The sequence below is a fragment of the Limisphaerales bacterium genome (assembly GCA_014382585.1).
Classification (GTDB): domain Bacteria; phylum Verrucomicrobiota; class Verrucomicrobiia; order Limisphaerales; family UBA1100; genus JACNJL01.
Window position 1 is genome coordinate 1 of record JACNJL010000049.1, and the last position, 57,539, is coordinate 57,539.

At 57.3% G+C, this 57,539-nt stretch carries 42 protein-coding genes; 34 read left to right on the plus strand and 8 right to left on the minus strand.

The genetic code is table 11. The annotated features are described in order from the left end of the window. From H8E27_11230 to H8E27_11255, 6 genes are all read right to left on the minus strand, one after another. Positions 1 to 751: hypothetical protein (locus H8E27_11230; protein ID MBC8326183.1), on the minus strand; the 751-nt coding region annotated here is incomplete at its 3' end. Between the two features lie 28 nt (positions 752 to 779). After that, a complete protein-coding gene (locus H8E27_11235; GenBank protein MBC8326184.1) occupies positions 780 to 7,298 on the minus strand; it encodes a hypothetical protein in 6,519 nt (2,172 codons plus the stop codon). Further along, the gene (locus H8E27_11240; protein ID MBC8326185.1) at positions 7,264 to 9,006 is read right to left on the minus strand and encodes a tetratricopeptide repeat protein; all 1,743 of its coding nucleotides are present in this window, start codon (positions 9,004 to 9,006) and stop codon (positions 7,264 to 7,266) included. The genes H8E27_11235 and H8E27_11240 overlap by 35 nt, the downstream gene beginning before the upstream one ends. 163 nt (positions 9,007 to 9,169) lie before the next feature. Continuing rightward, on the minus strand, positions 9,170 to 9,613 hold the full coding sequence (locus H8E27_11245) for a transposase (GenBank protein ID MBC8326186.1): 444 nt from the start codon (positions 9,611 to 9,613) through the stop codon (positions 9,170 to 9,172). Positions 9,614 to 9,698: 85 nt separating this feature from the next. After that, on the minus strand, positions 9,699 to 10,958 hold the full coding sequence (locus H8E27_11250) for a sel1 repeat family protein (protein MBC8326187.1): 1,260 nt from the start codon (positions 10,956 to 10,958) through the stop codon (positions 9,699 to 9,701). Between the two features lie 164 nt (positions 10,959 to 11,122). Further along, complete coding sequence (locus H8E27_11255) at positions 11,123 to 13,351, minus strand: bifunctional rhamnulose-1-phosphate aldolase/short-chain dehydrogenase (protein MBC8326188.1); 2,229 nt, start codon at positions 13,349 to 13,351, stop codon at positions 11,123 to 11,125. A 319-nt stretch (positions 13,352 to 13,670) separates the two neighbouring features. Between H8E27_11255 and H8E27_11260 the strand changes: the two genes are divergently transcribed. From H8E27_11260 to H8E27_11335, 16 genes are all read left to right on the plus strand, one after another. After that, complete coding sequence (locus H8E27_11260) at positions 13,671 to 14,168, plus strand: DUF2726 domain-containing protein (GenBank protein MBC8326189.1); 498 nt, start codon at positions 13,671 to 13,673, stop codon at positions 14,166 to 14,168. Next, on the plus strand, positions 14,158 to 14,520 hold the full coding sequence (locus tag H8E27_11265) for a peptide chain release factor-like protein (GenBank protein ID MBC8326190.1): 363 nt from the start codon (positions 14,158 to 14,160) through the stop codon (positions 14,518 to 14,520). Before H8E27_11260 ends, H8E27_11265 begins: the two co-directional genes overlap by 11 nt. 143 nt (positions 14,521 to 14,663) lie before the next feature. After that, positions 14,664 to 15,461: a glycoside hydrolase family 16 protein gene (locus H8E27_11270; GenBank protein MBC8326191.1), complete on the plus strand. Its 798-nt coding sequence runs from the start codon at positions 14,664 to 14,666 to the stop codon at positions 15,459 to 15,461. A gap of 96 nt (positions 15,462 to 15,557) precedes the next feature. Then, on the plus strand, positions 15,558 to 18,263 hold the full coding sequence (locus tag H8E27_11275) for a sulfatase (protein MBC8326192.1): 2,706 nt from the start codon (positions 15,558 to 15,560) through the stop codon (positions 18,261 to 18,263). A gap of 10 nt (positions 18,264 to 18,273) precedes the next feature. Next, positions 18,274 to 20,739, plus strand: coding sequence for a glycoside hydrolase family 127 protein (locus H8E27_11280; GenBank protein ID MBC8326193.1), 2,466 nt, complete (start codon positions 18,274 to 18,276; stop codon positions 20,737 to 20,739). Between the two features lie 53 nt (positions 20,740 to 20,792). Beyond that, a complete protein-coding gene (locus tag H8E27_11285) occupies positions 20,793 to 21,206 on the plus strand; it encodes a hypothetical protein (protein MBC8326194.1) in 414 nt (137 codons plus the stop codon). 29 nt (positions 21,207 to 21,235) lie between these two features. Then, positions 21,236 to 22,165, plus strand: a complete 930-nt coding sequence (gene fabD, locus H8E27_11290; protein ID MBC8326195.1) for an ACP S-malonyltransferase — start codon at positions 21,236 to 21,238, stop codon at positions 22,163 to 22,165. A 93-nt stretch (positions 22,166 to 22,258) separates the two neighbouring features. Further along, the gene (gene fabG, locus H8E27_11295) at positions 22,259 to 22,999 is read left to right on the plus strand and encodes a 3-oxoacyl-[acyl-carrier-protein] reductase (GenBank protein ID MBC8326196.1); all 741 of its coding nucleotides are present in this window, start codon (positions 22,259 to 22,261) and stop codon (positions 22,997 to 22,999) included. 105 nt (positions 23,000 to 23,104) lie between these two features. Then, positions 23,105 to 23,350 (plus strand): acyl carrier protein, encoded by a 246-nt coding sequence (gene acpP / locus H8E27_11300; protein ID MBC8326197.1) that lies wholly within the window; start codon positions 23,105 to 23,107, stop codon positions 23,348 to 23,350. Between the two features lie 96 nt (positions 23,351 to 23,446). After that, positions 23,447 to 24,703, plus strand: a complete 1,257-nt coding sequence (fabF, locus tag H8E27_11305) for a beta-ketoacyl-ACP synthase II (GenBank protein ID MBC8326198.1) — start codon at positions 23,447 to 23,449, stop codon at positions 24,701 to 24,703. 95 nt (positions 24,704 to 24,798) lie between these two features. Then, entirely contained in the window at positions 24,799 to 26,079 is a 1,281-nt protein-coding gene (locus H8E27_11310; protein ID MBC8326199.1) for a thymidine phosphorylase, read from the plus strand. A 115-nt stretch (positions 26,080 to 26,194) separates the two neighbouring features. After that, on the plus strand, positions 26,195 to 26,335 hold the full coding sequence (rpmH, locus tag H8E27_11315) for a 50S ribosomal protein L34 (GenBank protein ID MBC8326200.1): 141 nt from the start codon (positions 26,195 to 26,197) through the stop codon (positions 26,333 to 26,335). Next, the gene (gene rnpA, locus H8E27_11320; protein MBC8326201.1) at positions 26,335 to 26,709 is read left to right on the plus strand and encodes a ribonuclease P protein component; all 375 of its coding nucleotides are present in this window, start codon (positions 26,335 to 26,337) and stop codon (positions 26,707 to 26,709) included. Before rpmH ends, rnpA begins: the two co-directional genes overlap by 1 nt. Before the next feature lie 5 nt (positions 26,710 to 26,714). Then, positions 26,715 to 26,963 (plus strand): membrane protein insertion efficiency factor YidD, encoded by a 249-nt coding sequence (gene yidD / locus H8E27_11325; GenBank protein MBC8326202.1) that lies wholly within the window; start codon positions 26,715 to 26,717, stop codon positions 26,961 to 26,963. 3 nt (positions 26,964 to 26,966) lie between these two features. Then, the gene (gene yidC, locus H8E27_11330) at positions 26,967 to 28,856 is read left to right on the plus strand and encodes a membrane protein insertase YidC (protein ID MBC8326203.1); all 1,890 of its coding nucleotides are present in this window, start codon (positions 26,967 to 26,969) and stop codon (positions 28,854 to 28,856) included. Positions 28,857 to 28,864: 8 nt separating this feature from the next. Continuing rightward, entirely contained in the window at positions 28,865 to 29,317 is a 453-nt protein-coding gene (locus tag H8E27_11335; GenBank protein ID MBC8326204.1) for a KH domain-containing protein, read from the plus strand. Between the two features lie 193 nt (positions 29,318 to 29,510). Here H8E27_11335 and H8E27_11340 read toward each other — a convergent pair whose 3' ends face one another. Further along, the gene (locus tag H8E27_11340; protein MBC8326205.1) at positions 29,511 to 30,368 is read right to left on the minus strand and encodes a histone deacetylase; all 858 of its coding nucleotides are present in this window, start codon (positions 30,366 to 30,368) and stop codon (positions 29,511 to 29,513) included. A gap of 93 nt (positions 30,369 to 30,461) precedes the next feature. Here H8E27_11340 and H8E27_11345 point away from each other — a divergent pair, with 93 nt between their 5' ends. The 6 genes from H8E27_11345 (at position 30,462) to H8E27_11370 (ending at position 35,233) form a co-directional block, all read left to right on the plus strand. Then, positions 30,462 to 31,253 (plus strand): segregation/condensation protein A, encoded by a 792-nt coding sequence (locus tag H8E27_11345; protein ID MBC8326206.1) that lies wholly within the window; start codon positions 30,462 to 30,464, stop codon positions 31,251 to 31,253. A 2-nt stretch (positions 31,254 to 31,255) separates the two neighbouring features. Further along, complete coding sequence (gene scpB, locus H8E27_11350; GenBank protein MBC8326207.1) at positions 31,256 to 32,044, plus strand: SMC-Scp complex subunit ScpB; 789 nt, start codon at positions 31,256 to 31,258, stop codon at positions 32,042 to 32,044. Beyond that, complete coding sequence (gene pheA, locus H8E27_11355) at positions 32,041 to 33,102, plus strand: prephenate dehydratase (protein MBC8326208.1); 1,062 nt, start codon at positions 32,041 to 32,043, stop codon at positions 33,100 to 33,102. The genes scpB and pheA overlap by 4 nt, the downstream gene beginning before the upstream one ends. An 11-nt stretch (positions 33,103 to 33,113) precedes the next feature. Beyond that, positions 33,114 to 34,097 (plus strand): KpsF/GutQ family sugar-phosphate isomerase, encoded by a 984-nt coding sequence (locus tag H8E27_11360; GenBank protein MBC8326209.1) that lies wholly within the window; start codon positions 33,114 to 33,116, stop codon positions 34,095 to 34,097. A gap of 40 nt (positions 34,098 to 34,137) precedes the next feature. Further along, on the plus strand, positions 34,138 to 34,401 hold the full coding sequence (locus H8E27_11365; protein ID MBC8326210.1) for a hypothetical protein: 264 nt from the start codon (positions 34,138 to 34,140) through the stop codon (positions 34,399 to 34,401). Positions 34,402 to 34,477: 76 nt separating this feature from the next. Further along, positions 34,478 to 35,233, plus strand: a complete 756-nt coding sequence (locus H8E27_11370; GenBank protein ID MBC8326211.1) for a phospholipase — start codon at positions 34,478 to 34,480, stop codon at positions 35,231 to 35,233. Here H8E27_11370 and H8E27_11375 read toward each other — a convergent pair whose 3' ends face one another. Beyond that, positions 35,234 to 36,367, minus strand: coding sequence for a hypothetical protein (locus tag H8E27_11375; protein MBC8326212.1), 1,134 nt, complete (start codon positions 36,365 to 36,367; stop codon positions 35,234 to 35,236). Between the two features lie 101 nt (positions 36,368 to 36,468). Here H8E27_11375 and H8E27_11380 point away from each other — a divergent pair, with 101 nt between their 5' ends. From H8E27_11380 to H8E27_11435, 12 genes are all read left to right on the plus strand, one after another. Further along, complete coding sequence (locus tag H8E27_11380) at positions 36,469 to 36,990, plus strand: zinc ribbon domain-containing protein (GenBank protein MBC8326213.1); 522 nt, start codon at positions 36,469 to 36,471, stop codon at positions 36,988 to 36,990. A 35-nt stretch (positions 36,991 to 37,025) separates the two neighbouring features. Continuing rightward, complete coding sequence (locus H8E27_11385; GenBank protein MBC8326214.1) at positions 37,026 to 38,624, plus strand: sodium:proton antiporter; 1,599 nt, start codon at positions 37,026 to 37,028, stop codon at positions 38,622 to 38,624. Between the two features lie 121 nt (positions 38,625 to 38,745). Beyond that, positions 38,746 to 40,155, plus strand: coding sequence for a hypothetical protein (locus H8E27_11390; GenBank protein MBC8326215.1), 1,410 nt, complete (start codon positions 38,746 to 38,748; stop codon positions 40,153 to 40,155). Beyond that, the gene (locus H8E27_11395; GenBank protein MBC8326216.1) at positions 40,155 to 41,348 is read left to right on the plus strand and encodes a hypothetical protein; all 1,194 of its coding nucleotides are present in this window, start codon (positions 40,155 to 40,157) and stop codon (positions 41,346 to 41,348) included. The genes H8E27_11390 and H8E27_11395 overlap by 1 nt, the downstream gene beginning before the upstream one ends. A 63-nt stretch (positions 41,349 to 41,411) precedes the next feature. Continuing rightward, complete coding sequence (locus H8E27_11400) at positions 41,412 to 43,136, plus strand: insulinase family protein (protein MBC8326217.1); 1,725 nt, start codon at positions 41,412 to 41,414, stop codon at positions 43,134 to 43,136. Positions 43,137 to 43,202: 66 nt separating this feature from the next. Beyond that, complete coding sequence (locus H8E27_11405) at positions 43,203 to 44,678, plus strand: insulinase family protein (protein MBC8326218.1); 1,476 nt, start codon at positions 43,203 to 43,205, stop codon at positions 44,676 to 44,678. A 232-nt stretch (positions 44,679 to 44,910) separates the two neighbouring features. Then, positions 44,911 to 45,921 carry a MoxR family ATPase gene (locus tag H8E27_11410; GenBank protein MBC8326219.1) on the plus strand — a complete coding sequence of 337 codons (1,011 nt, stop codon included), beginning with the start codon at positions 44,911 to 44,913 and terminating at the stop codon, positions 45,919 to 45,921. Positions 45,922 to 45,936: 15 nt separating this feature from the next. Continuing rightward, positions 45,937 to 46,836 (plus strand): DUF58 domain-containing protein, encoded by a 900-nt coding sequence (locus H8E27_11415; GenBank protein ID MBC8326220.1) that lies wholly within the window; start codon positions 45,937 to 45,939, stop codon positions 46,834 to 46,836. Continuing rightward, positions 46,833 to 49,004: a BatA domain-containing protein gene (locus tag H8E27_11420; GenBank protein MBC8326221.1), complete on the plus strand. Its 2,172-nt coding sequence runs from the start codon at positions 46,833 to 46,835 to the stop codon at positions 49,002 to 49,004. The genes H8E27_11415 and H8E27_11420 overlap by 4 nt, the downstream gene beginning before the upstream one ends. After that, positions 48,958 to 51,789: a VWA domain-containing protein gene (locus H8E27_11425; GenBank protein ID MBC8326222.1), complete on the plus strand. Its 2,832-nt coding sequence runs from the start codon at positions 48,958 to 48,960 to the stop codon at positions 51,787 to 51,789. The genes H8E27_11420 and H8E27_11425 overlap by 47 nt, the downstream gene beginning before the upstream one ends. 1 nt (position 51,790) lies before the next feature. After that, positions 51,791 to 54,811, plus strand: a complete 3,021-nt coding sequence (locus H8E27_11430) for a hypothetical protein (protein MBC8326223.1) — start codon at positions 51,791 to 51,793, stop codon at positions 54,809 to 54,811. A 16-nt stretch (positions 54,812 to 54,827) separates the two neighbouring features. Further along, a partial coding sequence (locus tag H8E27_11435; GenBank protein ID MBC8326224.1) for a hypothetical protein occupies positions 54,828 to 57,539 on the plus strand: 2,712 nt, incomplete at its 3' end.

A 57,539-nucleotide genomic window follows, 5' to 3' on the forward strand; every position in this document is an offset into this window, starting at 1 on the left:
CGGCGGTGTTGAATGAGGGAAGGCGTTTGCTCCAGCCATTGGCAATCGTGTCGCGCCCGCCCACGGTGTACAGAAAATATTCGCCAAGGGCTTCTTTGGCGACGCCACCGTTGCGTTCATTTTCGTTGCGGTCGCGGTTTTTTTCGGTGCGGCTGAATAGCTCCTTATAGGCATAGTGATCTTTCGCGGCATCGCGTTTGGGTTGGTTAGCGCCGCCTTGTTGGGCGAGATTGATGATGCTCTCGACAAGTCGAATGACGCCGACGACCAATCGGATTTGTGCTTTCGGATAATCTTCGCCGGAGTTGTTGGTGACGCGGACGTTGCCGGCGAAGGTCATTTGGTTTTCGTTGGCGTTGGCTTCGCAAACGTAATCGGCGCTCCACGTGATGCCGCTGGTGAAGTAACGAATCTCCACTTCCACTTCGCCGGCGACTTCGCTGCGGATGTTCCACTCGAGCGTATTCGTGACCCGCGGAGGAAATCGCACGTCGAGGATGTCAATTTGATCGGCCTTTTGCAGCGGACGAAACTCGACGCTCGTGGGATCAATCAACGTGCCGGCCCAGGAAAACTCCAGCCGGTTGGCGCCTTTCTTGAAGGTGAGCATGCGTGTTTCTTTAACCAGCGTGAGGTCGGCGCTGTTGTAAATAGTCAGCTGCACCGAGTCCCGGCCCGGAAGGCTGGTGACGTTGATGCGGGCGGAAGCCCACGTGGCGGTCATCAATCCCACATAAAGCAAACTACGCATGCCGTGTTGGACGGGGTTTTGTGCCACTTTACTTCACTTGTTGAATTTGGACGCCCCGGTTGCTGCCGCGGCGGAAGGTGTCGTAGCCTTGCCAGTTTCCGCGCTGGATGATGCCGTTTTGGTTTTGCAGATTTTGCTGGTAGTTGAGGCCCTTTGTTTTGGTGGCGGGTTTGGGCCGGGGTTGGCCGCCGGTGGCCCGTGCGTTGCCGAGAGGTTTTTTGCCGCGATAAAAAGCGTAGCGATTTTGGTCGTCGCGGGCGATGACGGTGGCAGTACCGTTGAGGCCATCGCCGACGAAGATGCCGCGCAGATCGGTTTCGCCATCCTTGAAGATGCTGTCGCTGCTGCCAATGGCTTTGACGTGCACACCGGCAACGTATTTTTTGGCAACCATATCGCGGACGTTGGCGCGAATGCGACCACTGACGACATCCTCCTGCACTTCGACTTTCAGTGGCGTGACGAGCACGAGCGCGCTGGTGAAGAGATCGTCACCGCGACAAATAACCAAATACGCGCCGTCTTTTTTTACGGCGAGTTTGGCGGCCTTTTCTTTGTCGATGTAATCCTTGCCGTCGCCGAGAATCACGGTGGTTTCGAGCAGCGGCGCGATGCCGGCGAGGCTTACCTGGGTGATTTTGGAGAGATTCTTTTCGCGCAAATAAAGTTTCATCAAATCCACGCGGTACACCTGCAAATAGGCTTCCTTGATGTTGCGATATTTTAGCGTGAGTTCGACCGGCTTGCCGGGGCGGAAGATGTTGACCTCTTCGAGCTGAATGCGTTTTTCTTCGAAATAATCGATGGCCTGTTTGGCGTCGGGATACTGCGCCTTCACCTTGGCGTACCACTCGATCGCCTTGGCGGCGTCGCCTTCGGCGTGGTGGATTTGGCCAATAATATATTCTGCAAAACTCTTGTCCTTGCTTTTGCCGATGGCCACAGGCTCGGCGGCTTTGAGGGCATTGGCGTGGTTGTGTTTCCAAAAATGACCGAGCGCGATCATATATTGATAGCCGCTGGAGAATTCGCTCTCGGGGAAACGCTCGGTGAATTGCCCGCAGGTTTTGATGACGAGATCGTATTGCTTCAAATCCAGTAACGCGTTGGCCATTGAAAATGCGGCGTCATCGGCCAATGGGTTTTCCGGATGCAACGTCATAAAACTCTGCAACAACCGAATCGTCTCGCGCAGCATCGCGATGCGTTCGGGCTTGCGCTCAGCTTGGCGCACCGGTTTGCCGCCGCGCATAATGGCGACGTTGCGTTCCTGCGCGGCGAGCTGATGCGCGGTGGGCGCTTTGAGATAGAGCGCTTGGCTGATGGAAAAAAACATGCTTCCGGCCTCGGCGGTATCCGGGTATTCGCGCCAGAGATCTTCCTGATAATCGATGGAGCCGAGAAACTGCCCTTCATCCTCGAGCACGGCGCTGACGTTGACGTCATTGATGAAGCTCGCATTGATGGTGGCGCGGAAGACGAGATACGCGCGCTCGAATTCGCCCAAGTCGCGATAGGCGCGGCCGACGATCAGGATTTTATCAAACGGAATTTCCAGTGACGGATACCGCTCGCGCAGCACCTCGAAGACTTCGATCACTTGCGCGGCGTCGTAGCGGTCTTTGCTCGTGTAAATCCACAGCAACATCCGGCACACATTCTGTTCGGAGTAGCCGCGGTTTTTCTTTCGCAATGCGGCGAGATGATTCAATGCCTCGGCGTAGTTGCCATCCGCGAAATTCAAACTGCCGAGCTTGAGGTGCTCCGCGTCGTTGAGCGTGTACACATCGTCGGAAGCTTCACCCGGCGCGAGCACCGTGAGCGTGGCCGCGCTGCCGATGCGCATCCGGCTGGTGTTCACCGCATCGCGAATCACCGTGGGCAAGGCGCGATATTCGCCGCTCGCGTAGCCGATGAGTTGATAACTAAAATCATTCGCCGTGTGGCCGGTTGGGAAATACATTGTGATTTTGTTCCCATCAATTTCATGGTGCTTATGACTGCCGCTTATTGAACCGTCCACAAGCATCATCCCGGCCGGCAGATATTCTTCCACCACTTTGTAGCCGCGAAAATCGCGTGAGGATGAGTAGTGCGTGAGATCCACATTCACGCGCACGCGCTGGCCGATTTCGATGTGCTTCACCTGCGTGCTGCTGTTTACGCCGATGGATTTGCCGCGATACTCCAGCGGCATATGATAAAACCGACGCGAGCCGACAGCCGGATACGTCCACGATTTGGGGTCCACCAGATTTTTGGAAAAGCCGCGCAGCGAAACTGCGTAGGCAAATTCGCCGCGGCCGTTCAGGCGGAAGTCCACCGAATTTTCGCCATCGGCCAATAGTTCCGTGGGCACCGCAAGCGAGATGCTTTGGCTGTTACCCTTTACTTTGAGCGTTTCAAATTTTTTGCCGTTCACCAAAATTGTCAGCTCATAATCGTCCTCGGCGAATTTCCCTTTTGCGTAAAATTCAGCCAACGCGGCCACCGCAGTGCCGCGCGCTTTGGCGGCGGCAAAGCCGTATGCGCCCCGACGATTGAGCAGATAATCGATGAGCCCCTGAATTTCATTGGCCGCCGGACGCGCCCGCATAAATGCCAGCGCGGCGAGCGCGGTGGTTTCGGTTTCCTCGCTGGTCCACGTGTTGTTGCGTACGCCGATGCAGTTGAGCAGCGTTTTGTTACCGACCTTGGTTGACGCCAGTTTTTGGGCCAACACATCGAGCAATTCACCGGCAAATTCTTTGCGATCCAAATTCACAAACGCCAGCGCCGTGTACGCCAGTGCGGGGGCGCTCAGCGTATTCCGCTCGCGGTGAAGCCGATTGGCGTGCGCGAATTCCGCCGCTTTGTTGACCGATAACGCGTGGAGCAAAACCGCCTTCGCATCGTTATCGCGCGCGCCGAGTCGCGTGAATTGCGTGCGCAAAAAATTCTGTGCCTTGTTGATGGTATCCGCATGCACGGGAATGCCTGCATTACGTGCGGCGCACAGGGCCCAGAAGGAAGTGGCCGTGACGCCCCAGTGCGAGCCGGCACCGCGCGCGCGCCACACCCAGCCACCGTCGCGTTCTTGGCTCACCACCAGTGAACCGGTCAACGTGCGGATGCGATTGCCCAGTCGGTTCAACTCTGTGGGACTGGCCTTGGCTTTGCGCGCAAATTCCAGCGCGCTCACCGCGGCTAACAAATCGCTGCCTGTAAACCCGCCAATGCGCTGCGGTTCGGTGATCCAATAACGCCGATTGCCGCCGCCCTTGGCCCACGGCGTAATGGCGTTGCCGAGCGCCATATCGATCACCGATTGTTTCATACTCGGTCCCACCGTGATGGTCATCCACTGTGAACCATCGCGGCGGTTGGCCGGCAGTGCTACCTTTGCCGTGGCATCGCCCTTGGCAACGCCGCCCTGTTGCGCGGTAAACTCTAGCCCCCACGGGCGCACGGGATACGTGCGTGCCAATGTGTCCGCGTGGTCTTCGCCGCCGGTGGCGGTGAGTTCCAATCGCACTGTGGCGCTCATTGGAATTTTGATGGCTTCGAGTAGGACTTCCGCACCGTTTTGTTTGGTGACCTTCACCGCGGCCTCGCGCGTGGCCAGCACTTGGTCAAACTTTTCGCCACCCAACAACCGCAGCGTGAGCGTCACGTCGCCTTCGTAGTCGGTGAGATTATGCACGCGCCCGAGCACGCGCAGCGAGTCACCCTCCTGCAACCGTGCGGGCGCTTTGAGGCTCACGAAAAAATCCTGCCGCGTCACCACATTGGCCGTGGCTTGACCGACAAGTGTTTGCACCGTGACCCCGCGCGCGGTGAGCCGCCAATCGCTGGCGCTGCTTGGCAGCGTGAATTTCACGGTGGCATGGCCTTTGGCATCCGTCACCACCGCCGGCAGCCAATGCCCCGCACCGGCCATCTCGCGTCGGATGACGGGATCTACTGCCTCGCCGCCCCCATCGCCATCCCCATTTAAATCTCCCAAACGGCCGGCAAAAAAAATGTTGTTTTTTATGCCGTCCGAATTGAATGAGAGACTGTGCCGCCCCGCGGCAACAGCATTGGGAAATGGAAAGAAGCCGGAAGGATTGTTCCCTTTTTCGCCGCCCTTACCGGCCATCCCGCCTAGACCATTTCCAAATCCGCCGCTTGCGAAGCCGCCTGCGACGGGGGTGGGCATAGACGCCGGTCCGGAAGATAATTTATTGCCTCCGGTTATTGGCATTGTCGGCTGGGGCCTCTGTTGGCCTTCCTGTGCTTTTTTTAATGACTCGCCCATTTCGTTGCTGAGCTGCGGGCGACCGAGGGCCAGTTGTTGTTCCTGCAGTCGCTTGGTGGCGATGGTGAGTTGTCTGCGCTCTTTGTCTTTGCGCTCGAGGCGTGCGGCTTCGTCGAGGAGTTCCTTGAGCACTTTGCGGGTGATGGCAGTGTACTTAAAGCCGTTGGAGCTGTGGATGTGAAAATCCGATTTGCGTGTGGCATCTTTTTGGAAAAAATCGCGGATGGCCGGCGTGCCGTCGCCGTAGAGCGCGTAGAGCGCCTCATCCACCAACGCAAGGCTCAGCTCGCCTACGACGGGTTTGCCGAGTTGATCGGTGACCGTAATTACCACCTCGGCTTCGGCGGCGGGATCGTAGGTTTTTTGTTTGGGTTTCACCGTCACATTGAGTTGGCGTTCCACGCGGAAGCCGCGCTGGGCCACGCGCAGTTTGCGGTCGTCCATGGCGGTGACGCACGCGGTGAAGTTCGGGAAGTGCACGTGATCCACATCGAGATCGAGATTGTTGAAGCCTTTTTTCAACGCCACCACGCGATGTTCAATAATGGAATCGCCTTCAAAGGTAAGCAGCGCCAGGCTGCCCTCGAGGCGCGAGTGCAGCCGCAGCTTGGCGGCGGCGCCGACTTGCAGCGTGTCGGTATCGGCAAAGAAGCGCAGCTTGGTGGCGTCTTCCTCATCGGAAATGCGCACGATGCCTTCAGCGGTGACGGTCTGTTCAAAGCGATCCTCGCCCGCCACGCGGAGTACATAGGAGCCGCCTTTCTTGAGCGTGAGCCGCACGGTGCCTTTGCCGGTCTTGGGATCCGTGGTGATGTTGTATTCCTCGATAGTGGTTTCTTCTACGCGTTGTACGATGGCCGGTCGGCTGGGCAGCGCGTTGAGGATGGGATTGGGCTTGGCAAGTTGGCGTTGCAACACGAGCAGCGTGAGTTCTTTGCCGACCGGTTTGCCGTCGGGCGTTTTGGTGGTGACGCTGACATCGAAAGGCTCGCCCGCGAGCATCAGCGGTTGGCTCGGTGCGACGGTGGCGGTAAAGCCTTCGCGTGCCAAAAAAGCGTTGTGGACGGACTGCACATTTTCGCCATCGATGGAAACGGTGAAGCGCAGCGTCGTGCCGGCTTGGCCGCCGGAGGTGTCGTACTTCACTTTGAGTTCGCCGGTGGCATCGGTCTTGGCGATGAGATGCCGACCATCGGGGAGGTAGTAGCTGATGGTTTTGTCCGCTACGGGTTGGCCCCAATAATATTCGGCTTTGATGGTGAGTTCCACGGTTTCGCCCCGGAAATAAACGGAGCGATCGGTCTCGAGTTTGAGGCGGATTTTTTCCAGTTGAAATTTCTGCACGACAAAGGTGCTGGAATAGGCGATGGCCGGATCTGCTTTTTCGCGTGCGGTGAGGGTGTAGTTGCCAAGCGCGGCGCGGTCATCGAGTCGCAGTTGCGAGTGGAACGTGCCGAACTTGCCGAGCTTCTGTTCCGTTTCCCAAATCAAACGGCCCGCCGCATCCTTGACGGATACAAGATAGACTTTGCCCTCGGGCGCGGTGTACGCGCCGTCCTTCACATCGCGAATGATGCCGCGCAGTTTGATGGCCTCGCCGGGCTGATACGCCGGGCGATCGGTATACAGATACCCCTTCGCCGCGAGGCTGGTGCCAAACTGCAGCCCCGTGAGGCCGACGAGATTCGCCGCCACGTGGCCGTCGGCAATCGCAAACGCGCGCAGGTTGCCGTCGGTTTTGAGCTCTTTGTATTTGCCGCGAAACACACCGTCCTTTTCGGTGGTGCCGGTGGCGAACACTTTTTTGCCGTCGCTGAACAGCACTTTCACATCAGCGGCCGGCTTGCCAGTGCGGCGGTTTTCCACAAACACCAACGCCTCGCTGCGGGAGCTTTTGAGAATGAGGTCGAGGTCGCTGCGGATGACCAGCGTGGTGGCTTCAAAATCATGGTTGCTGACATTAATCAAACACACTCCCGCCTTGCCTTTTTCATTCGCGAAGGGCACGTCAATCGTCTGCTGACTTGGCCGGTAATCGGCGTAGTCGTCGATCTCCACTTCCCACGTTTTATCCGGCTCGATGAGCGCGATGTCGAGGTGATCGATATTGCCGATGGCGTGCGTCTTGCGGAAGTACGCTTCGAGGTCGAGGAAGTATTGCTTCACCGTCACCTTTTTGATATTGCGCGAACTGAGCTTCACCGTTGCCGCTTCGCTCGTGCGAAACTTGCTCTCAGTTTGCAACACCAACGAAGGCTTGGTCATCATCGCTACGCGCGCGCGCGCTGCCGGCTTTGCTGCCCCAGGTGAGCTTGCGGTAGGCCTCCAGCGCGGCGGTGAGGTCGCCCTGTTTTTCCTCGTAAATCAACCCGATGCGATAGAGCGCTACTGAGCTTTCTTCCGTGCCCGGATATTTGCTCACCAGCCGCTGCCACTCAGCGATCGCTTTGCCGTAGGCCTCCGCCACGGCCTTGTCCGCGCCGTCGGCTTCTTCCAAATCCACGGCAGTTTGAAACGTGATTTGGCCAAACAGAAACAGAATCCGCGCCGCGCGACTGTCCAACGGATTAGCCGTCAAAAACGCCTCAAACAATTTACGCGCCTTCGCATATTCCTTTGCCTCCACCGCATCCATCGCCACCTGATATTGGCCGTTGATAATGCCGCGCTGGCAGTTGGCCCACTGCGGGCCGTCCGGATATTTGTTGATATAACTTTGGAACGTCGCCGAGGCTTCAGTGTATTTCTTTTGGCCAAACCGAATTTGCGCCACCTGATGCAGCGCTTCTTTTTCCCACGTATCCTGTAGCTTGGCCGGCGTGCCGCCATTGACGGGGATCGTCGCCGTCAACGCATCGCCCGCGGGGAGCTTGTGATTTTTCTTGGCGATAAAATCATTGTACGCCGCGATCGCATCATCCGAACGCCCCACGCGATGGTAAGCCTGCGCGATCCACCACGCAGCGTACACCGCGCGCGGGTCGTCCGTGTGCTGTTTAAGGAAATTGCGCGCCGCCTTGATGCCTGGCTCCAGTTCGTGCGCGGTTGCGTTCGGCATTCGATATGTGTTGATGATCGACCACCGCGAATCGGCCACCAACTTTGCCTGCGCGTCGTCGGCCTTTTGTGCGGTGATGAGCTTCAGTAAATCCTCCAGATTCACGCGGCCCTGCGGCAATTGATTCGCCTTCAACTGCGCCTCGGCCAAATGATACCGCGCCGCCAGCGGATGTTTTCCGGCCGCGGCGGGATTTTCTTTTTTCATTCCACTCGCCCGCGCTGCGCTGCCCACCGGCCCCATCCAGTCCGGATCGAACTCCACAAGGTATGCGCGGAAATCTGTGATCGCCTGCGTTGGATTATTTGCCTGTTGAATCGCCCGCGCTTTTTTGAACATCACTGCATCACGCAGGTCGCGTCCGATCTCCATCGCCAGCGCTTTGTTGTATAAATTGTACGCCTTGGCAAAATTCGGCGGCGGCGCTTTCAAGTCATCCTTCGCCGGTTTCTTCGCCAGCGCGTCGGCAAAGTGAATGATCACCCCCGCGACATCCTGCTTACGCGCCGCCGAAAGCAGCCGCGTGGCCTCCGCGTTGTACACCGCCTCGGCGCTCTTGTAATCGCGCTTCTGCACAAACGCGTTGGCCTTGAGGAACCGCCCCTTGTGGAGCCACACTGATTTTGGATGATGCGCCGCCAACCGCCCCAACGTGCCAATGCAATCGTCGTAAAGTTTCCCGTGATACTGCGCCAACGCCTTCAAATAAACCGCCTCATCCGCGCGCTTGCCCTTCGCGGCCACGGCCTTATCCAGCGCCGCCACCGCCGCCGGATAATCCTTCGCCCGCAACGCCGCTTGGCCTGCTTGCAGATTGGGATCCACCTTGGGTGCTTTGGCCGCTTTCGGAGCCGCCCCCGCAGACGCAAACCACGCGGAACAAATGAGAGAGAGGGAAACTAGATGCAATGTTTTCATAAATTGAATGTGTCTGTGATGGCGTTGATCGGGAACGTCCGTCCACACTCCGCCCGAAACCCGCCCGTGGCAATCATTTGATATCAACGGGCCCAATGGAAAACCCGTACAAATTGGACGGAATCAAGCCACCAATGCCCCCGAGGGTTTCGGAGAAACCGCCCTACCCACCGCGGTGAATCCATTTCCAATCCTCAGGCTGATCACACAGTTTTTTCCGAACCGGATTCATCAAAATGTATGTCGCCTTTGTTTCCAATTCATCGGTATTGCGAAGCCGGTGATCAAAGAAATCCCGTTGCCATTTTAGGCCGACCTGTTGAGCAAGGTATCGTTTCCAATTGCCGATGATCTGCTTTATCCCCGTTTCACGCGAAAAAGAAAAAATGCCGTGCAAATGATCGGGCATCAGCAACAAAAGATGGCAAATCCATTGATGGGATTGCTGATAATGATCGGCCGAGGAGAAAATGATTTTTCCAATCTCGTCGTGGCATAATTGATTCGTGCCCCGTTGCTGGCAGCAGATGGTGATGAAATACTTTTCGCCATCCGGAACCCACCCGGGAACTTGATGGGGAAGTTGTTTGCGAGCAGTAAACGACATTGGCAATTCCCATTCCCGCAAGGCGCCTAAGGTAGGGCGTGCTCTCCGAGCGCGCCGTGGCGGTTTCGGAGAAACCGCCCTACCATCATTTCAGTAGTCGCGGATTCTTTTCAATCATCTCCTTGACCATGGCTTCGGCTTTGGCGAGTTGTTCGGGGGTTAAGCGCTTCATGAGGAATTCTTTGCCCTGCTTGGATTTCTTATCTCCGTTGGTTGCGGCAATGACATTCCACGCATAGGATTTCAAGAAATCTTTCTCAATACCAAATTGGCCCGAATAATAAATATTCGCAAGAAGTCCCTGTGCGTCGGGGTTTCCATTTTCCGCTGCTTGTTGCAGCAATTTAAATCCTTTGCCTACGTCCTTGCCTATTCCAAAAAGCCCAGCCAGATATGATTGCGCAAGCATAAATTGAGCAATGGGGTCCCTTTGCACGGCTGCGGTGCGAATCAGGCTAATTCCGCTTTCAATGTCTTTCTCTACACCCTCTTGACCTGTCAACAATACTACACCAAGCATGGATCGCGCCATCGCAGGTCCTTGTTTTGCTGAGGCGCGCATCAGTGCAAGGCCCTTATCTATGTCCTTTTCCACACCAGAAGCTAATGACAATTCCTCGAATAAATAAGCAGTTCCAAGAACAAACATTCCGAGGGGGCTTCCTTGTATAACGGATTCCTTTAAATGCTGCATCCCTTTTGCCACGTTTTTCTCCAAGCCCAGCTCGCCCTCTTTCTGCAACGCTCCAATTACCGCCTTGGCATTTGGCAAGTTTTGGTTCGCGGCTTTGCGAAGCCACTTCAGCGCCTCCTTTTCATCTTTCTTCACTCCCCTTCCACTATGGTACATGTCGCCAATCGCACTCTGTGCTTCAGGCAAATCCTGCTTTGCTGCTTTCAGCTTCCATTGAAATGCCTCACTGTAGTTTCTGTTAACGCCTCTTCCGTATCCATACATTTGGCCTAAACAGTATTGGGCATAGGCATTTCCCTGTTTGGCCAAGGCGCGCAATCCGGGCGCGGCTTCCTTGTACAGCACTTCAGCTTTTTCCGTGTCTTGCGGGATGCCCACTCCGGCGAAGTGGGCAGAAGCAACGTGATATTTAGCGATGAGGTTGCCTTGTTTGGCTGAACGGGATGCCCACTTATAGGATTCGATTCTGTCCACCTTCACCCCTTTTCCCCAGTAGTAGAAATTGGCCAGTCGAGCCTGAGCCTCGGCATCGCCCTTTTCCGCCAAGGCCAAGAGTGATTTGAAATCCTTTGGCAAGGGGGTGGCCTTGTCCGCGCCAAGTGCGGGCATGACCAGAATGAGGCTTAGTAGATAAAGGGAGAATTGCTTCATGCCCAAATTAAAGCGCACCCATTGCAGGGTGTAAATTATTTTCCTAATTGAATACCGCTGTTGAGGTAGGGCGGTTTCTCCGAAACCGCCTTGGCGCGCTCGGAGAGCACGCCCTACCTTGGGCCCGGCGTGTTCGGGAACCAATTATGTTATGGTGGGTTTGTTTACCGCAAAAACGCCTCGTGCAATCCGCCGTCGACGCTGATGACTTGGCCGCAGGTTTTGTTGAGGCGTTTTGTTAGTAGAAGATAAAACGCTTCGGCCTGGTCTTCGGGGGTGATCGGGTCGTTGGTCAAGGTGCGGCTGGCATAGAATTTGGCCAGCTTGCGGCGCAGGGAATCGTCGCTTTCTTTTTCGGTGTACTTGATTCCGTATTTGGCGAGGGAGCCAATGACGCGGTCGCGCGGGAACATGCTGCTGCCCTGCACCACGGTGGCCGGAGCCACGGCGTTGACGCGCACGGTGGGGGCCAGTTCGATGGCCAGTTCACGGACGAGATGGTTCGCGGCGGCCTTGGAGGTGTCGTAGGCGACGCTTCCTTTCTTGGCGACGACGGCGTTGGCGCTGGTGGTGAGGATAAGATTGCCGTTGAGGCCCTGCTCGCGCCAGGTGTTGGCGGCTTCGTCGCCGACGATGTAGCTGCCTTTGACGTTGACGCCGAAGGTGAAGTCCCATTTGTCATCCGGAATGTGGCCGGTGGTGTCGCTGGGCCAGAAAACGCCGGCGGTGACACAGATGCTGTCGAACCCGCCGTAGGCGAGGGCGACGTCATCGAGCATGGCGCGCACGCTGGCGCGGTCGGTGATGTTGCAGGCGAGGCCGATGGCGGGTCCGCAGTTGCTAATGCCGCTGCCGGCGATGCCGATGCCCACGCCGTATTGGTCGGTGATTTCCTTGGCGGTGGCTTGGGCGGCGGCGAGGTTCATGTCCACGCACACAACATGCGCGCCATCGCGCACTACGCGATGGGCCACCTCGCGGCCGATGCCGCTGCCGGCGCCGATGACCACGATGACCTGACGAGCGAGTTCCTTCTCGGCGGGCATGCGCTGCAGCTTGGCTTCTTCGAGCGCCCAGTATTCGATGTCGAAGGCTTCCTGTTGTGGGAGGGCGATGTATTTGTCAATCGCCTCGGCGCCGCGCATGACTTCCACGGCACAGTTGTAAAACTCCGCGGTCACGCGGCTTTCGCTTTTGTTTTTGCCCCACGCAATCATCCCGCAACCGGGGATGAGCATCACCGTGGGGTTCGCATCGCGCATCGCGGGCGAGCCGGGGCGCTTGCAGTTTTTGTAGTAGGTCGCGTAATCCTTGCGGTACTGCTTGAGGCCGGCAGTCAGCTCGGCTTTCAAAGTCTCGACGTATTGATCCACAAAGGCGTCGTCGAGCTTCTTGTTTTTCACAGCCTTGAGCGGCACGTAGAGCGGCTTGATTTTGGTGCGCAGGAAATGGTCCGGGCAGCTGGTGCCCAGTTCGGCCAGTCGTCCGGCGTCTTTGCTGTTCACAAAACGCAGAATGGTGTCGTCGTCCTGGATGGTGCCGATGAAGCGCTTCTGTTGGCTCACTTGGCCGCGCAGCCACGGGAGCAGCTTGGCGAACACTTTGCGGCGGACCTTCTCGGGCAGCGTGGCGTGTTTCTGGCCGCCGAAGGCTTTCTTGTCGCCGCCCTTTTTCTTGTAGGCCTTTTCGATGTAGGCGGAGGCTTTCTCGATGAGATCGAGCGAGAGATAGTAGCAATCCTTCTCGTCATCGGCCCAGTTAATCAGGCCGTGCTGGCCAAGCATCACACCCTTGGCCTTCGGATTCTTGGCGGAGACCTCCTGCAAGGCGAGGCCCAGCTCGAAGCCCGGGCGAAGCCATGGTGTCCAGACAATGTCGTTGCCGTACACTTCCTTGGTGATCTTCTTGGAATTCTTGGACGCACAAATCGCGATGGGCGCGTTCGGGTGCGTGTGGTCCACGTGTGTGCCGGGCACAAACGAGTGCAGCGGCGTGTCGATGGACGATGCGCGCGGGTTGAGGTTAAACGTGCAGTGTGGATACATCCCCACCATTTCGTCCTCGGCCGGCGTCTTAGGGCCGCGCTTTTTCTTGTTCGCGTAGACATTTTGCAGCGCGATCAGTTTCTCCTGATAGAGCGAGGCGAAATTCTCTTTCTTGGACGTGCGCAAATCGCCGCCCGACCCCTTCACCCAAAGCACTTCGACCGACTCGCCCGTCAGCGGATCAGTCTCCATGAGCTTGCTGGAGGTATTGCCGCCGCCGGTGTTGGTGATGCGCTGATCGCTGCCCAGCTTGTTGGAGCGATAGATGAGCCGATTGGCCGGATCCAGTTTCTTGACCTCGCTATCCTTCCAGAGGTCGTTCACGTATTTATATTGCTTCTTCGCCATAAAAATTTACCTTCACAAAAATTCGGGGCGCCCTTTCTCGGCCAAAACCGCCGTCAATTCAAGATTATTGCTGGGGGCTGGGCAACTGCAACCAACGTCACAACCCGGCTCCCGCACTGATGGGAATCGTATTCACGCTGGCCGGCGACAGTCCGGCCGAACGACTTCCGCCTGCGTTTTTCTCTCGGTACGGTTGGTAGTGCCGTTGCGGCGAAGAGGAAACATCGACACGAAATAACCCGCTCCCTCCGCCTCTTCTCCCTGAACAACATTTACACCGGTGCCGCTGAAGCGTACGGTAGCAGGCATGTTTAATAGCATGACAATCATCCTGGTTGGAGTTTTACTGGTGCTGGTCATTGCGGCCTTCATTTTTTTAAAAATCCAGGGCAAAGAGGAACCGGCGCAGGGGGCATATGTGTCCAGAGGCGCTTTGATGACTCCGGCCGAACAGGAGTTTTTTCGTGTCTTGAGGAGTTCGCTCCCCATTGAACATTACCAGATATTCTCAAAGGTACGGATGGCGGATATTGTGGACGTCAAAAAAGGCATGGAAAAAAAGTCTCGAACCCGTGCGCTCAACAGAATTATTTCAAAGCATGTAGACTTTCTGCTGTGCAATCCGATCGACTCCTCAATCTATGCGGTGGTGGAACTCGATGACTCTTCTCACAACAGGCAATCACAGAAGCGCAATGATGCATTCAAAAATGAGACGTTTGCCGCATGCGCTATCCCGTTGGTGCGGTTTCCTGTAAAGGCTTCGTACAGCCCAGAAGAAATTGCCGCGCAAATAAACTCGGCCTTTGGCAGGTGATGGAATGATTTCCATTCCCGATTCCAATGCAGATCTCTCAAAGCAATGCGAGGTCCAGACCTATCGCGCATCGGCAAAAGGCGGCCAGCACGTCAATAAAACCGAGAGCGCGGTGCGGATCACCCACCGGGAAACGAAAATCGTTGTGATCTGTCAGGACGAGCGCAGTCAGTATCGCAATAAGCAAATTGCATTTTCCCGGTTACGGAAAAAGCTGGAAGCATTAAACAACAAACGAAAAAAGCGAATCCCCACCCGGGCCACCAAAGGTTCCAAAGAAAGACGGCTTAAGGCCAAAAAGAATCAATCCACAAAAAAGGACTTTCGCAAAAGGCCCCTTGGGGAGGAATAAACCAATTGGCAGGCAGCAAAGAAGGGGGCTTATGAAGGGACGAATTTTGTATGCCCCTTGATGATGCCTTTCATTGGCTCGGAGTCAGGATTTTTTGGGAAAATCAGTTGTTCCCCATGAAACGGCCGATTACAATTTTTCGCATGAGAATTTACTTCTGCGTCCTGCTACTTGGCCTGAATTCAATAACAGCCACCTCGGCTGAGAAATGGAAACTAGTGTGGTCCGATGAATTCAATGGCAAGCAACTCGATTACTCGAAATGGGGCGTGGAAGAAAATGCATTCGGAGGCGGCAATCAAGAATTGCAAATTTACACCGACCGCAAAAAAAATATTCGCGTGGAAAACGGGCGGCTGATCATTGAGGCACACAAAGACAACGCGCAGATTGCCGGGACCCAACGGCAGTTTTCTTCGGGGCGCATTCGCACCAAGCACCGCGGCGATTGGTGCTATGGCAAATTCGAAATCCGCGCCAAGCTGCCCGCCGGCCAAGGCCTTTGGCCCGCGATTTGGATGCTGCCCACCAACGACAAATTTGGTTCTTGGGCGGCCAGTGGCGAGATTGATATTATGGAATTTCGTGGCCACGAACCCAATACCTATCACGGCACACTTCATTTCGGTGGCTTGTGGCCGAATAACCGGCAATCCACCGGCAAGCTTAAGTTGGCGGAAGGAAACTTCACAGATGTCTTTCGCACCTTCGGTATCGAGTGGGAAGCCGGAGAAATTCGCTGGTATCTGGACGGCAAGCTCTGGCAAACAAAAAAGAAGTGGGACACCGTGGGCGGTAAGTTTCCCGCGCCCTTTACTGAGCCATTTCACCTCGTGTTGAATCTTGCAGTAGGGGGGGGATTCCCAGGGAATCCAAATGCTCAGACGTCATTTCCATCTAAAATGGAAGTGGATTGGGTACGCGTGTATCAGCGGAAATAGTTTAATATTCCCGATGGATCGAAGCTGGGAACTTCAACCTCACCGATGCTCGTACGGGGCTGATTGGGTAGGCGATTCAAAATAAAACTTATCTTGATGGCGGTGGGTTTGGCTGGGAGGCTCTCCCGCGTGAAACGGATTATTTGTATACTTGTTTTGGCCGGGTTGACTCTGGAAAGCGCCGCGCAGATTCGGCGGCCGAATATTGTGTTTGTGCTGGCGGATGATCTCGGTTGGGCGGAGCTGGGGTGTTACGGGAATGGGTTTAACGAGACGCCGAATCTGGATCGGTTGGCGAAGGAGGGGATGCGGTTTACGCAGGCGTATGCGGCGGCACCGGTGTGTTCGCCGTATCGGGCGGCGCTGCTTACGGGGCAACATCCGGCGCGCGTGGGCATCACGGATTATCTGCGTCCGAATTCCTCCAATGGTCTGCCGGTGAGTCAGGTGGCGTTGCCGGAAATTTTGGCGAAGCACGAGTACACGACGGGCATGGTGGGTAAGTGGCATCTGACGGGCTACAAACATCACGAGGCGGAGTTTGAACTGCGGCCGACGGACCATGGGTTTGGCTGGAACACGGGCAGCGAGGTGAAGGGCGTGGGCAACGGAGCGAATTTTTTCCCGTACGTGTTTCGCACGCAGCCGATCTCGTGGATTGATCTGCCGAAGAGCAAGCTGGGCAAGGGCGAGTATTTGACCGACCGACTGAACCACGAGGCGGTGGAGTTTATTGAGCGGAACAAGGACCAGTCGTTTTTTCTCTACCTCAGCCATTACGCGCCGCACACGATCCTGAACGGCCGGCCGGATCTCGTGGAAAAATACCGCCGCAAACACAAGCCGGGGGCGAGCACGCGCGCCCGCGAACGGTGCTATCTTTGTCAGGATTCCGGTCTCAAGGGGGATGCCTGTCATCACTGGGCCGGTTCGCATAATCCGCATTTGGCGGCGATGCTGGAGAGCATTGATGACGGGATTGGAATGATCGATCGCAAGCTGCGCGAGCTGGGGATTGATCGGGATACGATTTTTATTTTTAGCAGCGACAATGGCGGCGAGACCAACGTGACCTCGAACGCGCCGTTGCGCGGCGGCAAAAGCCAGCTCTATGAGGGCGGCATTCGTGTGCCGTTGATCGTGCGCTGGCCGAATGGCAAGGTGCCAGCGGGGAGCACAACATCGCGGCCGGTGGTGAATCATGATTTTTACCCGACCTTTATGGAGGCGGCGGACATCGATCCTGATCCGGGCCAAAAGCTGGATGGCGTGTCGATGCTACCCACACTGCGTTACCCGAATCGGGCGTCCAAGCGTGAGGCGTTGCATTGGCATTATCCGTTGGATAAACCGCATTTCCTCGGCGGCGTTTCTGGCGGCGCGATTCGCGTGGGCGACTGGAAGTTGATCGAGTTTTTTGATCCGGCAACCAAAGAAAAGCACGCGCTCTTTAATCTCGCGAAAGATCCCTCGGAGAAAACCAACCTCGCGGCGGCGGAGCCCCAGCGCGTGGCGGAGCTGCAGGGCCGGTTGGTCAAGTGGCGGACACAGGTGGGCGCGCGCATTCCCTCGCGACCGTTGCTGACTTCCCCTCGCGATTTGAAATTCGGCGATCATTTTTCCGAAGGGCAGGTAAGTGGCGGCTGGTTCTTCCAGAAGGAATGGCAGGTGGAACAGGGCGTGCTGCGGCGCAATGAAATCGCCGGCGAGAATAAGCGGATCTTTTACAAGAATCCGAATTTCAAGGACGCGATGGTGCGGTTTGATTTTCAGTTTGATGGGGCGACTGATCTCCGGCTCGTGACCGGAGCCTCGGGTAACTACAACACGGTGATCCACATTCGGCGCGATCATTTTTATCTGCAAACGGCGATGGACGATCGCGGCCCGTGGTTCTCCATGCGGCACGGCGAATGCGCGTATGACTTTGTGCCGGGCCAATGGTACACGATGACCGTGGAGTTTCTCGGCGATGAAGCAGTGGCGCATCTCGATGCCGAACATCTCGTGTACGCCAAGCATCCGATCATTGACCAGGAGCGCACCTACTTCGCGCTGCAGGTCGATCGCGCCGGGGCGGCGTTTGATAATCTGCAGGTGTTCACCGCCGGCCGGCATCGCGATCACGAGATCAATCGCGCGCGGATTGCGAAATTGTCCGGGAAATTTCCGGTGAAGCAATCGCCGCAAGACGCCTACGAGATTCGAAAACGCAACACGCACGCGCAACTGCATCTCCACGATGCCAAATACCGCAAGCTGATGACGGCGGTGGATACGTTGGACGCGGAAAAGAAAAAGCGTTTCCCGGCTGTATTCAGCACGAACAAAACCTTCCGGAAAAAGATCGCGGAGCAACGCAAGAAACTGCACGCGGAAGATCCCGTTTATAAGGAGACCCTCTTCGCGACCCACCGCGCCAACCGCGCGATGGAGGCGTATCTCAAGGAACAGAATCCGGCGATCGAGTCGGGCCCGGAGGCCAGCCGCAAGGCGGTGTTGGAACGGACGCGCCTGAAACACCGGAACGATCCGGCTTATCAGAAGCTCGCCGCGGCCGCCGCCGCCGCGCAACGCAAGCTGGAGGCGGGTTACCCACAGTTGTTTGTGTCCGACGACGCGATCAAAGCCAAACGCGACGCCGCGCGGGAGGCAATCAAGGCCCTGCCGGATTACAAGGAGCTGACGGCGAAACGCGCCGCGGCTTATCGTGAGCAGCAGGATTATTTGCACGGGAGCGATTCGCAACTTGCGGCGCTGCAGCAGCAGGTACAGAAACTAAACGATCAGGAGAAAAAATAATTTACCCATCATGAGAGCGATCACTTGGACTTGTTTATTGGCTTCAACCCTCGTGGCGACCGCGGCGGATTATCCGCTCAAGCCGGTGCCGTTTCACGAGGTGGACATGACCAGCGCCTTCTGGCGGCCGCGCTTGGAGACCCAGCGCACGGTGCTGGTGCCGTTTGCCTTTGGCAAAACCGAGCCCGGCGTGGCGCACTTGCAGGCGGCGGCGGATGCCTTGACGGGCAAAAAGACCGACGACCATCGACCGCATCGGTTCATTGATTCGGATCTCTACAAGGTGATGGAAGGCGCGGCGTATCTGGTGAAACTGCGCGATGATCCCAAGCTCGAGGCAAAGTTTGACGCGATTGTGGACGTCATCGCCGGGGCACAGGAACCCAACGGGTATTTGTATCCCTCGCACACCACCGGCGTGGGCGCGAAGAAACACATGATGGGCGACAAACCGTACGAGTTCGTGGTGCACAGTCATGAGCTGTACAACATGGGCCACATGTATGAGGCGGCGATCGCGTATTATCAGGCGACCGGCAAGGACAAGCTGCTGAAGGTGGCGGAGAAAAACGCGCAGCACGTCAACAAGGTCTTCTTCGAGGGCGATCCGAAATACAACGGAGGCAAACCCATCCGGCAGGCACCGGGGCATCAGGAGATGGAGCTGGCGTTGGTGAAACTGTACCGGGTGACGGGCAAGCAACTGTACCTCGACATGGCGCGGAAGTTTCTGGAAATCCGCGGCATCACCTACGTGCCCGATGGCGAAGGCGTGATGTCGCCGACTTACGCCCAGCAACATCGGCCGGTGGCCAAGCAGACCAAAGCGGTCGGCCACGCCGTGCGCGCCACGTACCTGTATTCCGGCATGGCGGATGTGGGCGTGCTCGCCGGCAAGACTGCGTACGCCAAAGCACTCGATCAAATATGGGCGAACATCACCGACACACGCATGCACATCACCGGCGGTCTGGGCGCCGTGCACGGCATCGAGGGGTTTGGCCCGGAATACGAGCTGCCCAATGCTGATGCCTTCAACGAAACCTGTGCGGCGGTGGGCAATGTGCTGTTCAACTACCGCATGTTTCTGCTGCATAAAGACGCGAAGTATCTCGATGTGGCCGAGGTGGCGCTGCTCAACAACGTGCTTGCCGCGGTGAACCTCGCCGGCAACCGCTTCTTTTACGTCAACCCGCTGGCGGCCGATGGTAAGTATCCCTTCAATCACGGCACCGCCGGACGCGCGCCGTGGTTTGGTACGGCCTGTTGCCCGAGCAACATGGCGCGCCTGCTGCCGCAGGTGCAGGGCATGACCTACGCGCATGACGGCGAAAATTTGTACGTCACCTTTTTCGCGGAATCCGCCACCACGGTGAAGATCGGCAACGCGGAAGTGGCGATCCGGCAGGCGACGGCTTATCCGAATGACGGCAAGATCCGCATTAATCTCGATCCCACAAAACCGGTCGACTTCGCCCTGCGCTTGCGCATCCCCACATGGACAGGCAAGCAGTTTGTGCCCGGCAAACTGTACCAATACGCGAACGCCGAGCCGGCCGCCTGGACGCTCAAAGTGAACGGCAAGCCGGTGGAAGCGAAGGTGGAGAAAGGGTTCGCGGTGATCGACCGCACGTGGAAGCGCGGCGATCGCGTGGAGCTAAACCTGCCCATGCCCGTCCGTCTCAACACCTGTCACCCGAACGTGGAGGCCAATCACGACCGCGTCGCTCTGACGCGCGGGCCGTTTGTGTTATGCGCTGAGGGCGTGGATAACGGTGGGGTGACCGAACGCTATTTCTTCGAAAAATTGCCGAAGCTCGCGGGTGCCCCGGTGAAGACCCGGTCCATTGAATCGGGCAGCTTCATCCAAACCACCGTGCCGGCCAGCGCGCTTACGGCCACGGGTGGTACGAAGTCGCAGCCGCTGGTGCTAACGCCGTATTACGCTTGGAACAATCGTGGCCCCAGCTCAATGACCGTTTGGTTCCCGCGCAACAAGGCGATGGCCGTGTATGATCCGTTGGCCCTGCCCAAGGAGAGCGTGTTCAAGGCCATCACCGCCACGCATACCTCGCCGCTCGACACCGTGAACGCCATCGGCGACGGCCTCGAGCCGCGCTGGTCCAGCGGCAATAAGGTCCCACGTTGGACCAGTCGCGGGCAGGAAGGCAAACCGCAGACAGTGACCGCCTCCTTCCACGGCCCAAAAAAGATCCGCAGCATTGGCGTCTATTGGATGGATCACTATCAGCATCCGGTGAAGTTCCCGAAAGAATGGAAGATCGAGACCTTGCACGGCGGCCAATGGAAGCCCTTCGAGCTTTATACTACCGACCGCTACGACACGCGTGCCAACCAATTCAACGTCGTCCACCCCGCCGCGCCGCTCACCTGCGACGCCATCCGTATCCACATGACCCCCCGCGACCAAACCGCGATGGGAATTCTGGAAATGAAAGTGGTGTTTGAGAAATAGCCGGTGCGCTCTGGAAAGCTTGAAGAAGCGCGGCCGGGAGCTACACTTTTGGCGTGAAGCGAATTGGATTCATGGTCGCGCTGATGCTGTGCCTGCCGGTGGCGGCTTGGGCGGATGCGAAGGCGGATTTTTTTGAGGCGAAGATTCGGCCGGTGTTGGCGACGCATTGTTTCGAATGTCACGGGCACAAGGAGAAGGGCGGTCTGAAGCTGGACAGTCGCACGGCGATTCTTCAGGGCGGCGACAGCGGGCCGGCGATGGTTCCCGGTAACCCCCAGAAAAGCCTGCTGATGACGGCGGTGCAGCACACGGATCCCGAGCTGGAGATGCCGCCGAAGAAGAAACTGCCGCCGGAGGTCATTGCCGATTTATCTCAATGGATTCGCGCGGGCGCCGTGTGGCCAGAGGGTACGCCCTGCCTGCTTGGCGTCTTCGTGGCTTGGCGGTCAAACTCATTCTTGCTTTGACGGTGGCTTTGCGTGTACTGCCTTGCGCGATGGCGAAGACGGCGATTTTGTTTGCGGGGCAAGGGGCTCAGACGGTGGGCATGGGGCGTGACCTTGCAGAGGTGTTTCCGGTTGCGCGGGATTTATTTGCGCGCGCGGATGAGGCGTTGGGATATGAGCTTTCGCAGATTTGTTTCGAAGGGCCGGAGGAGGCGCTCACGCAAACGGAAAATGCGCAGCCGGGGATTTTTCTGGTGAGCTGGGTGGCGTTGGAAGTGCTGAAGGCTCAAGTTCCCGGTTTTAAATTCGAGGCGGCGGCGGGTTTGTCGTTGGGGGAATTTACGGCGTTGACGGCGGCGGGGGTGATGTCATTCGAAGATGGCCTGCGCGTGGTGCGGCAGCGCGGACGGTTTATGCAGGAAGCGTGCGACGCAACGGAAGGCGGAATGGCGGCGGTGATTGGGCTGGATGAGGACGCAACACGCGAAGTGTGCGCGGCAGCGGAGGTGGAATTAGCGAATTTAAATTGTCCGGGTCAACTGGTCATTTCCGGCACAGCAGCGGGCATCGAAAAAGCCTGCGCGTTGGCCAAGGAACGCGGGGCCAAGCGCGCGCTACCTTTGCCGGTGGCCGGCGCGTATCATTCGCGCCTGATGGAAAGCGCGTGCCCGAAACTGGAGGCGGCATTGCGCGAGGTTGATTTGAATCTGCCGGGCGTGCCGGTGATTTCCAATGTGACGGCTCAGCCCCACGCAACAGCCGGCGAAATTCTGCAGCGCCTCGTGGAGCAAGTGACTTCCTCCGTGCGTTGGGAGGCGTCCATTCGGCACCTGATCGATGACGGCTTCACACGCTTCATCGAGCTTGGCCCGGGCAGCGCGCTTACTGGTTTTATGCGTCGCATCGATCGTGGGCTGGAAGTGCACAACGTGGCCGATGTGCCGAGTTTAGAAAAAACGGTTGCGGCTTTAAACGATTGATTTTAGAAACCGCGGACTCGCAGGCTCGTCCCTCCAATGGAACTGCGGCGATGGAGGGACGAGCCTGCGAGTCCGCAAACCGAACTGAAAAATATGACTTTAGAAAATCAAACAGCAGTAGTCACCGGCGCAGGCCGTGGCATTGGGCGAGCGATTGCTTTAGCGTTTGCTGAGGCGGGCGCGGATGTGGTGTGCGTTTCGCGCACGGAAGCCAATTCCCAAAAAGTGGCGGATGAAATCGCCGCACTTGGCCGCAAGAGCTGGGCGGTGGCGGTGGATGTGGGCGACACGGCGGCAGTGGAGGTGGCAGTGGCGAAAATTTTGGAGGACACCGGCGGCATCAACATTTTGGTGAACAACGCCGGCGTCACGCGCGATGGCCTGTTGATGCGAATGAGCGAGGCGGATTGGGACACGGTTTTGGATACCAATCTCAAAGGCGCATTCACGCTGACCAAAGCCTTTGCGCGGCCGTTGCGGAAAGCGGACAACGCGCGCATCATTAACATCGCGTCGGTCGTCGGCCTCGTGGGTAACGCGGGTCAGGCGAATTACGCGGCGAGCAAGGCGGGGCTGATCGGCTTTACCAAAAGTTGCGCCAAGGAACTGGCCAAGAGCGGCATCACGGTGAACGCCATCGCGCCGGGTTTCATCGCCACGGATATGACCGATGAGCTCAGCGACAAGGTGAAGGACGCCGTAAAGGCGAGCGTCCCGATGGGAGAATTTGGCGCGGTGGAGGATATCGCGGGCGCGGCATTGTACCTCGCCAGCCCCGCCGCGCGGTACATCACAGGGCAAGTGCTGGCAGTGGACGGTGGGATGGTGATGTGATCGTCGAAATGCCGGTGCATTTTGTGAATAAAAAAAACCGACTCGGGGCTTGACGCTTGGCTTGAATTGGCTGACAAGCAACGCACCTTTTAGGAACAAATATATATGTCTGAAGAAAAAAGCATTGAGGCACGGGTTCAAGCAATCGTGGTGGAACAACTGGGCGTGAAGCCTGAACAAATTACGCCGGAGGCGACATTCCTTGAGGATCTCGGTGCCGATTCACTGGACACCGTGGAGCTTGTGATGGGCCTCGAAGAGGAATTCGGCAACGAAATCCCCGATGAAGAAGCCGAGAAGCTTCTCACGGTGGGCGATGTGATCCGGTACATCGAGGAATCACAGGGCTAAACCGCCGCAACCATTTTGGGCAGCTGGCCAACAGGGTTCCGGCTGCCCATTTTTTTTGGCAAACTTGGACTGGTAACAATGGGTAGTGAAACGGGTATGCGCGTAGTAGTCACCGGTATGGGCGTCGCCTCGTCGCTCGGCTGTGAGGTGGAGGAGCTTTGGCAAAACGTCATCGACGGCCAATGCGGCATCGACCGCGTCACGTCGTTTGATATCAGCGATTACACCTGCCAAATCGCCGCGGAGGTGAAGGACTTCGATCCCGCCCCCGCCTTTCCTAATGCCAAAGAAGTACGCCGTGCCGATCGCTTTACGCAGCTGGGCATCTACGCCGGCTGGAAGGCGCTTGAGGATTCCGGCATGAATCTTGAGGAACTCGACCGCGACCAAATCGGCAGCTTCATCGGCAGCGGCATCGGCGGGCTCGGCACGCAGGAAGCGCAGCACACCGTCCTCACCAGCCGCGGTCCGGGCAAGATGTCGCCCTTTACCATTCCGATGCTCATCCTCAATATGGCCTCGGGCGTGTTCTCAATTTACAACGGACTGCGCGGGCCAAATATGGCCACCTGCAGCGCCTGCGCCACCAGCACCCACGCGCTCGGTGAAGCGTGGCGCACGATTAAAATGGGCGACGCCAAAGCCATCTTTGCCGGTGGCGCGGAAGCCGCCGTGGTGCCCATGGGCATGGGCGGGTTCGCCGCGATGAAAGCGATGAGCACCCGCAACGACGAACCCAAAACCGCATCGCGGCCGTTCGATATCGGGCGCGATGGCTTTGTGATGGGTGAAGGCGCGGGCGTGCTCGTGCTCGAAGAGCTGGAACACGCCAGGGCGCGCGGCGCAAAAATTTATTGCGAGATCGTCGGGTACGGCAACACCGCCGATGCCAATCATCTCACCGCCCCCGCGCCCGATGGCGAAGGCGCGGCGCGTTGTATGAAGATGGCCCTCCGCAGCGGCGGCCTCGATACCGAAAACATCGACTACATCAACGCCCACGGCACCAGCACGCCGCAGGGCGATATTTGCGAAACCAAAGCCATCCGCAGCGTGTTCAAGGATCACGCCGACAAGCTCGCCGTCAGCTCCACCAAAGGCGCCACCGGTCATATGCTCGGCGCGGCTGGCGGCGTGGAAATGATTCTTGTGGCCAAGGCATTGCAAACCAACATCGCCCCGCCCACCATCAATTTGCACAACCCCGATCCAGAGTGCGACCTCGACTACGTGCCCAACGAGGCCCGCGAGATGGAGATCAGCGCGGCCCTCAGCAACTCCTTTGGTTTCGGCGGCCATAACGCCACCATTGCCGCCACCAAGTTCACCGGCTACGCTACGCGCGTGGACTGAGGCTGCAGAAACCAACGAACTGGCAAGCTCATCCCTCCAGCGCAAAGTCGCGGGCCGTTCTCCATTGGAGGGAGAGGCCTGCGAGTCCGTGAGCTATGAACTTTCTAAAACTCATCGAGCAAAAACGCGATGGGGGCGAACTTTCGCCAGAAGCCATCGCCGATGTGGTGGCCGCCTTCGCCGCTGGTTCCATGCCGGATTACCAAATGGCGGCGTTTCTGATGGCCGTCCAATTTCAGGGAATGACTCTGGCCGAAACGCGCGCCCTCACCTTGGCGATGCGCGACAGCGGCGAGGTGCTGGAATTCCCCGAGGATGACCGCCCGCTGGTCGACAAACATTCCACCGGCGGCGTGGGCGATAAAGTATCGCTGCCCCTCGCGCCACTGCTTGCGTGCCTCGGCTATCGCGTGCCGATGATTTCCGGCCGCGGCCTCGGCATCACCGGCGGCACGCTGGACAAGCTCGAGAGCATTCCCGGCTTTACCACTCAACTTTCAGCGGAACAATTAATTGGCCAAGTGCAACAAATCGGCGTGGCCCTCGGCGGCCAAACCTCCGAAATCGCCCCCGCCGATAAAGCACTCTACGCGCTACGTGATGTCACCGGCACGGTGCCGTCGGTGCCGCTCATCACTGCCAGCATCCTTTCCAAAAAACTCGCCGAGAATTTGGATGCGTTGGTGATGGACGTGAAGTTTGGCGCGGCTGCTTTTATGCGCACCCGCGACGACGCGCGCGCGTTGGCGAAATCCATCGTAACCCTCGCCACCGAATGCGGCGTGCAAACCACCGCATTGATTACAAATATGGACGCCCCGCTCGGCCGCGCCGCGGGCAATTGGCTGGAGGTCAAAGAATCCATCGCGTGCCTCGAAGGCAATGGCCCGAACGATTTGGAGGAATTGGTCATCGCCTGCGCCGCCCAACTTCCCGACTGCGATGCGGATCGTGCACGCGCCGAACTTGCCAGTGGCCGTCCGCGCGAAAAATTTAATGAACTCCTCACCGCCCAAGGCGCGGACCGGGCCGCGTTTGAAACTAAATTAAAACAGGCCACCCCCGCGCCCACCGCACCAATCGTGCGCGATTTCCCCGCGAGCGGGAAAGGTTTTCTTGCGCGGTGCGACGCGCGGATCATTGGCGAAGTGGTGCGCGATCTCGGCGGTGGACGGCAGACGAAGGATTCGGAAATCCAACCCGACGTCGGCCTCGACCAAATGCTCAAGCCCGGCGAAGCCATTGACCGCCCGTTGTGCCGAATCCACGCCACCACCGAGGCCGCCGCGGATGCAGCAGCGGAACAATTGGCGGGGGCATTTGAGATTTCCGGTGAACGACCCGATCTTGAGCCATTGATTTGTGGAATGTTGTGAGGGTAAGGACGCGCTTTGCCCTCTTGACAGGGCTGAATAATACTGGCAATCTCCGCCGTTCCCCGATGTTTTCTGGGTATAAAGCGACATTTTTGACTGAATTTAGGCTGATTTCATGAAACGAACATTTCAACCCTCGAATTTGAAACGAGCGCGCCGTCACGGTTTTCGCTCGCGTATGGCTACTAAAGCGGGCCGCGGCATCATCAAGCGTCGCCGACAAAAGGGCCGCTCCCGACTCACCCCGGAACTCTGATGACCTCTGGGGCGCCGGCTCGGCTGCGGCTGACCCGTGCGATGCGCATCCGACAAGGACGCGACTTTGCGCGGCTCAAAAGCCAAGGCCGTCGGCTAGCACAGGGCGGGCTGGTACTCAACTGGCTCGAGCTTCCCGAAGGCGCCCCCTCCCGATTCGCTGTGATCACCACCCGCAAACTTGGCAACGCCGTTATCCGCAACCGCGCGCGACGGCTGCTGCGCGAATGCTTTCGCCTGCACCAACACGCTTTGCGCGTGCCGGTGGAGATGGTGCTCATCGCCCGGCGTTCCTTGGTGGGGAAATCCTTCGCGGGCACGGAAGTAGATTATTTGGCCATCCTGCATTCGGCAAAATTAATCTCAAACTCTTGAACCTACTGCAACACATTCTGCTCGCATTGCTGCGATTTTATCGCTGGGCCATTTCGCCGTTGCTGACCGCATTGGCGGGCGGCTCCATTTGCCGCTTTGATCCGAGTTGTTCGGAGTACGCGATGGAGGCGGTGAAAACGCATGGCGCGATTCGCGGCAGTTGGCTTACGTTACGGCGATTGGGCCGGTGCCACCCGTGGGGCGGTTGCGGGCATGACCCGGTGCCCCAAGTGCAGTTAAAAGCAAAGATTTAATCAATGGATCGTACCGGAAAAATTATTCTCGTTGTTTCAGTGTTGGCGATGATCTTTGGCATGCCGCTGGCGATGCGGCTGGGGCTGATCAAAATGAGCCCTGCGGTGGAGGATGTAAATGCCACGAGTACCCATTCGGTCACGCAAGCGGGAACCAACACGTTGGGCACCAATCAAGTGGTGCAAGCGGGCACCAACACGCCCGGGGTGGCCCCGACAAATTCGCCCACTATTTCGACCAACACGCCGGTTGCGACCAATCAGCCCACCCCGCCGGTGGTGGAGGTTCCGGCCGTGGAAGAATCGACGCTCACACTTTCCAGTGGCAAAGCAAAGTTTACCTTCACCTCGCTGGGCGGCGGCGTGAAACAGGTGGATTTGTTGAGCTATCCAAAGGAGATCGGCGAAGATGCTGCATCTGCTCCGGTGGCACTCAAGAATACCGGAAAACTGCTGCCCTTGCTGGCGTTGCAACCGAATATCGGCGAGCTGGGGCATGAGCCGGGTTCGCCGCGCCCTTATCAAACCAATTCGATCCCGCATGAGTTGGAACTGGTGGATGATCAGACCGTGCGCGCTACGGCCAATTTCCCCGGGGGCATGCAGGTGGTCAAAACATTCCGCCTCAAGGAAGATTATCAGTTGGAAGCCGAGGTGGTGCTGCGCAATGCCTCCGGCGCTTTCATGAAGGAGAGTGGTTTTTATTTGGTATCCGGTTCCGTGGAAGAGCCTGAAAGCACTTCGCACATGATGGGGATGAATTTCGGCCTTATGTGGTTTGATGGTGAGGAAGCGATTTCGGTTGGCCCCGGTTGGTTCCAAAATTATCGCATGGGCTGCATGTGTTTTGGCAGCAAGGGTGAACGCAATAATTACACCCACGGGCAGGGGAACGTGGCATGGGCGGGGGCGTACAGCCGGTTCTTTGCGCAGGTAACGATGCCGGAAAAACCGGGCCAAATGCTCGTGGCGCATCAGCTGCTTGTCCCCACGCAGGAGAAGCCCAATCGCAAAGCCTTTGAGACAGCCATTGTGTGGGATACCCCTTCGCTTGGGGTTGGTGAGTCGGTGACCAACCGTTTCACTCTGTATTCCGGCCCGCGCGAGTTTGATCGATTGGAATCCATTGGCTTGGAACACGGCAATCAGCTCGAAGGCATTATGGATTTCGGCGGCTGGTTTGGCTGGGTGGCCAAAGGGCTGCTGTTGCTCATGACCTGGTTCCACGGCGTCGGCCTTTCCTACGCGCTTTCCATCATCGCCATCACCGTGCTCATCAAACTCGTCTTCTGGCCCCTCACTGCGCGCAGCACGCGGTCCATGAAAAAAATGGCCGCCGTCAATGCCAAGATGATGCCGGAAATCAAAACCATCCGCGAACGCTACAAGGATGATTACCAGAAGATGAACATGAAGATGATGGAGATTTACAAAAAGTATGGCGTAAATCCCCTCAGCCAAATGGGCGGTTGTTTGCCCATGCTCATCCAAATCCCGATTTTCTTCGGCTTCTTCACTATGCTTCGCACGGCCATCGAGCTGCGCGGCGCGGAATTCCTTTGGGTGGCCGACCTTTCTTCGCCCGACACGGTGATGGAAATCGCCGGTTTCCCGATCAACATCATGCCGCTCCTGATGACGGCCACGATGTTTTTGCAAATGCGGCTGCAGCCGCCTTCTCCCGGCATGGATCCGGCCCAACAGGCCATTATGAAATACATGCCGTTGATGTTTGTGTTTATCCTTTACTCCGCCTCCGCCGGACTCTGCCTTTACTGGACTGTACAAAACGTGCTGACCATTGTGCAGACCAAGATGACCAAAGTGGAACCGGAGGATGAAAACGTGGTGGAAGTCATCCAACCCACGAAAAACAAAAAACGAAAAACCTAATTATGACCATGTCAACTGTACCCAAAAGTATTCTCGAAAACCTGCTCAACCGCCTTGGCTTTGATGCCACCGTGGAGGAAACGCCGATGGACAACGGCAGCCTGCTCAACGTGAACACCGAGGACGACCCCGGCCGCCTCATCGGCCGCCAAGGCCGCACGTTGAGCGATCTGCAATACCTCACCAACCGCCTGCTCATTGTGCAGGACAAGGAAGCCCCGAAAGTCACCGTGGACGTCGGCAACTACCGCACCGAAAACCGCGAACAACTCGTAAAGCAAGCCAACGATGCCGCCGACAAAGCCCGTCGTTGGGGCGAGGTGGTGGAGATGGATCCAATGACTGCGTTCGACCGCCGCACCGTGCACCAAACCCTCGCCGAAGCGGATGACATTACCACCGAATCCATCGAAGTGGATGGCACCGCCAACAAAGTTATTTTGGTTCGGCCTAAAAAATAGTGAGTTAGTGTGAAATTTCAACCCGGGCCGATGGGGTCCGGGTTTTTCAAACGCCTGCGGTTGGCCAGCAGGAAGGAGTGCCCTTTTCAATCCACCGCTTCGGCGGTGGGCGTCGTCGTCGTCATCGTCGTCTTATTAAAGGCGGAGGGGGCGGCGGCGGCGAATATCCGCTTTCCCCCAACGCATAGAGTGCTCAGACGAGACCTTTCAGGTAAGCAAGGATGAGCTTGGGCAAGTCGCTGCTGTAACCGCCCTCGAGGAGGTTGGCTTGAGGTTTATTAAGTTGCCGGAGTTGTCGGGCGATCCAAGTGAAATCTTCCACCTCGAGTTGTTGCTGGCAAAGCGGGTCACGCTTGTAGGCGTCGAAACCGGCTGAGACGCAAATGAGGTCGGGATTAAATTTTTTAAGGTCGGCCAGAGCCGTGCTGGTGATTTTGCGCCAGCCATCATTGGGGGTGTCGGGCGGGACGGTGTAGTTGTGGCAATGATCAAAACTCTTCTGACCGGTACCGGGGTAGGCGGGGTGTTGGTGGATAGAAAAAAACGCGGTGCCCTCCACAGTGCGCAGGATGTCCTCAGTGCCGTTGCCGTGGTGCACATCGAAATCAAATACAGCCACTTTCTTGAGGCCGGCGGCGCGCGCGGCCAGCGCGGTGATGGCAATGCTGTTAAAATAACAAAAGCCCATCGCCTGCTCCCGCGTGGCGTGATGGCCGGGCGGGCGGAGAAGGGAGAAGTTGGGTTTGCCTTCGCGAGCGAGTTCCAGCGCGCGCAGTCCGCCGCCGATAGAGCGCCGTGCGTGGGCATCGATGTCTGTATAATCCGGCGTGTCGGCATCAAACGGCCCGGAAGGGCTGGCGACATTCTGGATGTGGGCCGGCAAATGCGCGCGGGCAATATCCGCGTCGGAAACGGGCGCGGGTTGCTCCCAGGTGATGGGGATTTCATTCTGCGCGCGCAGCAGCGCCAGCGTGCCGGCCACGCGTTGAGGGCGTTCGGGATGGCCGGGTGCGGAGTAGTTAACGCAGCGTTCGTCGGTGATGACGTGCATGGCCGAGTTTGGCGCGTCGTGGAAGTGGCGTCTACTGTTAACACCTTCGGTTTGCCAAGGGCGCGGCTGCCCCGTATGCTGTGGGCAGCTTTTATGGCCGATTACAAAGTCAAATTCGAGGTGTTCGAGGGGCCGATGGATCTCCTTCTTTATTTGGTAAAGAAGGAGGAGGTGGATATCTATGAGGTAAACCTCACCAAGATCGCGCGCGAATTCATTGAATACGTCGACTTAATGCGCGAATTTGACATCGAAATTGCCGGCGAATTTCTCGTGATGGCCAGCACGTTGGTTTATATCAAAAGCAAGGAACTGCTGCCGGTGGATCAGCAAGTGATCGCCGAGGATGACGATGAAGGTGAGGATCCGCGCTGGGAACTCATCCGCAAACTGGTCGAGTACAAGAAATTTAAAGATGCCGCCGACAAACTCGAAACACTCGAGCATCGGCAGGAGGACATCTACCCGCGCCTACCCGCGAAGCAGGAATTTGAAATGCCCGAGGATCGCGGCCCACGCGTGGAGGTGAGCATCTTCGACCTCATCAACGCCGTGAACGACGTCATCAAACGCGTCGAGGAACGCAACGCCGAGGGCCGCGAAATTTTCGACGAACAATTCACTGTGGCGGAAAAAATCACCGCCATTCGCGAACGCATCCACGCGGAGCCCTCGTTCAACTTCGCCGAACTCTTCGCCGAAGCCGCCAGTCGCAACGAAGTGGTGGCGACGTTTTTGGCGATGCTGGAATTGATCCGGTTGCGACAAATTAAAATCACACAAGGCGATGCCTTCGGCGAAATTATCATCACCGAAGGCAAAGGCGACAACGGCTTGGAGGCCACCGAGCCTTTGACCGAATTCCCAGAAACTATTTCAGAATAACGATGGAACTTAAGGACACACTCGAGGCAATTCTATTTTCCTCGCAAAAACCGCTCAGCGCCAAGGAGCTGCAGGATATTCTGCGCCAAGCCGGCGAGGAAGCCGACGGCAAAGAACACGTCAACGCAAAGGCCAACGCAAAAGCCAAAGGCATCACCGCCGCGCTGGAAATTTTGGCCGGCGAAGTGGAAACCCTCGACCGCAGCTACCGCCTCGTGTGCGTGGCTGGCGCGTGGCAATTTATCACCCAACCCGAACACGCGCCGTGGGTGCGTGCATTAGTCGGCGTGAAGAATCGTCCCACGCGCCTCTCCAAACCCGCGCTGGAAACGCTCGCCATCATCGCTTATCGCCAGCCGCTCACACGCGCGCAGATGGAAGAGATTCGCGGCGTATCAGTCGATGGCGTCATCGGCACGCTCACCGAGCGCGAGCTCGTGGAAGTGACCGGCCGTGCCGATGCACCTGGCCGCCCGCAAACTTACGGAACCACCCAGTTGTTCCTCGAATACTTCGGCCTGCGCGGGCTTGAGGAATTGCCCGACGCTGAAGAACTGCGCCAAGTCCCCATCACCAAACCCGAAGCGCCCGTGACCACCGGTGACGACGACGACGTGCCTGAACAAATGAGCCTCGAAGAAGTCACCGCCGCCAAAGACAGCGACGCCGGCGAGCTGGCCACTGAAGCTGCCGAAGCTGAAGAAGATTATGACGACGACGAATTCGAGGATGATGATGATGGCGATGATGAAGAAGACGAAGTAGTCGAGGAGGCTTCACAATCCAAATGAGCATCCAAAAACATCGCGCCGCGATTGACAAGCTCGACGCCCAAATCGTGAAGCTGCTCAACCGCCGCACCAAACACGTGATCGGCATCGGCAAAGCCAAACTCGCCGGCAGCAAATCCACGTACCAACCCGACCGCGAGCAAGCCCTCCTGCGCCGCATCCGCAAACTCAACGACGGCCCCATCAGCGACGAATCGCTCGGTCACATTTATCGCGAAGTGATGAGCAGCTCGATCGCGCTGCAAAAATCGTTCAAGATCGCCTTCCTCGGCCCCGAGGCCACGTACACGCACCAAGCCGCCGTGCGCCGCTTCGGCACCAGCCTCGGCTATTCCCCGCAGAAAACGATCGCCGAAGTCTTTGCCGAGGTGGAAAAAAACCGCGCCGAATATGGCGTGGTGCCCGTCGAGAACACCACCGAAGGCGTCGTCACCCACACGCTGGATATGTTCGTCGATAGCCCGTTGAAAATCGTCGCTCAAATCATAATGCCCATCGAACACTGCCTCATCGGCAATGGTGCGCTGAAAGACGTCAAAAAACTTTACTCCCATCCGCAGGCCTACGCGCAGTGCCGCAATTGGGTGCGCGAGACGATGCCGCGCGTGGAGTTCATAGGCAGCAGCTCCACCACTGCTGCTGCTGCGCTGGCCGCCAAAAGCAAAACGGCCGCCGCCATTTCCAGCTCACTCGCTGCTGAAAAATATCAGCTCAACATCATCGAAGCCGGCGTGCAGGATCACAGCGGCAACGCCACGCGCTTCCTCGTGCTCGGCGGCGAATGCGCTGCATCCTCGGCCAACGATCGCACCAGTTTGATGTTCAGTGTGAACGACCAAGTCGGTGCCCTGCATAACGCACTGCAACCCTTCCGCACGCACCGCCTGAATATGACCAAAATCGAATCGCGCCCCAGCAAACGCAAGGCGTGGGAATACATTTTCTTCGTCGACGTCGACGGCCATTTCGAGGATCCCAAAGTGGCCAAAGCCATCGCCAAGCTCAGCGAAACCTGTAGCTTCGTAAAAATCCTCGGTTCGTATCCCAACTCCGGCTGAGCATCCCGACCATGAAATCCAAAACCCCGCTCGCGCTTGCAAAACAGGTGCTCAATATCGAGTTGGCTGGACTCAAAGCCGTGCGGGCGCAGCTCGATGCACAATTCACGCGCGCGGTGGAGACGCTGGCCGCGGCGCTTTCGCAGCGTAACAAACTCATCGTCGTGGGCATTGGCAAGAGCGGCAACATCGGCCAAAAAATGGCCGCCACGTTCAACAGCACCGGCGCCACCAGCGTCTTGCTCGATCCCGCCAACGCGTTGCACGGCGACATCGGTTTGCTGGATGACGGCGACGTGGTGCTCGCGCTCAGCTACTCCGGCGAGTCCGAGGAACTCATCAACCTCATCGGCGCGGTCAAACGGTTCCCCGTGCAAATCATCGCCCTCACCGGCGCCCCCAAGTCATCGCTCGCCAAGTTAAGCGACGTGGTGCTAAACGCCCGCGTCCCCAAAGAAGCGTGCCCCTTCAACCTCGCCCCCACCGCCAGCACCACCGCGATGCTCGCCCTCGGCGATGCGCTCGCGATGGCGCTGCTGCAGGCACGCGGGTTTAAGAAAAAAGATTTCGCCAAGTATCATCCCTCCGGCGCCATCGGCCGAGCGTTGCTGCTCCACGTGAGCGACATAATGCGCACCGGCAAACGCCTCGCCACCGCCCCGCGCACCGCCACTGTCCGCGAAGCGTTGCTGGTCATGACCCGCGCCAAATGCGGCAGCGTGTGCGTGCTCGGCAGCACCGGAAAACTCGTCGGCGTTTTCACCGATGGCGATCTGCGCCGCCATATGGCTAAGGCGGGCGACGACGTGCTCCATCTTTCCCTCGCCCAAGTGATGACCGCAAAGCCCACCGTCCTCCGCGAAGACGCTCTTGCGGTTGAAGCCCTCAAAATTTTCAACACCCGCAAAATAGACGACCTCATCGTCATCAACGCAAAGCGCGAACCGGTGGGGCTCATTGACTCGCAGGACTTGCCTAAGTTGAAACTGGCATAAGCTTGGCGTCTCGCCAGTTCTCCGATACGCTTTGGACGTGATGAAAAATATTCGGACTTATTTAATTGGTGCGGCGTTGGCGACCGCAGTGTTAATGGTGATGGGACAGGTGAAGGCACCCAAGATGCCGGGTTGGGAATACCTCTACGTGGAGCAACGTTGGGTGAAATTTATGCCCATTGATCCTAATGCTGGCGGCCCGCGGCTGTTGCAGGCGAAGTTGATGAATGATCTGGGCGCGGAAGGCTGGGACCTGGTGCAAACAGGCACCGGCGGCTACATGTTTCGCCGCGCATTGCGTTAGCCGGCAAAACAGCCCCCCACAAAAGGCCAACGGAAAACTTGACGCCCCGACGTCCCCGGCAAAAGCTGGGCGCGGCATGAAATATTTTTTTCTTTCCCTCATTCTGACGATCATTTACGTGGACCCGACTTCGGCTGCTGTGCAAACCAAAAACCAACTCATCGTGAAAACCAAGCGCGAGCTGGATGTGAAGTACCTGCTGTATTTGCCAAACGATTACGCGGCCCAGCCGGAGAAAAAATGGCCGTTGATTTTTTTCCTGCACGGCGCGGGTGAACGCGGTGACAATCTGGATCTCGTGAAAGCGCACGGTCCACCCAAGTTTGTGGATCAGGGAAAAGGAAAGGAATTCGAAAATGTTTCCCCGTTCATCATTGTTTCCCCTCAATGCCCGAAGGGAACGGTTTGGAATGATGAGGTGCTCATCTCGCTGCTGAATCAGATATTGAAACAATATCGCGCCGACGAAACGCGCCTGTACCTCACCGGCCTGAGCATGGGCGGCTACGGTACTTGGAGTCTGGGGCTGACGCATTGCGATCGCTTCGCGGCGATCGCGCCCATTTGCGGCGGCGGCGATTTTATCAGGGCCTACAACGCCGGCGGGGTGAAAGGCAAGGCGTTGCGCACCTTGGGAGTGTGGGCATTTCACGGGGGGAAAGATCTTGTGGTGCCGCTGGCGGAGAGCGAGCGGATGGTGGCGATCCTGAAAAAATTCGGCCATCCGAACCCTAAACTTTCGGTGGATCCCAAGGCCGGGCACAATTCGTGGGAGAAAGCCTACGCTGACCCTGAACTCTATAAATGGTTTCTGCAGCACCAGCGGAAGTGATTATTTTTCTTCCACCAAAATCACTTTGCCTTTGCTGATGTAAAAGTGAGCGCTAGCCCGAAGCTTTCGGCCGTTGGCGAGAACAAAATGGAGGTTCCGGTAAATCCACACGTCACCCTGTTTTGCATCGGGCGTGCCGAAGGCGGTTTGCACCACATCGGCGTCCTTTTCCTTGTACACGCGATTGAGTTGGCCGGCCATCCACGGAGTGCGCCGGCCGGCGGAAAAGGGATCGGGCTTGGGCGGATCCGGTTTGCGCGCGGGCGGTAGTCCGGCAGTGGCACCTTCGTCCAGTAGCAGCTTGCCCTTGGCATCCCACCTTTTTTGGCTCACCAACGCAGTGCCACGATAGGTGGCCTCCAATGTTTTTTGCCCGTTTTCGTGCCACTCTGTAAACTGCGAAAGCAGGCCATCTTTGAAAAATTGTTTACGCTTGAGCTTGCCGTTTGGATGCCAGTTTTGATGCAGGCCTCTTGGCTGTTTGCCGTTCCATTCGGCCATCCACGATCTTTTGCCATCCAAAAACCAGCCCTCGGCCACGCCCTTGGGCTGGCCGCGTTCATACGGTGTGCGGCTGCTGCGTTGACCGTTTGGATGGTACTCGATCAAATTGCCTTCGATCACGTTGTTGCGATAGGTGGTTTCCCAAATCTTTTGTCCTTCCTCATTGAAGCCGGTGGCCACGCCTTCGCGCTGGCCGGCGACGTAACGGGTGGCGCTGAGGCGGCGGCTGCCGGTGTCAAATTCAGTGAGCAATCCGTGCGGTTGACCTTCGTGCAGCGGCATTTCAAACTGCTTAGCGCCATTGGAATGCCAGCCCAACAACGATCCCGTGGGCGCGCCGTCTTTCAGCGTTACCTCGGTCATTTTCTGGCCGTTCTCGTACCACTCAACCGCCGTTCCCTGGGCCACGCCGGCGCGCATTTGCACTTCGTAACTTTTTTGGCCGTTTTCGTGCCAATCCACCACCGCACCGGTGTACGGTTCGGTTTCTCCCATGGCAAAAAATTTGCCGTCGCTCAGCAGTAATTCATCGGTGGTAAAGTATTCCACCTTATCCTTATCGCCCGAGCAACCGACCCCGATTAGCCCCAGGAAGGTTATGATCAGTGCCATCACGCCTCGGCGTCTCATGCCGCAACCTAATCGCTGAGTGGCGAATTGTCAATCCAACCCACTTGACGCGCGCGGTGGGTTCGTGAAAATTAGGGGCGACGAAACGTCGTTTTATTTCGATGCCAATTTTTGAATATGCCTGTCCCGAGTGTCGGAGGATTTTTCAATTCCTCTCACGCCGTCTCAAGCCCACGCGCAAACCCGCTTGCCCCAAATGCGGCGGCAAAAAATTGGTCAAAGAAGTCAGCCAATTTGCCGCCCTCAAAGGCGCCGCCGAACCCAAAGCGGCCTCGCCCGGTGCCGACGGCGCAGGCGAACCTGATGGCATGCCGGATATGGATGATCCCCGCGTGCAACACGCGATGCGCGAGATGGAGCGTGATATGGGGCATATGGACGAAAATAACCCCAAACATATGGCGCATATGATGCGCAAAATGCAGGATCTCATGCCCGCCGACGCGATGCCCAAGGAAATGAATGACGCCATCAAACGCTTGGAAGCAGGCGAAGACCCTGAAAAAATCGAGGCAGATATGGGCGAAATTTTCGATGAATTTATGGGGCCGGAAGAAGGCGGCGGTGCGGGCGGATCGGGCGGCGGCGGGTATTCGCGCGACGGGGGGCTTTATGATATGTGAGGGAAGAGGTTTTAGGAGTTAGGAGATAGAATTTTATGGCAATTTCATTTGTTGCAATTTTGGTGGTCGCCTGCGGGATGGCGCTCTTGGCAAAGCGGTTGCGCTTGCCGTACACGGTGGTGTTGGTGGTGGCGGGGTTGATCGTCAGCGCATTGTCGGCGGGCGGCCAACTGGGGATGAACCTCAAGCTCACGCCGGAATTACTGCTGCAATTGTTTTTGCCGATCCTGCTGTTTGAGGCGGCGTTTCACGTGGACCTCAAATCGTTTCTGAACAATAAACGCGCCATTCTGTGCCTCGCCATCCCGGGGGTGATCATTGGGATGGTGCTCACCACCGCGCTCTTCATGGGCGTGGGCGAATTGTTCCGGCTCGGTCTGAGTTGGCAATTGGTGCTGCTGGCCGCAGCAATGTTGGCGGCGACCGATCCCATTTCGGTGGTGGCGCTCTTCAAGGAATTTACCGTGTCCAAACGGCTCGGGATTATCATCGAAGGCGAGAGTTTAATTAACGACGGCATCGCGGTGGTGGTGTTCGCCGTGGTGGTCAAAATCACCAGCGCGCACCTCGGCCTCACGTTGCCGCATCTGGATTCCACGGAAAGTTTGCAGGCGCTGCAAGTGGTGCTCGATTTCCTGCGTGAGGTGCTGCTCGGCACCGCCATCGGCCTCGGCATCGGGTTGGGCATTTCGTATCTCACCAGTAAGTTTGATGATCAACACATCGAGGTGGCCCTAACCGTCATTGCCGCGTACGGCGCGAATGTGGCGGCGATGGAGCTGCACGCTTCGGGCGTCATCGCCGTGGTGGTGTGCGGCATGATGATCGGCAACGTGGGCGTGAAGCACGGCATGAGCCCCACCACGCGCGAGGAGGTGGTGAGCTTTTGGGAATTCGCCGCGTTCGTCGCCAACTCATTTGTGTTCATCCTCATCGGGCTGGAAATTAAACTGGCCGGTTTATGGGAACAAGCGGTGCCGATTGTTTTGTTTTTTGTGATCATGATTCTCGTGCGGGCCATCACTGTGTTCGGCGTGCACGGCCTTGTGCGGCGCGCGGATTTACGGCTCAAACAGGAATGGCTCCCCGTCATCACGTGGGCCGGCGTGCGCGGGAGTTTGTCGATGGTGCTGGCGATGATGTTGTTGGTGGCCGCAAAAAGCGACGCTGGCACTGCCGCCGAGGCAAATCGATTGGTGTTGTTAAACATCGTGTACGGCGTGGTGTTGATGTCCATTTTATTGCAGGGCACCACCATGGCGTGGCTGATGAAACGCGGCGGGCTCATCATCGAAACCACCGAGGAAACCGAATATGAACTCGCGCTGGCCCGCCGCCAAGCCATCCGCGTGATGCTGGATAATCTGGAATCCTCCGAACGCAAAGGCACTCTCTCGCACGAAACCTTTGAGACGCTGCACGGCCAACTCCTCGCCCGCCGCCAAGCCAACGACAAACGCATCGCCCAAATGCTCGAGCAAACGCCCACGCTCAACACCATCGAACTGCAAATCGAATCCGCCCACCTCAGCGCGCTGGAAAAACAAGTCTACCGCGACCTGGAAAAAGCCGGTGATTTGGATTACGATTCGATGGAGTCGTTGGTCCGCGAAGTAGTGGATCGCAAATTGTAGCCCGGGCCGTTGGCCCGGGGGGCCGGGCTACATTAGTGCGCCAAAGGGGTTGTGTTATAAAATGAAATGTACAGTTGACAGAATGGAATGGGGGGGGGGGTAATAGAGAGCAACCAAAAACATGATGAAAAAATACTTACCCCCAATTTGGGTTTGTTTGGCGGTATTGCTTTCCTTTTCATTCTATGCAAGTGCTTCGGATGATCAACTAGGCACGGCTGAATTTCTCATTGAAGAGTATTTGCCCGAACTACCTCCAGAATTGGATGAACAGGTTGGAAAGGCTCATTATCACATCGATCAGTATTGGGAAGCCAATTGGGAGTTCCCCGAATTAAATCGTGATGAATTTGAAGAAGGCACGTTGGGTTATGATTTCCCGCGCGTGGCGCAATTGAACCTTAATGACTATTTGAATTGGTTGGGCGAACGGGAAGAATGGAATGGGCCCAGTTTGGAACTCGAGGAAGCTCGCAGTTCTGTTTCCACATTAATGGGCGAGATCGAGTGGATGGTGGATCCGCTCGGTGCGTTGACGGCTTGGATGAATTCGGAGGCACTCTTGGAGCAGCCCAATACCGAAGCAGTTGTAACATTTCAAGAATTTACAAATGAATTGGCAAGCGTAGAAGGCGTAACAGTGATAGAGCAAATTTATGAAAAGCAGACAACCGATTATTCAAATGTTGCTGGGAGGTTAGCTGCACTGAGACTGCAACCGAATAATGAATGGCAAAGAGTTATGGCCACAGTTGACCCGAATGTTGTCGTGCCAGATCAAAAACCCAAACAGCTTAATTATAACGATTGTGGAGCTTTTAGATGGGGGGTTGATTTTTCGTTGAAGGAATTGCCTGATGCTGGCGGAATGATGGCTACAACTGTTCATTTTGACTATCAGATTCAAGATGCAATCGGTCAAAATTTGTACAGTCCCACATGGCGACTTCCGTTTCTGGAAACAAATCCTCGGAGCAATTTTCAATTCTATATTTTCGATTATATAGATCCTCAAGTAGAAAAGGAGGATAATCCAATTTACAGTTTGAACATGAATTTCATCGATTTTCCATTCGGTTTCCACAAAACAAAAGGTTTCATTAAGATTGAATTCTCAACACGACTGTTTGAATATGAACAGAACTTGGGATTGAATTTCATTGATGCAAATGGCAATTTGCCGGGGGGCGTATTAGATGCATATCGTGCTGAACAATACAATGCAGCAAACCAATTGCATCAACGATTTCGACGATTTCACGGCTTTCCTTACGGATCCGCGCTAGGACATCCAAAGTGGGAAAACGGTAGTAGAGCAGAGATTGGGAGTGTGGAGTCAAATTGGAACTGTACAGGTGGAATCCAAAATGAGGGTACCGAGCCAGCGACAGTCCCAAAGGCTATACAATCAAATCATTCAAAAACCAGATGGATTTTAAACATTGAAAATGGAAACCCTTTTAGAGGTGTAATATGGCAAGGAAGAAATACATATCCTCGTGGTATTTCGCCACGATTACCGTTGCCTTGATGGCTACGGGATCGGCGTTTGGCGAAATTATTAAAGAGCCACTGGTAATCCAGAATTCTGGCCCGGTGGTGCTGTACGGTCAATTATTTGAAGCCCCGAATCCAAATTATCCTATAAGTGGAGCAGGGGTAAGATCCAATGCTCTGAATTATTTAGAAAATTACTTTGCCATTGGCCAGCCTGCGCGCCGCACTCAGCCTAGTTTTTTTATCGATTTAAGATTCCGCAAAGTGAAAAAACAACCTGGCCCCAAGCTCTGGATGCCTAAGGGTTTTGTTGAGGGTTACCTGGCGCCTCGCTTAGTTTATATCATAAATGAGCTGCCGTTAAGCAAATTTGCTGCGGCGCACCTTTTCTATTATCTTCATCCTTACGGAGACATGACGCCCTGGTTGGTCGAGTTGTTGGAGGATAAAGACGGGCAGATTGTGAATGCGGCAATTCGCAATTTAACTTATGCATCGTTGGTCCATGGCCGGAAATATCCAAGGGAAAAGGTGATGGAAAAAGTTTTTCAATTTATGGAGGGTGAAAATCCCTACGATGGAAATTATCTGCTTTGGCGTATTCATGATATTGGCCCAAATCGGGAAAAACTGATTGCGGTTTTAATACAGAAGCAAAATAAATTTGCTCAAGAAGAAAAAGAAAAAAAGAGACTTGGTGATCGACATTCGATCGAAAATACCATTCGACTGCTTCAAAATGGTGGATTGCCACGAAAGTTTGTTGTGCTTCCTGAACGCTTAAAAATTAACCCTGCCCTAACCCCCGGCCCGCATCATCCTAAGCCGAATTGGTTGACCTTGAAACCTGTCAAAGATTTGTTGCCCGGGGAGAATCCGGTGAAATTTTTGAAGCCCATTCCGCGGTCCCCTGCGAGTACTATTCCTGGGCGCATTCCGCAATCGCGTCAGAATCGGTCGGTTATTCCCGGCACCGTTCCCCGTTTCATCCGACCGACCAATCCTCGCATCCCCAATCTATTTCTCCCGGGCTATGGCGCCTTCGCGCGTCCCACAAACGAATGGAATCCGGCCAGTACTCCCCATTCCCGGATCCGGGTACGGCCCCTCCCGCACGCCAAAACAAAAACGTCCGTAAATTGTAGCCCGGGCCGTTGGCCCGGGTCCCGGCCCACCGGGCCGGGCTACATTCGCGCGGCCGACCTTTTCGGCTTTTTCTTTTCATAACTGATTTCCTTATGATTACGCGTTGACGCCACGGGGGAATGCTGCTTTGCTTTCGCGCGTACCATGAGGAATTTATTGGGACTTTTCTTGTTTCCCGCGTTGCTGGCTGCCCAGCAGGTGCCGGTGAAGGAGCATTTTTTGGCTAATGGCATGAAGGTGCTGTTGGTGGAACGGCACGATGCGCCAAGCATTTCGGGCGGTTGGGTGGCGCGCGTGGGGAGTGTGAATGAGCGGCCGGGCATCACGGGCATCGCGCATTTGTTCGAGCATATGATGTTTAAGGGCACGCCCACGCTTGGCACGAAGGATTACAAAAAGGATCTGAAAATTATGGCCGAGCAGGAGCGCGTGCGGGATCTGATGCGCGCGGAGGAACGCAAGATGCGCGCGATGTGGCGGCGCGGCGAGATTACGGATTTATTTGATCCGGAACAAAAAACCAAACGCTGGCGCGCGCTGAATGACGAATTCAAAAAACTCGTGGACGATCATCGCAAGGTGATTGTGAAGAATGAGTTCGACCGCATCTACACCTCCAACGGCGGCAGCAAAATGAACGCGTACACGACGTACGATCACACGGCGTATTTCATCACCGTGCCTTCGAATAAGCTGGAGCTGTTTATGTGGATGGAAAGCGGGCGGCTGTTGGAGCCGGTGTTCCGCGAATTTTATGCGGAGCGTGATGTGGTGTTTGAAGAGCGCCGGATGCGTACGGAAAGCACGCCGTTGGGGAAATTTTCTGAGAGCTTCAACTCGCTCTTTTGGGAATCGCATCCGTACGGCTGGCCGATCATCGGCTGGCCCTCGGATATCCCGGCGATTTCCAAGGCGGATGCGGATGAGTTTTATGCGACGTTTTATGTGCCGCAAAATCTGACGCTCGTGTTGGTGGGCGATTTCAAAAGCAAAGAGGCGCTGACGATGGCACAGAATTATTTCGGTCGATTGAAGCGCGGCAAAAAAACCGTGCCGGACGTGATCACGATGGAGATGCCGCAGAAAGCGGAGAAGCGTTTTTATGCCGAGGCGGAGACGAATCCGAACGTGGATATTTACTGGCACACACCGGCCTTCGGTCACAAGGACACGTATGCGCTTTCGGTGATGTCGAAACTTCTCACCGGCAACACCGGCCGTTTGAAAAAGGAATTGGTGCTGAAATCCAAGCTGGCCACCGATACCTTCGCGTGGACGCGCGGGATGCATTATGCGGGGCAATTCAATGCCGGCGGCGAGGTGGCGGACGGTCAAGATCCCGCCGCAGTGGAAGCCGCAATCCACGCGGAAATTGAGAAACTAAAAACCGAGCCGGTTCCGGCCAAGGAATTGCAGAAGGTGAAGAATAATTTTGCCGCCTCGGAGTATCGGCGGTTGACGTCGAATCACCCCATCCTGATGCAAATCATTCACACCGAAGGCACGGGCAACTGGCGCGAACTCAACGCCTCCGGCGCGAAACTGCAGGCCGTGACGCCCGCGGATATTCAGCGCGTGGCGAAAAAATATTTCACCAAGGAAAATCGTGCCGTTGCGATTTACACGCGCAAGCCGGGCACTGGCGGCGGTGATGGCGGTGACCCGTTGCTCGCCGGCCTCAGTGGGCAGCAAAAGGCAATGGCGCGAAAATTCATTTCCTCGGCGAACGCGGAAAAAGATGTGGCCGCGTTGGAAGGTCGCTTGAAACAAATCGAAGAACAAATTGAAAAAGCCGGTGCAAAAGCGCCGCCGATGATGAAAGTCATCCGCGCGGCATTACGGAGGCGCATTGGGGAATTGAAGAAGTGAATCAGGTTGGGACGCGCTGTGCGTGTCCCTGCCGGAAAACAAACGAATATTTTGAAATAACCGAATATGAAAAAGATTATTTTAAGTTTACCCCTCGCAATGGCGCTCACTGTGAGTGCGGGGGAGATTCCGGATCGGCCGGAGCAATTGAAGTTTCCCAAGCTGCAATATGAGCCGCCCAGTGGATCGGATTATCGGGTGCAGCTCAAGAGCGGGCCGGTGGCGTTTGTGGTGCCGAATCGCGAGCTGCCGTTGGTGAGTGTGTCGATTATGGTGCGCACGGGGCAGTACAACGAGCCCAAAGGTAAAGCGGGTGTGGCGGGAATGGCCGGTTATTTGCTCAGCAAAGGCGGCACCAAAACGCGTACGGCGGAGGCGTTGGAAGAGCGGTTGGCGTTTTTGGCGGCGGGGCTTTCGAGCAGCGTGGGCGATACTTCCGGCAGCGTGGGCGTGAATACGCTTTCGAAAGATCTCGACGAGGGCCTGGCAATGTTGCGCGAGGTGCTGACGACGCCGGAGTTTCAGCAGAGCCGTTTTGATCTTTATAAACAACAGCAGTTGCAGGGGATGAAGCAACGCAATGACGACTCGAAAAATATTGAGCGGCGTGAGCTGTTGCGCTTGGCGTACGGGCCGAAGTTTTTCCGCAATGTGATTCCGACCAAGGCTTCGGTGGAATCGATTACGGTGGCCGATTTACACGCGTTTCATCAGGCGTGGTTTCATCCGGATAATTTTGTGGTGGCGGTGAGCGGAGATTTTGATCGCAAGACGATGGTGGCCAAGTTGGAAAAGTTATTTGCTAACTGGCCCTTCAATGGCAAAGCGGCGGTGCCGGTGCCGACAAACAAAGCATTCGCCAAGCCGGGGATTTATATCGTGGACAAGGATGTGAATCAGGGGCGCGTGGATATTATGCTGCCGGGCATCCATCGCGATCATCCGGATTTTTATGCGGTACAGGTGATGAACAGTATCCTCGGCGGCGGCGGGTTTACCAGCCGCATCACCAACCGTGTGCGGTCCGATGAGGGGCTGGCGTACAGCGCGTATTCGTATATGCCCGGCGGCACGTATTATCCGCTGTTATTTGTGGCGGGCTACCAAAGCAAATCAACCACGGTGAAATACGCGGCGCAGATTGTGCTCGAGGAAATGCGCCGCATCACGAATGAGGCGGTGACGGATAAGGAAATGGTAACGGCCAAGAGTAGTTATATTCAAACATTTCCGGAGACATTTGAAACCAAAGGCGCAGTCGCGAGGACCTTTGCCGATGAAGAATTTACTGGTCGCGGCGCGCGCAATCCGGCGCACTTCAAAGAATTTCGTGCCAAGTTTGCGGCGGTCACCAAAGCCGACGTGCAGCGGGTGGCGAAAAAATATCTCACGCCGGGCAAGGCGGTGATTCTGATTGTGGGCGACAAGGACGCAATTCTCAAAGGCCATCCGGATCATGCAGTGAACCTCGACAGCCTCACCACCGGCGGGTTGAAAGACGTGCCGTTGCGCGATCCGTTCACGATGGAGCCGATTAAATAGTCCGCACACGGGCGGTTGGGAATACTCGCCGGTTGCGTTTTGGAGCAAATGCGGGCACATTGTGGGGAGACGCCATATGGAGATGGTTATTAAATGCCCCGCTTGTTCAATGGATTTGACGGTCGAAGACACGGCCGCCGGATCCCAACTCAAATGCCCCACGTGCAACACCTTGCTGGTGGTGCCCGCCGTGAGCGAAAGCGCGGCGGCGGCGGAATCCCTGCCGCGCTCGATGGCCGGCGCGAGCGATGAGCAACTGGCCGAGAAGCTCGCCAGCGCGTACCGCAGTATGACCACCGAGGTGGGCAAAGCCATCGTCGGGCAAAACGCGGTGATCGAGCAAATCATCATCGCCATTTTTGCGCGCAGCCATTGTCTGCTCGAGGGCGTGCCCGGCCTCGCCAAAACGTATATGGTGAAAAGCCTTTCCGAGGCACTCAGTCTTTCCTTCCGGCGGGTGCAATTTACTCCCGACCTGATGCCGGCGGACATCACCGGCACGGACGTCATCCAGCAGGACGCCGAAGGCCGCCGCAGCCTCGTGTTCCTGCGCGGCCCGATTTTTGCCCAAATGGTTTTGGCAGATGAAATCAACCGCTCTCCCCCGAAAACCCAAGCTGCGTTGCTCGAGGCGATGCAGGAACATTCCGTCACCACCGGCGGCACCACGTACACGCTCGATGAACCGTTCTTCGTGCTGGCCACGCAAAATCCGGTTGAACAGGAAGGCACGTATCCACTGCCCGAGGCACAGAAGGATCGTTTTATGTTCCACGTGAAAGTGGATTACCCGGACAAGGCCGAGGAAGCGGAAATCATCAAGCGCACCACTGGCGCGTTTTCCGCAAGTATTTCGCCGGTGATCTCCGGCGCGGAAATTGTGCAGTGCCAACAGATCGTGCGCAAAGTCCCCGTGCCCGAGCACGTGAACCAATACGTGCTTGATCTTGTTCGGCGTTGTCGGCCCGATGATGCCGAGGCGTTGCCCTTCACGCGCGAGCTCATCAGCTGGGGCCCCGGCCCGCGGGCGTGTCAGCAATTGATTCTCGGCGGCAAAGTGCGCGCGATCCTGAAGGGACGCTTTCACGTCACGCCCGAGGACATCGCGGCATTGGCGCATCCGGTGTTGCGTCATCGCATTGTGCCCACGTTCAGCGCCGAGGCGGAGGGCATCACGGTGAATCATATCATCGACAAGATCCTCCAAGCCGTGCCGCAAATGCCGGCCGCGGCGGCCTTGTGAGGCGAATTTCATTAAATGTCGCAAGTCGCTCAACTCCTGCAGCCCGATGAGCTGCAGAGCATCGCAAACTTGAACCTGTTTGCGCGGCAAGCGGTGGAAGGCGCCATTTCCGGCGCGCATCGTTCGCCGCACAAAGGGTATAGCATCGAGTTTGCGCAGCATCGCGAATACGTGCAGGGCGACGACACTCGGCGCGTGGACTGGAAGGTGTTCGGCAAAACCGACCGTTATTATATTCGCGAATACGAGGAGGAAACCAGCCTGCGCGCCACGTTGTTAATGGATTGCAGTGGCAGTATGGACTACGCGCGCGAGGGTGGCATCAGCAAATGCCAGTACGCGATGAAGCTCGCCGCGTGCATCGCGCAAATCATCATTCGCCAAAGCGACAGCGTGGGGATGGTGACCTTCGATGATCAAATCCGTAAATTCATTCCGTCGCGTTCCAGCACAAGTCACTTGCGGTTACTTTATCAGACGATGATCGAATCGCGTCCCGGCGGCGAAACAGATTTGGCAACTATTTTCCAAAAACTGATGCCGCGGCTGCAACGGCGCGGGATGATTTTTATTTTTACCGATGGCTTTTCCGATCAACGCGCACTGCTGCAATCGCTCGCACATTTTCGCCAGGCCTCGCACGAGGTGGTGCTCTTTCACATTTTGGATCCGGACGAAATGGAATTCCCCTTCAGCGCGTGGACCAAGTTTGAAAACCTGGAAATGTTCGGCCAATTTCGCACACTCGATCCCGCCAGCTTTCGTGTGGCGTATCTCGAAAACCTTCAGCAATTCCGTGACGCGCTCAAGACCGGTTGCCAACGCCACCGCATCGACCTCGTGCCGATGAACACCGCCGAACCCATCACCGACGCCCTCGCCCGTTGCCTGCGGCAGCGCCAACTTACCGTATGAATTTCCTAAACATACTTTTGGTGGGCGGCGTGGCGGCGGGCGCCCTCCCCATCATCGTCCACCTCATTAGCCGCAGTAAACCGCGCGAAGTGCGTTGGGGCGCGATGCATCTCATTGAGTTGACGTTGCAAAAACAACAGCGCCGCCTCCGCATTGAGAATTGGCTGTTGCTGTTGTTGCGTATTTGCATACCGGTCTTCCTCGCATTGTGTATGGCGCGGCCGGTGCTCACCGGCGCGGCGGCGTTGTGGAGCGATGCAAAAACTTCATTGGTTGTGGTGCTCGATAATTCGTACTCACAGGATTTCCGCGTCACCGGAGGTACTAATTTTGAAAACGCCCGCCAACAAGCCGCCGATTTGGTGGTCGGCCTCCAACGCGGTTCGGATGTGTCTGTGGTGCTGATGAGCGGCACCAATTCGCCTTTGTACGATTCCAGTGTTTTTAATACCAAACGCGTGTCGGAAGATTTGAAAATGCTTGAGGCCGGCTACGGTAAGGCGGAGGTGCCTTCCGCGCTGGACGTCGCCTCTGCGTTGTCCCGCAATATGAGCCACGCGCAGCGGGAAATAATCGTCATCAGCGATTTCCAACGCATCAGTTGGTTGCCCGAAGAAGCTAATCTCCGCCAACGCGCCGCCGAGCGATTGGGCGCGACGGAGATTGCGCCGCGGCTCACCCTTTTTCATACCGGCGCGGAAGGGCGCGAGAATGTGTGCGTGGAAACCGTGAGTTTTTCCCCACGCGTGTTGGGGATGAATCAAACGCTACAAGTCCGCGCCACGCTGCGCAATTACGGCAATCAGGGGCACGACTCGTTGAAGGTGGTGTGCCGCGTGGATGGCAAGGTGGCACACACCACGCAGATCCCGCTGGAAGCCGGCCAGAAACGGCAGGTTCTGTTTACGCATCAATTTGATTCCGCCGGTTCGCACGTGGTGGAGGTCAGCGCCGATGCCGATAGTTTGAAAGCGGACAACACCTTTCGCGTGAGCATCCCGGTTTGGGAACGGGTGCCGGTGCTGGTGGTGGATGGCGATCCCAGTGCCGAGCCGTTGGAAAGCGAAACCGATTTCTTGCAGATCGCGCTGCAGCCTTATCGCGAAGCCGGTGCGCCCGCAAAGCCCGGTGAAAAAAAACTGGCCGACCTGCTCGAAGTGCGCGTCATTCGCACCGTCGGCTTGAGTGCCGCGGCCATTGGCGATGCGCGGGTGATGGTGCTCGCCAACGTCGCGCGGCTCACGCCCAAGCAATTGGTTGAGGTGCAAAACTTCGTGCGCGATGGCGGCGGGGTGCTGATTTTTCCCGGCGATCAAATTGACGTGAAATGGTACAATGAAACCCTGCACGCCGCCGGATTGTTGCCCGCGCCGCTCACGGAATTGGCCGATCTCAGCCGCGAGCCGGAACCGTTCACCCGCATCCGCGCGCAGCGTTTTGAGCACGCGCCGCTCAATCTGTTCAATGATCCCCGCAACGGCACGCCCGCCGACGCGGAAATCACGAAGTGGTATCGTACGCTCGCCCAGCCGGATAACCCGTTGGTGCGGATGCACGCGATGCTCGAAAGCGGCGACCCATTTTTGTTGGAAAAACGCTTCAACGAAGGTCGCGTATTTTTCTGCGCCACCTCATGCGACGAGGCGTGGAATAATTTGCCGGGCCGGCCGTTTTACGTTCCCTTCGCGCAGCGGCTTTGCACGTACCTCGCGTCCTCACTTTTCCCGCCGCGCAATCTTGGCGTGGGCAGTTCGGCGGTGGCGTTTTTTCCGCCGGAAGAAATTGGCCAAACCGTCACAATGCGCGACACGCAGAGCAAAATTACCGAGCTCACCATCGAATCGCGCGGCAACAAAGGTGTGGCGGAATTTTCCGGCACGGGCCGTCCGGGGTTATACACGATGACGGGGCCGGACAAAAAACCGATCCACTTTGTGGTGAACACCAGCCGCGTGGAAAGCAACCTGCAACAGCTCGAAGCGGACGAACGCCAACAAGTGGCCGATGAATTGAAGGCCGATCTCGTCAGCAGCGTGGAAGATTACCGGGCGCTGGATCACACCCGGCGCTTCGGTCAGGAAATTTGGAAACCACTGTTCATTCTCGTTTTGATTTTGTTGTTTGGCGAACTGCTGCTTCAACGCCGAATGGCTCGCCAGCGTAATTGAGATGACTCCCGCCGATTCCATAATTGCCGAGCTCCATTTCTCCGGGGAATGGACGTTGTGGCTGGCGTTGCCGGTCGCCATCGCGGCGGCCGGTGCGGCGTGGGGGTTGTACGCGAGCGAATTGGCGCGGCGCGGCAAAACGGGCCTGTGGTTTCTGCCGCTGTTGCGCGGGTTGGCAGTAATGTTCGTGGTGCTAATGCTCACCGGGCCGGTCATCCAAACCCATCGGGAGATTGGCACGCGCGCGCGGCTGCTGATGTACGTGGACAGCTCGGCCTCAATGAAAGCCACCGACGAGCAAATGGATTTACATCGCAAGCTTCGCATCATGCGGCGCTTGGGCTGGATCAAAGGCGACGCGGCGGACCACCACGCGGCGGCCGCGTTGGAGCGTTTGGCGAATTTGCGGCGGTTGCTCACCGCGGTGGAGGGCGACACGGAACGCGATGTGCCCGGGCGCGTGCGGATGGCGCAGGAGGTGGGCGGACAGGTGATGGATCATCTCAACGAACTCAAGCTCCCCGGTTGGGACGTCGCGCAGGCGAAGCAGTTCCGCGATGAAATCAACGATCCATTGCAGTCGGCCAATCCGGATCAGATGAATGATTCGGCGAAACAACAGTTGCTCAGTTTGCGGCCGGAAGTGGTGCGCTGGGAAGGCGTGCTGGCGGCGTTGATGCCCAAGCAGGATGATGTTGCGCTGACGAAGCTGGATGCCGAAACGCGCAAGGCGCTGGAGCGATTCAACCGCACGCCGCGCTGGACACGGCTGGAAACGCAACTGCTCGGCGGCGCGGAAAGTTTGGTGGACCAGCTGGAGACGAAACATCACGTGGAACTTTACGCGCTGAAGGCAAAACGCTTTTTGAATCTGTGGCAAAGCGGTATCGCGGGTGAAGGCGATAGCGAATTACTCGCCGCACCGCGCACACTGGAAGTGGTGGCCACGAATTTGATCACAGATTTATCCACCGCGCCGATGCACCACATCGCCGCCAGCACCGAGGGCGGCGCGGAAGGGGAGAAATTGATTGTGGTGATGTTCACCGACGGCCAACACAACGATGGCGAATCGCCGGTGGAAATGGCACGGCTGTTCAAAGAGCGCGGGGTATCCATTCACGTGGTGGGCTTGGGCACGGCCGAGCCTGCGCGCGATTTGGCAGTGCTCAAAGCCGAAGGCCCCGGCGATATTTATCCGGACGCGCGGGTGACCGGCAAAGTGATTTTGCACGACGGAATGCCGTCGGGCAAACCATTTACCGTGCGCATCGAACACGAGGGACAGGTCGTGTGGGAGCGCGATTATGTGACTGCCCGCAAGCGGCGCGTGTTGCCGTTTGATTTTCCGGTGAAAGATATTGTGGCCGCCGCGCAGGCCGCGCAAAACCGCAACCTGCGTCATACGAATTTGCCGCTCACGTTTCAAGTGGTGGTGCCACCTATCGAAGGCGAAATGAAAGACGACAACAACGCCGGCACGCTGCGCGTGAATGTGGTGACGCAGGAACCGCGCGTGTTGTATGTGGACGGACGGCCGCGCTGGGAGCAGCGGTATTTGAAAAACCTGCTCGAGCGCGATGAGCGATGGAAAGTGAATATTCTGTTGCCCAAATGGGAACGAAATCGGATGACCCTTGGGTTGCGTGGTAATGCGAAGGGCCAGTTCCCGTCCACCCGCGAATTGTTGTTTCAATATCAACTGATTATCATCGGCGATGTCCCGTCGGATTTGTTCACCGCGCGAGAACAGCAATGGATTAAAGACGCGGTGCAGTTCAACGGCGGAGGTTTGATTTTTATGGATGGCCGGCAGGAACGCCTTTCGCATTTGGCGGCGGGTACGTTGGAGCCGTTGTTTCCCGTCAAGTTTGCCGGCCCGCGTTTCGTCAGCAACATGGAGATGACGTGGCGCTTTCGTGGTGCGGGCGGTTCGCAGGCGCCGCATCAACTTTCCGGCGACACGGCGGGCAACCTCCGCATTTGGAGCGAACTGCCCGGCCCGCGCTGGATTGCCGTAACCGAAAAACTCCCCGGCTCCGAGGTGTTGCTCGAAGTGATGACCGGCCAGCAACAGGCCGTGCCCGCGCTGGTCTTCCGCCGGTATGGCGCGGGCCGCGTATTGTATTCCGCCTTCGAGGAATCGTGGCGCTGGCGTTATAATGTCGGTGATTTATACCACCAAAGATTTTGGAACCAAATCGCCAAGTGGATTATGGAGCCGCCTTTTGCAGTGCAGGACGCCCACATCGCGCTGGATTCCGGCAACACCACGTATGACCTGGGCGACACCGCCGAAATCCGCGTCCGCATTCAAGACCCCGTCATCGCCACCAAGCCCGGTCTCAAACCGCAGGCATTGCTCTTCCGCAACGGTAAGCTTTTCGGCACGCTGCCGCTTAAGGCCGATCCGCAATCCTTCACCTTCCGCGCGGAATCCGCGCCACTGGAGCCGGGCGATTACGAAGTGCGCGTGCGCGTGCCGGGCATTCCGGACGATGCCATTCTCGCCCACACCGCCTTCACCGTCGCCGCCAATCCCTTTGGCGAACTCGGCTTGCTCCATTGCGACGAGCTGTTGCTGCGCCAAATGGCCGGCGATTCCGGAGGCGCCTATTATCGCGAGGAAGACATGCAACGCCTCGTCGAAGCGCTCAGCCCCTACAGCGACGGCCGCACCCTCACCACCGAACTGCCCCTCTGGCAAAGCTACTGGTGGTTTGTGCCGATTATTTTACTGCTCACGACGGAGTGGATTATTCGTCGGCGTTTGGGATTAGTTTAAAATGTCACAACCCATTAACCCCATCATCCACGGTCAGTTGCTCGCGTTTCGCGGGCGGTTTCGTTGGCTGCAATTTTTGCGCGGAGCGAGCGCGGGGTTGATTGTATTTCTCGGTGGACTGCTGTTGCTGGCGGGCGCGGATTGGTTTTTTGTGATGGAAGATCGCACGCGCTGGATGCTCAGCGGCGGCGTGTATTTTGTGGCGCTCATCGTGGGGTGGTTTGCCTGCGTGCGGCCACTGTTGCGGGTGCTCAATGAACGCACACTCGCGGCGATGATCGAGGAGGAAGCGCCCGAGCTGCGCAAGGAATTGCTCTCCGCCGTGGAACTCGCGGGCGACGATGAAGGGATGGACTCGCCAGTGTTCCGCAAAAAATTACAGGAAAGGGTGGCGGACCGAATCCAACGCGTGCAAATGGACAGCCTGTTACCGGCCAAACGCGTGCAACGTTGGGTCATCGGCGCGGCGGCCATCTTTGTGGCCGTGGCCGGCTTGGCATCCACCGGATCAGGGCGGCAATTGCTGCTGCGCGCGTTGGCGCCCACGGCAAATCTCGAGCGAGTGTCGCGCAATCGCATCGCGTTGCTCGAGCCCAATTCATTTGAATCCACCGCGCCGGAAGGCGACAACGTGCCCATCCGCGTGCAAATCACCGGGCCGAATCTGGAAGCCGCGCCGCGCCTCATCACTGAGCTGTCCGATGGCGCAAGGCAGGAGGTGCCGATGGATGCAGCTGCGGAAGATGAATTCACCTCGACCATCGCGATGGCGGCGGATTCCATTCGTTATCAAGTGCACGCGGGCGATGCGGTTTCACGTTGGTACACCTTGCGTTCGCGCCGCCGGCCGCACGTCACCAGTTTCACAAAAATTTATCATTTCCCAAAATATTCCGGCCGCGCCTCCGCCACCTTCCGCGAGGAAGCGGGGGACCTCACCGCGCTCACCGGAACCGAAGTGGAACTCACCGTCCACCTCGATCAACCCGTGGCCGAAGCCGTCCTCCATATTCAAACCACCACCAGCACCAACACGTTTACCCTCACCAACAGCGTCTCGCCGCGTGAATGGAGTCGTCGTATCACACTCACCGACAACGGCGCGTACACGGTGCACGTGAAAACTACCGAGCGTTTGGAAAATAAACACCGCGCCCAATACGCTATCACCGCCCAGCCCGATCTCGTGCCGCAAGTGCGCCTCACCGCTCCGGCCAAAGACGTGACCGCGCGACCAGAAGATATTTTGCAAATCACCGGCGAAGCCGAAGACGACGTCGGCCTGCGCGAACTGCATCAACTCGTCCGCGTGAACACCGGCGCGTGGACCACCAACGCCATTCCCATCCCGCAAATGCCCGCCACCAATCAGGCAGTAAAACTCGATTGGGATTTGCTGAAACTAAACGCCAAGCCCGGCGATACCGTACTCACCAAACTCGTCGCCATCGACCACGCCGGCAACCGCGCCGAAACCCGTGCCGTGACGCTCACTCTCGATTCCGCCCTCTTCGAAGCCGTTCGTGTGGCGGCGCTAAATGACCAACGCAGTTGGGTGTCCGTGGTTAATGCCGCCGCCGATGCGGTGGCGAAGTTCACCAAAATTTTCCCCAACGACGTGGACGCGATGCTCCTCCCCGGCAGCGATGTGGAACGCCGCGACAAAGCCACCCAAGCCATCACCGCCCTCGCTGCCGCGCAGAGTACTTGGGGGTTGGCGGGACGCCGTTTCCCCACCGCGCTGCGCAAAGTACATGCCGGACGCGAGGCGGCGGGGCTCACTTTGCTTGGCCGGGTGGCGGGGCGTCTGGAACTCGATTGGCTCCCGCGCGCCAAGCTACAGCTTGAGCCTTCGCAAACCGCAATTGTTGTGGATCCCAAAGTGAAAGCCCATAGCGCGGGCCTTGCCGGTTTGTTGGAGAATATTGACGATGCCAACACCCGATTGCGCGGCGCGGCAAATGCATGGCTCGCTGCTGACGAAGCCGCCGTTGCGCTGGATTTGCTCGATTATGTTTCGCGTGCTGCCGTCGCGATGCATCGGCTTGCAGAAAACGAAAACGATCCCAAAGCGTGGGAACGCCTCGCGCGCCGCCAAGCCAGTGTCACCAAGGAAATTGAAGTGGCCGAAGCCGTGCTCGGTGAATTAGCCAAACGCCTTACCGGCGAGGCGGACAAAGTCATCGCGTTGCAAACCCAATTGAAAACCGCGCGGGAAAGTCTGGGGGAACAATTAAAAGCCCCGCCCTCCGCCGCGCTGCTTCCCGCCGGCCGCACCCTCGGGCAGGCGGTGATTGTGGCGGCGAAGATCCTTCGTCCCATTTCTGAAAAATTAGGCAAACAAGCTGCTGTCGCGCGGGCGCAGTTAGAAAAATCAGACCACGGCGCCGCCGGCGCCATTCGCCAAGTTCGCGCCGCAGTGTTGAAACGCCAACAAACCACCGACGAATTGGAAATGGCCCGGCAAGCCGGCAAATCGCCCCTTCAACCTGCCGCCAACAATGCCTTCGCGCAGGCGCGGCTGGAGCACGAATGGAACGCTGCGCAATCGCGTTTGCGCCGCCGCGCGCAACTCGAAGAAGCCCGCCGCGAATCGGTCCCCGCATTTGTCAGCGACACCTCTCGGGCCGCTGCCGCGTTGGGAGCAGTGCGCGCGGGGCTCGACGCCGGTCGGGCTGCCGATGCTGTGGCCAAACAACTCAACACCCTCGCCGATGCGATGCACACATTGGAGACCGCTCACCAACTCGCCCTCATCGAGGCCGCCATCAAGGCGCTCTCTCATCGCGAGCGTTGGGAGACGAAGTCCACGGATGTCAATTCACTGCGTCCGCGCGATTGGCAATGGCTGCGCCAACAACTCAGCGCCACGCCACAGCAACTCCGCGATGCCGGTTTGGAAGGCGCCGCTGAACTGGAAGCCGCCGCCCGCGGGGAGGCGGCTGGAAGCATCGGCAAGGAGATGCAAGGCCGGACCAAAAATCCCGGTGTGTTTCTCATTGAGAAATCTCAGAAAGAGTAGTACATTAAACAAAGCCATGAAACGTATCCTCAACCTACACATGGCCACCATCACGCTGCTCGCCGGCGTCCTGATGGCATCCGCCGCTGATCAGCCACGCACGTTGAAATCCGTGGATAAGTCGCTCGACCAAATCCAGGGAACCGTCAGCGGCGCGCGCAAACTTTCCGCCGCCGAGCTGGCCGCCGCGCGCAAGGCTCTGCTCATCGCCGCGCCCAGCCTCAGCGAAGTGCTCGAAAACCTTGCCAATGAGGCCAAGGGTTTAGAAAAAACCACCGGCAATCTTGCCGATAAAGTGAAGGAAGATCACAACGCCCAAACCGAAAAAGCCAAAGAGTTGGCGCTCCAACAAGAGAAACTCAACGAGCGCGTCGCCCAAATGCAACAAGCCCTCCGCCGCGATGCGAATCAGCAGGACCTCGCCCAAAAAAAAGGCCGCGAACGCGCCCGCGATGCCGATGATGCCGTTGCGATGTTGCAGGCCCCCCCGCGCGACGCCGCGAATGCGCTCGAAGAATCCACCGCCAATCCGAAGCCCAAGGATCAGCAGCAATCGCTTGAGACCGCCGCCAAAGCACAGAAGCAACTCGCCGCCAATTTATCCCAGCTCGCCGAGCATTACCAAAACCTCGAGGAAGGCCGGCCCGAAACCGCCGACACCCGAGCCATCCTGCGTGCGCAGGAAGAGGCACTCGGCATCAAGGAAGCGCTCGATCAACAATTCGCAATGCTCGAGCGCCTGATGGAGCTTGCCAACAAGCCGCCCGCCGAAGCCCTTAAAGATCTCGAAGCCGAGCTGGCCAAAAACCCCGTCATGCGCGAGGAACTCGAAAACATCGCCGAACAATCCCTACAAAACGCCAATCAAGATTTGGAAGCCGCCGCTAAGGAACAACAAGAACTCGCCGAGGCATTAAAAAATCCGCTTCCCAAAGACCCCGCCGCGCCGTTGAACGCCCAGCAACTCGCCGCCGCCGCTGCGCAATTGGCGAAGGAAAAAATCCCGGAAATCAAAAAAGACGCCAAGGACGCCCAAGCCGAAGATGCCCAAGCCCCACTCGATGAAGCCGCCAAAGCCCTCAACCAAGCGGCCACACAAAAGAACGCCGCTGCGATGGAGCAACCCTTAAACGAAGCCGCCGCCCAACTGGAAGCCGCCGCCAAAGAAGCCGCCGAGGCAGTTCAGGCCGCAAACACCCCGGAAGAAAAACAAGCCGCCAGAGATGCACAACAAGCTGCTGAATCCGCCGCCCAACAAGCCGCCCAGATGGCCGAACAAGCCAAAGGTGCCGACGCTGCTGAGCAGCAGGAAAAATCCGCCGAAGCCCAAGCCCTCGCTGCCGCCGCAAAAGCAATGGCCGAACAGCAAGTGCCGCCCATCGAGCAACAAGCCAAACAAGGCAAAGCCAACGCCGAACAGGAATTGGCCGATGCCAAAAAAGCATTGCAAGCTGCCGCCGCCAAAGGCGAGCAAGCCGCCAAGGGAAACGATGAATCCAAAATGGCTGAAATGGCCGAGTCATTAAAAAACGCCGCGCAGGATTTGAACGCCGCCGCCGCCAAAGCCAAACGCGCCGCTGAAAATGCCGCTACTCCCGAGGCCGCACAAGCTGCCAAAGCCGCCCAAAAATCCGCCGCTGACGCCGCGCAAATGGCTCAACAAATGGCCGAACAAGCCGGTGATAATCACCCCCCCAACGCCGAACAAAAAGCCGCCAACAAATCCGCCGAACAAGCGCGCCAACTCGCCGAAGCCGCAAAAGCAATGGCCGAGAAAACCATCCCCCCCATCCAAGAACAAGCCAAAGCCGGTAAAGCCGAAGGGGCAGAAAAACCATTGGAAAAGGCACAGAACTCTTTTGAGCAAGCTGCTGAAAAAGCCCAAGAGGCCGCTGGGAATGCCCAAAATGGCGACAAGTCTGAATCCAAAATGGCCGAAGTCGCGCAGGCCTTAGATGAAGCCGCTCGCGAGTTAAACAACGCTGCGCAGGAAGCCGCCGCTGCCGCGGAGGCATCAGAAAATCCCGCCGAGAAAAAAGCCGCCGAGGCCACTCAAACTGCCGCCGAGGTTGCTGCTCAAAAGGCACAGCAAATGGCCCAGCAAGCGGCAAACCCAAAATTGCAACAACAGGCCGGGCAAACTGAACAATCCCCACGAGCGGAAGCGGCTGACCAGCAAATGGATCTTGCCGAACAAGTGCAGGAAGCCGGCACCAACATCGAACGCGCCGGTCGTCACGAGGAACGCCTCAATAGCGAGCGTGCCGAAGAACTGAAAGAGGTCGGCAAGCAAACACAGGAAATCGCCAACGAACAAGCTGAAGCCGCTAATCAAATCGCTGACCCCGAAGCCCAACCCAAAGCCCAAGCCAACGCTGAAGAAGCTGCTGAAAATTTGGCCGAGCAACAACAAGAACTCGAAGGCGCACTCGAAAAAGAAGGGCCGGATGAAAGCAACAAACCCGGCGAAGGCAACAAACCCGGCGAAGGCAACAAACCCGGCGAAGGCAACAAACCCGGCGAAGGCAACAAACCCGGCGAAGGCAACAAACCCGGCGAAGGCAACAAACCGGGCGAAGGCAACAAACCGGGCGAAGGCAACAAACCGGGCGAAGGCAACAAACCGGGCGAAGGCAACAAACCGGGCGAAGGCAACAAACCGGGCGAAGGCAACAAACCGGGCGAAGGTGGCAAACCGGGCGAAGGTGGCAAACCGGGCGAAGGTGGC

What these genes read in the sequence shown, in the direction of transcription:
- H8E27_11235 (MBC8326184.1), bottom strand. Translation starts at nt 7,298, where the DNA reads ATGATGACCAAGCCTTCGTTGGTGTTGCAAACTGAGAGCAAGTTTCGC.
- H8E27_11240 (MBC8326185.1), bottom strand. Translation starts at nt 9,006, where the DNA reads ATGAAAACATTGCATCTAGTTTCCCTCTCTCTCATTTGTTCCGCGTGG.
- H8E27_11245 (MBC8326186.1), bottom strand. Translation starts at nt 9,613, where the DNA reads ATGTCGTTTACTGCTCGCAAACAACTTCCCCATCAAGTTCCCGGGTGG.
- H8E27_11250 (MBC8326187.1), bottom strand. Translation starts at nt 10,958, where the DNA reads ATGAAGCAATTCTCCCTTTATCTACTAAGCCTCATTCTGGTCATGCCC.
- H8E27_11255 (MBC8326188.1), bottom strand. Translation starts at nt 13,351, where the DNA reads ATGGCGAAGAAGCAATATAAATACGTGAACGACCTCTGGAAGGATAGC.
- H8E27_11260 (MBC8326189.1), top strand. Translation starts at nt 13,671, where the DNA reads ATGACAATCATCCTGGTTGGAGTTTTACTGGTGCTGGTCATTGCGGCC.
- H8E27_11270 (MBC8326191.1), top strand. Translation starts at nt 14,664, where the DNA reads ATGAGAATTTACTTCTGCGTCCTGCTACTTGGCCTGAATTCAATAACA.
- H8E27_11275 (MBC8326192.1), top strand. Translation starts at nt 15,558, where the DNA reads ATGGCGGTGGGTTTGGCTGGGAGGCTCTCCCGCGTGAAACGGATTATT.
- H8E27_11280 (MBC8326193.1), top strand. Translation starts at nt 18,274, where the DNA reads ATGAGAGCGATCACTTGGACTTGTTTATTGGCTTCAACCCTCGTGGCG.
- fabD (MBC8326195.1), top strand. Translation starts at nt 21,236, where the DNA reads ATGGCGAAGACGGCGATTTTGTTTGCGGGGCAAGGGGCTCAGACGGTG.
- fabG (MBC8326196.1), top strand. Translation starts at nt 22,259, where the DNA reads ATGACTTTAGAAAATCAAACAGCAGTAGTCACCGGCGCAGGCCGTGGC.
- acpP (MBC8326197.1), top strand. Translation starts at nt 23,105, where the DNA reads ATGTCTGAAGAAAAAAGCATTGAGGCACGGGTTCAAGCAATCGTGGTG.
- fabF (MBC8326198.1), top strand. Translation starts at nt 23,447, where the DNA reads ATGCGCGTAGTAGTCACCGGTATGGGCGTCGCCTCGTCGCTCGGCTGT.
- H8E27_11310 (MBC8326199.1), top strand. Translation starts at nt 24,799, where the DNA reads ATGAACTTTCTAAAACTCATCGAGCAAAAACGCGATGGGGGCGAACTT.
- rpmH (MBC8326200.1), top strand. Translation starts at nt 26,195, where the DNA reads ATGAAACGAACATTTCAACCCTCGAATTTGAAACGAGCGCGCCGTCAC.
- rnpA (MBC8326201.1), top strand. Translation starts at nt 26,335, where the DNA reads ATGACCTCTGGGGCGCCGGCTCGGCTGCGGCTGACCCGTGCGATGCGC.
- yidC (MBC8326203.1), top strand. Translation starts at nt 26,967, where the DNA reads ATGGATCGTACCGGAAAAATTATTCTCGTTGTTTCAGTGTTGGCGATG.
- H8E27_11335 (MBC8326204.1), top strand. Translation starts at nt 28,865, where the DNA reads ATGTCAACTGTACCCAAAAGTATTCTCGAAAACCTGCTCAACCGCCTT.
- H8E27_11340 (MBC8326205.1), bottom strand. Translation starts at nt 30,368, where the DNA reads ATGCACGTCATCACCGACGAACGCTGCGTTAACTACTCCGCACCCGGC.
- H8E27_11345 (MBC8326206.1), top strand. Translation starts at nt 30,462, where the DNA reads ATGGCCGATTACAAAGTCAAATTCGAGGTGTTCGAGGGGCCGATGGAT.
- scpB (MBC8326207.1), top strand. Translation starts at nt 31,256, where the DNA reads ATGGAACTTAAGGACACACTCGAGGCAATTCTATTTTCCTCGCAAAAA.
- pheA (MBC8326208.1), top strand. Translation starts at nt 32,041, where the DNA reads ATGAGCATCCAAAAACATCGCGCCGCGATTGACAAGCTCGACGCCCAA.
- H8E27_11360 (MBC8326209.1), top strand. Translation starts at nt 33,114, where the DNA reads ATGAAATCCAAAACCCCGCTCGCGCTTGCAAAACAGGTGCTCAATATC.
- H8E27_11365 (MBC8326210.1), top strand. Translation starts at nt 34,138, where the DNA reads ATGAAAAATATTCGGACTTATTTAATTGGTGCGGCGTTGGCGACCGCA.
- H8E27_11370 (MBC8326211.1), top strand. Translation starts at nt 34,478, where the DNA reads ATGAAATATTTTTTTCTTTCCCTCATTCTGACGATCATTTACGTGGAC.
- H8E27_11375 (MBC8326212.1), bottom strand. Translation starts at nt 36,367, where the DNA reads ATGAGACGCCGAGGCGTGATGGCACTGATCATAACCTTCCTGGGGCTA.
- H8E27_11380 (MBC8326213.1), top strand. Translation starts at nt 36,469, where the DNA reads ATGCCAATTTTTGAATATGCCTGTCCCGAGTGTCGGAGGATTTTTCAA.
- H8E27_11385 (MBC8326214.1), top strand. Translation starts at nt 37,026, where the DNA reads ATGGCAATTTCATTTGTTGCAATTTTGGTGGTCGCCTGCGGGATGGCG.
- H8E27_11390 (MBC8326215.1), top strand. Translation starts at nt 38,746, where the DNA reads ATGATGAAAAAATACTTACCCCCAATTTGGGTTTGTTTGGCGGTATTG.
- H8E27_11395 (MBC8326216.1), top strand. Translation starts at nt 40,155, where the DNA reads ATGGCTACGGGATCGGCGTTTGGCGAAATTATTAAAGAGCCACTGGTA.
- H8E27_11400 (MBC8326217.1), top strand. Translation starts at nt 41,412, where the DNA reads ATGAGGAATTTATTGGGACTTTTCTTGTTTCCCGCGTTGCTGGCTGCC.
- H8E27_11405 (MBC8326218.1), top strand. Translation starts at nt 43,203, where the DNA reads ATGAAAAAGATTATTTTAAGTTTACCCCTCGCAATGGCGCTCACTGTG.
- H8E27_11410 (MBC8326219.1), top strand. Translation starts at nt 44,911, where the DNA reads ATGGCCGGCGCGAGCGATGAGCAACTGGCCGAGAAGCTCGCCAGCGCG.
- H8E27_11415 (MBC8326220.1), top strand. Translation starts at nt 45,937, where the DNA reads ATGTCGCAAGTCGCTCAACTCCTGCAGCCCGATGAGCTGCAGAGCATC.
- H8E27_11420 (MBC8326221.1), top strand. Translation starts at nt 46,833, where the DNA reads ATGAATTTCCTAAACATACTTTTGGTGGGCGGCGTGGCGGCGGGCGCC.
- H8E27_11430 (MBC8326223.1), top strand. Translation starts at nt 51,791, where the DNA reads ATGTCACAACCCATTAACCCCATCATCCACGGTCAGTTGCTCGCGTTT.